This window comes from Stenotrophomonas sp. YJH_SMC_81 (assembly GCF_059370875.1).
Genome location: NZ_JCAFUB010000005.1, coordinates 285,232 through 341,268, shown reverse-complemented (window position 1 = coordinate 341,268; position 56,037 = coordinate 285,232). Strand labels below are relative to the sequence as shown.

The window sequence follows — 56,037 nt, the reverse complement described above, 5'->3', positions numbered from 1 at the left end:
CACCGGTATCGCCCTTGCGCACACGGGCGACAGTGAAGTCGCGGCCGTTCCAGCCGGCGAACTGGTAGCCATCGGCGATCAGCCGGTCGAGGATCTGCGGCAGTGCCTTCACTGCACGATCGTGGATATCGTGGAACAGGATGATGCCGCGCTGTTCCTTGTTCACCTGGTCCAGCACGCGCTGCACGATCGACTCTGGCACCGGGTCGGCCCAGTCCATCGAGTCGATGTTCCACATGATCGACTTCAGCCCGGCCTCGTTGAGCAGCTGCAGGCCTTCGGCATTGCGCGCACCATACGGGAAGCGGAACAGCGGCGCGCGCTTGCTGTCGACATCCTTCAGCAGCGTGTCGGTGTCCAGCACCTGCTGGCGCAGGGCGTCGCCGGTGGTGCGCGACAGCTGGGCGTGGGTCAGGCTGTGGTTGCCCACCGCATAGCCTTCTTCCATCAGGTTGCGGCTGATCTTCGCCATCGGGCCGAGGCTGACCTTGCCATCGGCCTCGACCTTGCCGAGGTTGCGGCCCACCTCGAAGAACACGCCCGGCAGGTCGTAGCGCTTGAGGATGGCCACCACTTCATCGGTGTAGGCCTTGTGCGGGCCATCGTCGAAGGTCAGCACCACCGTCTTGGCCGGCAGGTCGCGGCCGAAGATCTCACGGTCGCTGTCCTTCATCGACATCGGATACGGCTCGATCACCCCGTAGTCGCGCAGGATCGCTTCACGGCTGTAGTCCTTGTGCAGGTGGGCGATGTAGTCGTCCCACTTCTCGCGCTTCAGTTCGATGGCGCGAGTGCGCTCGAAGCGGCTGAAGATGCGGGTCAGTTCCTGGTTGTAGTTGCGCTCGATCTCATCGAGCGCTTCCAGATCCTCACCGATGCGCTGGTGCAGCTTCACCGCCGGCAGCGAGGAATCGGTGCCGACCCGCTCATGCAGGTCACGCAGCACTTCACGGAAGGCCAGGCGATCGGCGTCGAACAGTTCGGGCGCAGACTCGATGTAGTCCAGCACCGTGCCGAGGGTGGCAAAGCGCTGCGGGCTGGAATCGCGCAGCAGGGTGTCGAACTGCGCGGCGATGGTCGTGCGCTGTTCCAGGCCATCATGGAACAGCTGCTGGCCCACACGCGTGGAGGTGCCGCGGTCGGCGGTCGACTGCTGCTCCTCGTCGGCCAGCAGCACGATGATCCGGCGGTAGCCATCGAGTTGCTTCTGCAGCGCGGCCAGCAACGGCGCGGCGGCCGGATCGGCAGCGGCGGCGGCCTGCGCGCTGGGCTGGGTGACCGTGCTCGCCGGCACCTTCGCGTCCTTGTCGCCACAGCCCGCTACGGCCAGGGTCAACAGCAGCGAGGGCAGGAACAGGCGGAACGACGACGCACGCATGGCGGACTCGAAGATGGGAGGAACGGTATGCAGGCGATTCTAACGCCGCATGCGAAAAGCCCGCCTTGCGGCGGGCTTCTGCTGGGGTCGGCCGGCCAGTGGCCGGCTCTGCCGATTACTTCTTCTTGACCGGGGCCGGAGCGGTGGTGGCCGGGACCGGCTCGCCGCCATGGCGCTTGGTCATCCACCACTGCTGCAGCAGGCCCAGGCCGCCGTTGACCACCCAGTACAGGACCAGGCCGGACGGCATGAAGGCCATCATGACGCCGAACACCAGCGGCATGAACTGCATCATCTTCTGCTGCATCGGGTCCATGCCCGGTGCCGGGGTCAGCTTCTGGGTGAACCACATCACCGCCACGTTGATCACCGGCAGGATGAAGTACGGGTCGCGTGCAGTGAGGTCCTGGATCCAGCCGAACCAGGGCGCCTGGCGCAGTTCGACCGATTCCACCAGCACCCAGTACAGAGCGAAGAAGATCGGCATCTGGATGAGGATCGGCAGGCAGCCGCCCATCGGATTGATCTTTTCCTTCTTGTACAGCTCCATCATCGCGGTCTGGAACTTCTGGCGGTCATCGCCATAGCGTTCCTTCAGCTGCGCGATGCGCGGCTGGAAGCGACGCATCTTGGCACCGCTCTTGTACTGGGTCGCCGACAGCGGGTACAGCACCAGCTTCAGCAGCACCACCAGGCCGACGATCGCCCAGCCCCAGTTGCCGACCAGCTTGTGCACCTGGTTCAGCACCCAGAACAGGCCCTGGCCGATCACCGCCATCATCGAGAAGCGGCTGTAGTCGACCACGCGGTCCAGGCCCGGCACGTCTTCCTTGGCAATCAGGTTGACCAGCTTCGGGCCGACCCACAGGCGGGCTTCGGTGCTGGTGGACTGGCCCGGGGCCACGGTGAAGGCCGGGCCACGCGCTTCGATCAGGTCACGACCGGCCACCTGCGACAGTACGTAGTGTGCGGTCTGGTCCTTCTGCGGGATCCAGGCGGTGAAGAAGTGGTGCTGCAGCATCGCCAGCCAGCCGCCGGTGATGTTCTGGTTGAGCGTGCCGTCTTCCAGGTAGTCCTTGAACGCACGACGCTGGTACTTCTTGTCGTTGTCGTACCAGGTGGCACCGTTGAAGCTGAAGGAGTCCGGGTTGGTCATGCTCCGCGACAGGATGGTCGGGGTGCGGTCCAGGGTGCGGTAGACGTAGCCGTTCCACGGCGCGGCGCCGGCATTGCTGACTTCGTCCTTGAAGCGCACGGCATACTCGTTGCGCGAGACGGTCAGGGTGCGCTTGATGGTCACGCCGTTGTCGGCGGTCCACACGAACGGGATCTGCAGCTCGTTCTGGCCCTTGGCCAGCACGAAGTCCTTGGTGTCACCGACCAGCTTGAAGCCGTCGGCGCCGGGAACCGGGGTGTTCTTGTCTTCGCTGGCCCAGCCACTGATCGCGCTGTACGGATGCGCGGGGTCTTCGGTCAGCAGGCGAACCGGCGGGCTGCCTTCGTCCTTGGTCTGCGGGAACTGCAGCAGCTCGGCGTCGAGCACGCGGCCACCATCAAGCACCAGGCGCAGCACGTCGGTGGTGACGGTCACGCGCTGGCTGGCCGGGGTGGCACTGGCCTGCGCCTGCACAGCGGCCTGGCCCGGGGCGCCCGGGACCTGTGCACTGGGAATGCTGCCCGAGGCAGCGCCCGGAACACTCTGTGCGGCAGCCGGGGCCGACGTGGTCGTCGGTGGCGGGGTCGGAGCAGCCTTTTCACGGCTCCACTCCATCCACAGCAGCACGGCCACCATCAGCCAGGCAAAAATGAGGAATACGCGGGTCTGGTTCATCAGCGGACAGGCTCGGCGGGGCCGGGACGCGATGCCGGCTCGGTCAAAGAAGGAGTTGCGATGCCATCAGGCGGCGGCATTGTGCCGTCCACGCCCGGCGCGGGCAATGCACGCAGGCGACGCAGCAGGCGCAGGAAGGCCTGGCGGATCTCGTCGTTGCTGGCGGAACGCGCAGCACTACGGGCCACGACGACGAAGTCGCCTGGCTGGATATCGGTACGTGTCTGACGCAGGATGTCGCGCAGGACGCGCTTGATCCGGTTACGCCCAACGGCGTTCGGATCGACCTTGCGGGAAACCGCCAGACCCAGCCTGGCCGGCCGGTCAGCCGGCAGCCAGTGCAGGGTCATCAGCGGATCGGACACACGGCGGGCGCCGTTGAAGACCGTTGAGTATTCGGCACGCGTGCGAACCCGCGCAGAGCGAGGGAATCGCTTGCGCGGGTCTGCAGTATTCACTGTCGAAGGGATTGCGTCTGCCGCAGGGTGCGGCATGGCAATCAGGCGCTCAGGACTTTGCGGCCCTTGGCGCGGCGACGCGACAGGATCTTGCGGCCGTCAGCGGTCTTCATACGGGCACGGAAGCCGTGGTCGCGCTTACGCTTGAGGTTGCTGGGCTGGTAGGTGCGCTTCGTGGCCATTGGGGGCCTCTCGTATGAATGGGACGGAAAGAACCGGAAATTCTAGAGAGGTCTCCCCCCTCACGTCAACCCCTGAGGACTACGCGAATTCACCGGGCTGTGCAATAGCTGTGGATGTTTTTGTGAATAAGTAGGGGACAAGCATTCCGAAGGCGGGCGCTCGGTGGTAGTCTGAGCCATCCATTTCCCCCCTTTCCGGCCTGTGTTTGGGCGCCTTGTCGCGTCCATGCCCCGGCCACCGGACGATTATTGCTGATGGATGCCTGGTCCCGTAGTCTCGAGCGCCTCGAAGCGGAGTTCCCGCCGGAAGACGTTCATACCTGGTTGAAGCCGCTGCAGGCCGATCTGCGCGTGGACAGCCTGGTGCTGTATGCACCGAATGCCTTCATCGTCGACCAGGTCCGCGAGCTGTACCTGGCCCGGATCCGCGAACTGCTGGCTCACTTCGCCGGTTTCAGCGACGTTTTTCTTGAAATCGGCTCGCGCCCGCGCCCCGTGGAGGCGCAGAACGCGCCGGTTTCCACGTCGTCGGCGCCTGTGTCCAGCGAACCGCAGGTGCCGTTTGCCGGCAATCTGGACAATCACTACACCTTCGCCAACTTCGTCGAAGGGCGCAGCAACCAGCTGGGCCTGGCCGCTGCCTTCCAGGCAGCGCAGAAGCCGGGCGACCGGGCCCACAACCCGCTGCTGCTGTATGGAGGCACCGGCCTGGGCAAGACCCACCTGATGTTCGCCGCCGGCAACGCGATGCGCCAGGCCAATCCAGGCGCGAAGGTGCTGTACCTGCGTTCGGAACAGTTCTTCAGCGCCATGATCCGGGCCCTGCAGGAAAAGACCATGGATCAGTTCAAGCGCCAGTTCCAGCAGGTGGACGCGCTGTTGATCGATGACATCCAGTTCTTCGCCGGCAAGGACCGCACGCAGGAAGAGTTCTTCCACACCTTCAACGCGTTGTTCGATGGCAAGCAGCAGATCATCCTGACCTGTGACCGCTATCCGCGCGAGGTCGAAGGCCTGGAAGCGCGCCTGAAGTCGCGGCTTGCCTGGGGCCTGTCGGTCGCGATCGAACCGCCGGACTTCGAGACCCGCGCCGCGATCGTGCTGGCCAAGGCGCGCGAACGCGGTGCCGAGATTCCCGATGATGTTGCGTTCCTGATCGCCAAGAAGATGCGCTCCAACGTGCGCGACCTCGAGGGCGCGCTCAATACCCTGACCGCCCGCGCCAACTTCACCGGCCGCGCGATCACCACCGAATTCGCCCAGGAAACCCTGCGCGACCTGCTGCGCGCCCAGCAACAGGCGATCAGCATTCCCAACATCCAGAAAACCGTTGCCGACTACTACGGCCTGCAGATCAAGGATCTGCTGTCGAAGCGTCGGACCCGCTCGCTCGCTCGCCCCCGTCAGGTCGCCATGGCCCTGACCAAGGAACTGACCGAGCACAGCCTGCCCGAGATCGGCGACGCCTTTGCCGGTCGCGATCACACCACGGTGCTGCATGCCTGCCGCCAGATCCGGACCCTGATGGAAACCGACGGCAAGCTCCGCGAAGACTGGGACAAGCTGATCCGGAAGCTGAGCGAATGATGCACGGATGCCGATGAGGCGTCATCGCACAAAACGGTGCAGAATCCGGTAGCAAGCGCGGGACACGTTGTGGATAAAAATGGCGTCTGAAATCCCGTCGAATTTATCCACAGCTTTCCCCACCCCTTGGGGGTCGGTAATACAGAGGGTTTCGATGTCTGAAACTCCTTAATTTACAAAGACTTAGCATTGTTTTCCAGCGATTCTGTCTCTACCAGCACCACCAAGCTTTTGATTTATTCCACATTTTTTAAAGCATAGGGGCACGGAACCACATGCGTTTCACACTGCAGCGCGAAGCCTTTCTCAAGCCGTTGGCACAGGTCGTCAACGTGGTCGAACGCCGCCAGACCCTTCCGGTTCTGGCCAATTTCCTGGTCCAGGTGCAGAACGGCCAGCTGTCGCTGACCGGTACCGACCTGGAAGTGGAGATGGTGTCGCGGATCGCGGTTGAAGATGCCCAGGACGGTGAAACCACCATTCCCGCCCGCAAGCTGTTCGAGATCATCCGCGCCCTGCCCGATGGCAGCCGGATCACCGTCTCGCAGACCGGAGACAAGATCACCGTGCAGGCCGGTCGTAGCCGCTTCACCTTGGCAACCCTGCCCTCCAATGACTTCCCGTCGGTTGACGAAGTGGAAGCCACTGAGCGAGTGGCCATCGGCGAAGCGACCCTGAAGGAGCTCATCGAGCGCACCGCGTTCGCGATGGCGCAGCAGGACGTGCGCTATTACCTCAATGGCCTGCTGTTCGATCTGCGCGGTGACGCCCTGCGTACCGTTGCCACCGACGGCCACCGCCTGGCGCTGTGTGAAACCGACCTGGCCAAGCCTAGCGGTTCCAAGCGCCAGATCATCGTGCCGCGCAAGGGCGTGACCGAGCTGCAGCGCCTGCTGGAAAGCGGTGATCGCGAGATCGAGCTGGAAGTCGGCCGCAGCCACGTCCGCGTCAAGCGCGACGATGTCACCTTCACCTCCAAGCTGATCGACGGCCGCTTCCCGGATTACGAAGCGGTGATTCCGATCGGTGCCGACCGTGAAGTGAAGGTTGATCGTGAAGCGCTGCGCGCCTCGCTGCAGCGCGCTGCGATCCTGTCCAACGAGAAGTACCGCGGCATCCGCGTGGAAGTGTCGCCGGGCAACCTGAAGATCAGCGCGCACAACCCGGAGCAGGAGGAAGCCCAGGAAGAGATCGAAGCCGATACCACGGTCAGCGATCTCGCCATCGGCTTCAACGTGAACTACCTGCTGGATGCCCTCTCCGCCCTGCGGGATGAGGAAGTCATCATCCAGCTGCGCGACTCCAACTCCTCGGCGCTGGTGCGTGAGTCCAGCAGCGAGAAGTCGCGCCACGTGGTCATGCCGTTGCGTCTCTGACATCAGCCCGGTTCCACGTGGAACATAACGACGCCCGGGAAGCTCCCGGGCGTTTTTTTTTGCACGTTCCACGTGGATCATCGGGCCGACCCTTTCCAGCGTGTATTTCGGACGGAACGCATCTTCCTTGATGGACCCGGTTGCGTGCGCTTTGCTTCCCAGGCCCAACTACCGACGGGACGTTGAGTCGATGCCAGGGACTGCTTCCGAATCAAGTTTGATCGGGGCCGGTACCTGGAGTCTCAACGCAGTTGCTATGGGCCTGGCCTGGTCGGATGCCGAAGCGCATCCACGCTGCGGCGACAGTGCTCGCTGTTTCTGAAATCCTCTCTGTCCACAGGACTCATTCGGGGCAGATCGAGCCAAGCCTAGCTTCTAAATCTGGGTATAAATCTAAAGCATGGTGGTGATGGTAGAGCCAGATTTCGTGGAGAAATGTGTTATCTACATGATTTGAAAGGAATTTATGCGGGTGAAACCCCCTGTATAGAGGCGCCTCAGGCTGGGGGGGAACCTGTGGATAGTTTCCAGACCCAAGCAAAAGGGCTTTTTTATCCACAGATTGCCCATACCTTGTGTATAAGTCATACCGACCCGCTGTGGACAGCGTGAAACGAATGGGCCGGATTCTTTGAAATCTGTGGAACCTCCCAGGGCATCGGATCTCAGATTTGGAGGAATCCGGGCCCCCGCCCGCTCACCCGGCCGTGCAAGCGCTCATCAAACACCTGCGGCAGTGGTCCTGAAATCGTTGAAATCTGGCGGGCCACGCCCCGCAACCCTGTGCAGAATTGAAGGAATTTCAGCTGCGTCCGGAGCTGGAAACGGGCATGCCGGTGAACCGGCGCCACGTGGAACCCGCGATCAGTTGGTGCGCGGGAGCTTCTGCTCCGCGTCGATGCGGGTGCAGCACGTCCGGCTTGACCGATGCAGTAAGCTGATGGATTCCCTGTCCCTCTACCGCCTCGAGCGGATGGTCGTTCGCGCCCCATGCTTATCCGCCGCCTCGCCTTGCACCAACTGCGTCGCTTCAGTGCGGTGGATCTCTTGCCCCAGCCGGGGCTGAACCTGCTCACTGGCGACAACGGTGCCGGCAAGACCAGCGTGCTGGAGGCCCTGCATCTGATGGCCTATGGCCGCAGCTTCCGCGGCCGGGTCCGCGATGGGCTGGTACGCCAGGGCCAGGAGGCGCTGGAGATCTTCGTGGAATGGGACGAGCAGCGTGCCGACCACGCGCCGCATCGCCGAAAGGCCGGCCTGCGCCACAGTGGCCAGGACTGGAAGGGACGATTGGACGGTGAAGACGTGGCTCAGCTCGGCAACCTCTGCGCAGCGCTGGCGGTGGTGACGTTCGAGCCCGGCAGCCATGCGCTGGTCAGCGGCGGTGGCGAGCCCCGCCGTCGCTTCCTGGATTGGGGCTTGTTCCACGTGGAACCTGATTTCCTGTCCTTGTGGCGCCGCTATTCAAGGGCGCTGAAGCAGCGCAACGCCCTGCTCAAGCAGGGCGGCCCGTCGCGGATGCTGGACACCTGGGATCACGAGTTGGCTGAGGCCGGAGAGCCCCTTACCAGCCGGCGTCAGCACTACCTTGAGCGGCTGCAGCAGCGTGCCGTGGCGCTCGCGGCCAGTTTGGCACCGCAACTCGGTATCCAGGCACTGCAACTCAGTCCGGGCTGGCGTCGGCATGAGCTTCCCCTGGCAGATGCTCTGCTTCTGGCCCGGGATCGTGACCGCCAGGCCGGCTACACCTCGGTTGGGCCGCACCGGGCGGACTGGAGCGTGGATTTCCACAGCATTCCTGGTCGCGATGCACTGTCACGCGGTCAGGCCAAGCTCACCGCATTGGCGTGCCTGATGGCGCAGGCTGAGGACTATGCAGAACAGCGCGGCGAATGGCCGGTGATCGCACTGGACGATCTGGCCTCCGAACTGGATCGTACCCACCAGGCGCGGGTATTGGAGCGTCTGCTCACCGGCCCGGCGCAGATCTTCGTCACCGCTACTGAACCTCCGGCGGCCCTGCAGGGCCTGACCCAGATCGCCCGGTTCCACGTGGAACATGCACAGATCGTGGCTGTGCCATAGTGGGCACATCAGGGCCACTCGACCCCGGCTGGTATAATTCGGGTTGGAATCCTTTCATTCTCGGCACATCGCCCCAAGCGGTGTCCGACCTGCGGAGCCTACGGCAAGCGCAATGAGCGACGAACAGAACACCCCGGCAAACAACGGCAATTACGACGCCAACAGCATTACCGCCCTGGAAGGCCTGGAGGCTGTCCGCAAGCGACCCGGCATGTACATCGGTGACGTGCATGACGGCACCGGTCTGCACCACATGGTGTTCGAGGTTGTCGACAACTCGATCGACGAAGCGCTGGCCGGCCACGCCGACCATGTCGCGGTGACGATCCACGCTGACGGCTCGGTCTCGGTGTCCGATAACGGTCGCGGCATCCCCACCGGCAAGCACGAGCAGATGAGCGCCAAGCTCGGTCGCGAGGTCTCCGCCGCCGAAGTGGTGATGACCGTCCTGCACGCAGGCGGCAAGTTCGACGACAACAGCTACAAGGTTTCCGGCGGCCTGCACGGCGTCGGCGTCAGCGTGGTCAACGCGCTGTCGCAGAAGCTGCTGGTGGACGTGTTCCAGAACGGCTCCCACTACCAGCAGGAATTCAGCAACGGCGCAGCCGTGACCCCGCTCGCCAAGCTGGAAGCCACCACCAAGCGCGGCACCACCGTGCGCTTCTGGCCGTCCACCGTCGCCTTCCACGACAACGTGGAATTCCACTACGACATCCTGGCCCGCCGTCTGCGCGAGTTGTCGTTCCTGAACTCCGGCGTCAAGATCGTCCTTGCCGACGAGCGCGGCGACGGCCGTCGCGATGACTTCCACTACGAAGGCGGCATCCGCAGCTTCGTGGAGCATCTGGCCCAGCTGAAGACCCCGCTGCACCCGAATGTCATCTCCGTCACCGGCGAGCACAACGGCATCGTCGTGGAGGTGGCGCTGCAGTGGACCGACTCCTACCAGGAGACGATGTACTGCTTCACCAACAACATCCCGCAGAAGGACGGCGGTACTCACCTCGCCGGTTTCCGCGGTGCGTTGACCCGCGTGCTCAACAACTACATCGAGCAGAACGGCATCGCCAAGCAGGCCAAGATCAACCTGACCGGCGACGACATGCGCGAAGGCATGATCGCGGTGCTGTCGGTGAAGGTGCCGGACCCGAGCTTCTCCAGCCAGACCAAGGAGAAGCTGGTCAGCTCCGACGTGCGTCCGGCGGTGGAAAACGCCTTCGGTGCGCGCCTGGAAGAGTTCCTGCAGGAAAACCCGAACGAAGCCAAGGCGATCGCCGGCAAGATCGTCGATGCCGCGCGTGCGCGTGAAGCTGCGCGCAAGGCCCGCGACCTGACCCGCCGCAAGGGCGCGCTGGACATCGCCGGCCTGCCGGGCAAGCTGGCCGACTGCCAGGAAAAGGACCCGGCGCTGTCCGAACTGTTCATCGTCGAGGGTGACTCGGCAGGTGGCTCGGCCAAGCAGGGCCGCAACCGCAAGAACCAGGCGGTGCTGCCGCTGCGCGGCAAGATTCTCAACGTGGAACGCGCGCGCTTCGACCGCATGCTGTCCTCCGACCAGGTCGGTACGCTGATCACCGCACTGGGTACCGGCATCGGCCGCGACGAGTACAACCCGGACAAGCTGCGTTACCACAAGATCATCATCATGACCGACGCCGACGTCGACGGCGCCCACATCCGCACCCTGCTGCTGACGTTCTTCTACCGTCAGATGCCGGAGCTGATCGAGCGCGGTTACGTCTACATCGGCCTGCCGCCGCTGTACAAGATCAAGCAGGGCAAGCAGGAGCTGTACCTGAAGGATGACCCGGCGCTGGACAGCTACCTGGCCAGCAGCGCAGTGGAAAACGCTTCACTGGTGCCGGCCACCGGCGAGCCCGGCATCGAAGGCCTGGCGCTGGAGAAGCTGCTGCTGGCCTACGCCGCCGCGCTCGATTCCATCGAACGCAACGCGCACCGTTATGACCGCAACCTGCTTGAAGCGCTGGTTGATTTCGTGCCGATGGACATGGACAGCCTGCGCAATGCGGGCGAAGGCGAAGGCCTGGATGCGCTGGCCAAGCGCCTCAACCAGGGCAGCCTGGGCAGCCCGCGTTTCAGCCTGGAACTGCAGGAGGCCAACGACGAGCGCCCGGCCGCCGTGCTGGTGACCCGTCGCCACATGGGTGAGGAGCACATCCAGGTGCTGCCGATGTCGGCGTTCGAGAGTGGCGAACTGCGTGCGATCCACCAGGCCTCCAAGCTGCTGCACGGCCTGGTGCGCGAAGGTGCAACGATTTCCCGCGGCGCCAAGTCGATCGAAGTCGACAGCTTCGCGAAGGCGCAGAACTGGCTGCTCGAGGAGGCCAAGCGCGGCCGCCAGATCCAGCGATTCAAGGGTCTGGGTGAAATGAATCCGGAGCAGTTGTGGGATACCACGGTGAACCCGGAGACCCGTCGCCTGCTGCAGGTGCGCATCGAGGATGCGGTCGCTGCCGACCAGATCTTCAGCACCCTGATGGGCGATGTCGTCGAGCCGCGTCGCGACTTCATCGAAGACAATGCGCTGAAGGTCGCCAACCTGGATATCTGACACAATCGGGACCTGGCCGGTGCGCGGGGAGCTGCACCGGCCTTCGTCCCTTGAACACAGGTACCTGATGTCCGCATCCACCCCGGTCTCCGCCGCCCCGCCCCCGGTTCCGCCGGTGTCTGCCCCACCGCGCGCCGTGGCACCGTTGGCAGGCTTCTTCATCGACCTGGGCATCGCCGCCGTTACCCTGGTCGGCCTGAGCATGGTCACCGGCCTGTTCTGGGGCTTCTACCGTGCAATCGTGGTCAGCCGCGCCAACGCCGAGGCCAATGGCGGCGGACTGACACCTGACGCCGTCGGCGCGGCAGTGGGCCAGCCCGGTGCCCTGGCGCAGATCCTGATGGCCCTGATCGCCACCGGTGGCGCCGCGCTGCTGCTGTACTTCTGGCGACGCCCGGCAAACGCCGGCGAACGCATGGCGTCGCGACAGGCGTTGCTGCGGCCGTCCACCTGGGGCTGGACCCTGCTGGTGGCCACGCTGATCGTGCTCGGCAGCAACGGCATCGCCTTCCTTTCCAAGCAGTTCGGCATCGAGCCGGTGCCCACCAACGTGGAACTGATGCAGAGCGCAATCGCTCGCTTCCCGCTGTTCCTGGTGCTGTTTGCGGTCGTCCTCGCCCCCGCCTACGAAGAGCTGCTGTTCCGCCGCGTCCTGTTCGGGCGCCTGTGGCTGGCCGGCCGCCCCTGGCTGGGCCTGATCCTCAGCAGCCTGGCGTTCGCCCTGGTCCATGAAGTGCCCGGTGTCAGCAAGAACTCGCTGCTGGGCATGGCGCAGCTGTGGCTGGTGTACGGTGGCATGGGCGCCGCCTTCTGCTGGCTGTACCGCCGCACCGGCACCCTGTGGGCGGCGATTGCCGCGCATGCGCTGAACAACGCGGTCGCGCTCGCCGCAATGGTGTTCCTGGGGTCAACGTAACGCCGTGCCCGCTTGACGAAAGATTAAGCAGGTACGCTACACACTGCGCACATGAACACGGGGGCGGACCCATGAAACAACTGCTGCTGGCTCTAGTCATCACCACCGTGGTCAGTGCCTGTGCGACCACCACCTCGCCAACCGGACGACGGCAGATGGTGGGCGGCGTGTCGCAGGCACAGCTTGACCAGCTCGGTGCGCAGGCGTTTGCCGAGACCAAGCAGAAAGAGAAGATCAGCACCGATGGCCGCCAGAACGGCTACGTGCAGTGCGTGGTCAATGCGCTGGTCGCACAGCTGCCGCCTCAGTACCGTGGCGTACGGTGGGAGACTGCCGTATTCGTCGACAAGGAACCCAACGCCTTTGCCCTGCCCGGCGGCAAAGTGGGCGTGAACACCGGCATCTTCACCGTTGCCAGGAATCAGGACCAGTTGGCTGCCGTGATCGGTCATGAGATCGGCCACGTGATCGCGCGTCACCACGAGGAACGCATTACCCGGCAGATGGGCGCGCAGACCGGCCTGGCCGTGCTGGGCGCGCTGGCCGGTGCCGCCTATGGCGATGGTGCCGCCAGTACGGTCAACCAGTTGGGCGGCATGGGCGCGCAGGCGGCCTTCCTGTTGCCCGGCTCGCGGACCCAGGAAAGCGAGGCGGATGTGATCGGCCAGCGACTGATGGCCCAAGCCGGTTTCAACCCGGCCCAGGCGGTGGATCTGTGGCAGAACATGATGGCCGCCAGCGGCGGTCGAAGCCCGCAATGGCTGTCCACCCACCCCGATCCGGCCAACCGGATCCAGGAGCTGCGACGTGACGCACCGGGCCTGGCGCCGGTCTATCAGCAGGCGCAGGCGGCCGGGCTGCGGCCAAAGTGCGGATGAGTGCGCAGTTCTATGCTGTATTGCAGCACATAAAACGATTTCTCACGCCATCTGTTTCTGATACGTTTGGCGGCTCAGATTTTTCTGACAGTCCGACTTTGCCGCTATCCGGCGGTTCGATCGAGGTGAACGATGATTTTCCGTAACCACAAAGCTGTGCTTTCCGTCCTCGTCGCGACCGCCCTGACCGGCGCCGTGGTCACCGATGCCTTCGCGCAGTCCTCGCGTTCCTCCGACCGTGGCAGCCGCGGCGGCAGCAGCAAGCAGGCCAAGGCCGAACCGCTGTACCCGAATGCGACCCGCCAGGAGCCGACCGTCAAGGCCTCGGCCAAGATGGGCAGCAAGCTGCAGAAAATGATCGACAGCTACAACAAGGAAAAGTTCCCGGAGACGCGCACGCAGGCTGACGCGATCCTGGCTGACAGCGCCTCCAACGAGTACGACAAGTCGCTGGCCGCGCAGCTGGCCTCGCAGGCCGCCTACCAGACCGACGATACCCCGGCCGCCATCGCCTACCTGAAGCAGGTCATCCAGTTCAACGGCCTGGACAACAACGGCCACTTCCAGTCGATGCTGATGCTGGGCCAGCTGCAGCTGCAGGAAGACCAGACTGCCGAAGGCCTGGCCACCCTGGACAAGTACTTCGCCGAGAGCAAGTCGACCAAGCCGGAAGAGCTGATTGCCAAGGGCCAGGCGCTGTACCAGCTGGAGCGCTACCAGGAAGCGATCCCGGTGCTGAAGCAGGCCATCGCGGGCGCTGCCGAGCCGAAGGACAACTGGAACCAGCTGCTGATGGCGGCCCTTTCCGAAGCCGGCCAGACCGGTGAGGCCGTGCAGGCCGCAGAAGCGCTGGCGGCCAAGAACCCGTCGGACAAGAAGGCCCAGCTGAATCTGGCCAACATGTACATGCAGGCTGACCAGATGCCGAAGGCCGCCGCGGTGATGGACAAGCTGCGCAGCAGCGGCCAGCTCACCGAAGAGCGCGAGTACAAGCAGCTGTACTCGATCTATGCCAACACCGAGAACAAGGAAAAGGACGTCATCGCGGTCATCAACGAAGGGTTGCAGAAGGGCATCCTGAAGCCGGATTACCAGGTCTACCTGGCGCTGGCCCAGTCCTACTACTACTCCGACCAGGTGCCGCAGGCGATCGATGCGTGGCAGAAGGCCGCCCCGCTCTCCAAGGACGGTGAGACCTACCTGAACCTGGCACGCGTCCTGCATGCCGAAGGTCGCGTCCCCGAGGCCAAGCAGGCCGCCCAGCAGGCGCTGGCGAAGGGCGTGAAGAACCAGGCTGATGCCAAAAAAATCATCAACCTGAAGTAAGTAGGAATAACGCCTGAATGCCTGCTCAGTTGATGCGCAGGCGCTCAGGATTGGTATAAGCTTGGAGGTTCCTGCGGTGTCATGCACCGCTGATCAGGGATCCCGCCCCCGGGATTCCGGCCCCACTATTGAGCTCTTGGCGCATGACGGAACAACTAGTCGTTCACCGGTACGAACAACCCGATGACAAGGGGCTGAGCTGGCCTCGCATCGTCGGCATCGCGTTTGTAATTGCCCTGCATCTGGCCGCCTTCATGATGCTCCTGATTCCCGCCGTGGCTCCCAAGGCCGTCGCGGAGAAGGAGCGCAACGTCATGGTGACCATCGTCGACGCGCCGCCGCCGCCCCCACCGCCGCCGCCGCCGCCGCCGCCGCAGGATACTCCGCCACCGCCGGTGAAGAATCTGTCGCCGCCGAAGCCGTCGCCCGTACCGCCGCCGCCGCAGGCGCCGGTTGTCGACGTGCCGGAGCCGCGTCCGAACGATATCGTCACCCCGCCGTCGCCTCCGGCGCCGCCGGCACCGCCGACCTCGATCGAGGCCAGCGTGGACATCTCGTCGAAGGCCATGAATCCGCCGCGCTACCCGCCGGCAGCCTTCCGCGCAGGTATCCAGGGCGAAGTGATCCTGATCATTGATGTCGATGCCAGCGGCAACGTCACCAATGTCACGGTGGAAAAGTCCAGCCGTAACCGCGACCTGGACCGTGCTGCGATGGAAGCGGCTCGCAAGTGGCGCTTCAACGCCGCTGAAGCAGGCGGTAAGAAGACGGCAGGTCGCGTTCGCGTCCCGGTCAACTTTGCGCTGAACTGATGCGCCCGGGTGGTCGCCTGGCCACCCCCGCTCCCGGTTCGATTGTTTAGCTTAGCTACACCCTTTATCACCACACACAACAAAGGTAAGCGTCATGCTGCAGGAAATTTTCATCGCCGCTGCTGCCGGGGGCAATCCGTCCAACGCCCTGTCGCAGATGGGCTTCGAGCACCTGATCCACGAAATGACCACCAAGCCGGGTGATTTCGCGGTTTCCTGGGTCGTGCTGCTGACCCTGATCGCCATGTCGGCCATGTCCTGGTACTGGACCGTCATCAACATCTTCCGTGCCACCCGCCTGAAGAGCGCCGCTGATCGCGTCGTCAGCCTGTTCTGGGACACCCCGAACGCGCAGGACGCCATCCGTGCGATGGAAGAGCAGCCGGCTTCGGAGCCGTTCTCGAAGATCGCCCTGGACGCTGCCCAGGCAGCTGCCCACCACCAGCGCGCTGAAGGCGGTGCTACCGGCGGCGTCGGTGAGAACCTGAGCCGTTCGGAGTTCGTCGACCGCGCTCTGCGTCAGGCCGTCACCCGCGAAAGCAACAAGCTGCAGTCGGGCATGACCCTGCTGGCCACCGTCGGCGCGACCGCTCCGTTCGTCGGTCTGCTGGGTACCGTGTGGGGCATCTACGGCGCGCTGATCAAGATCGGTGCCACCGGCTCCGCTTCGATCGACGCCGTTGCCGGCCCGGTGGGTGAAGCGCTGATCATGACCGCGATCGGTCTGTTCGTCGCAATCCCGGCCGTGTTCGCCTTCAACTTCTTCAGCAAGATCAACAGCGCGACCATCAGCAAGTTCGATACCTTCGCGCACGACCTGCACGACTTCTTCGCCACCGGTTCGCGCGTCCGCTAATTGCGGCGCGCGTCACCCAGCGACGAAGTAAGTAGTCACCAAGATCTAGACGGAGCCCGTTATGGCTTTCAGTAGTGGTAACAGCGGCGGCCCCATGGCCGACATCAACGTTACGCCCCTCGTGGACGTGATGCTGGTGCTGCTGATCATCTTCATCATCACGGCGCCCCTGATGTCCCACAAGGTCAAGGTGGATCTGCCGGAAGCCAACCTGATCCAGAAGCCGGAAGATGCTGAAAAGCGTCCCAACCCGATCACGCTGGCAGTCAAGGAAGACGGCTCGATCTACTGGAACGACGAAGAAATCAACAAGCAGACTCTCGAGTCCCGCTTGGCGACCGCCGCACAGCAGACCCCGCAGCCGCCGCTGAACCTGCGTGGTGACCGCACCACCAAGATGCGCGTCATCAACGACCTGACCAAGGTCGCGCAGGAACAGGGCATGCTGGACGTCGGCTTCGTTGCGACCAAAGAAAAGGGGCAATAAGCCATGGCATTCAGTAGTGGTGGTGGCAAGGGCCCCATGGCAGACATCAACGTCACGCCCCTCGTGGACGTGATGCTGGTTCTGCTGATCATCTTCATCGTGACCGCGCCGATCATGACGTACCCGATCGCCGTGGACCTGCCGCAGCGCGTGCTCAACCCACCGCCGCAGCTGGTCGAACCGCCGCCGCCGATCGAACTGAAGATCGACGCCAGCAACCAGGTCTCGTGGAACAACAGCCCGATCAATACCAGCGAGCTGCAGCAGCGGATGGAGCAGGAGGTCCAGCGTGACCCGACCAACCAGCCGGAACTGCGCATCGACGCCAGCCCGGATTCCGAGTACGACGTGATGGCCAAGGTTCTGGCCGCCGCGAAGAACGCTCAGATGAAGAAGATCGGTTTTGTGCAGCAGTAAACGCGACACCGCAACACAACAGTCATGACGCGACTGCAGACGCCCCTGGAGACAGGGGCGTTTTTTTTTGTTTGTGGGATGCAGTCGGGGTCAGATCCCTTTTTGGCAGGAAAAGGGATCTGACCCCATCAGGGAGCACGCGCCCGCTATGATCGGCGCATGCTTGCCCTCTTCGATTCCCTGCGCCATTGGCTCGACGGTATCGCCCACCTCGGCACGATCATGGCGGTGGCTTACCTGCTGTACCTGTTCGCGCTGGCGGGCTGGATCATGCTGCAGAAGCGCGAGCCGGTGGCCACGCTGAGCTGGATCCTTTCGTTGGCACTGCTCCCCTATCTCGGGCTCTTCATCTACTACCTGCTGGGCCCGCAGAAGGTGAAGCGGCAACGGCTGCGTCGTGGCCGTGCACGCTCGGGCATGGAGCACTACAGCGATGTCTGCCCGCCTGATTCGGACTGCACCGAACTGGCCAAGGTGGCCCAGGCCACGACCGGACTGGCCCCAAGCAGTGCCACCGAAGTGACCTGGCTGGTGGACGGTGCGGCGACCTACGCGGCCTTGCTGGAGGCCGTTGCACAGGCGCACGATCACATCCATCTGGAGTACTACATCTTCAATCCGGATCACGCAGGCACCGCCCTGCGCGATGCCCTGGTCGAGCGCGCACGTGCCGGTGTGCAGGTGCGCCTGCTGCTGGATGCGGTGGGCTCCTCCGCCCTGCCCCGCCGTTTCCTGCAGCCCCTGCTCGAGGCTGGCGGTGAAGCGATCTGGTTCCACCCACGGCAGCTGCTGAAACCGTTCAAGCGCCCGTGGCTGAACCTGCGCACGCACCGCAAGCTGGTGATTGTCGATGGCCGCCTGGCCTTCACTGGCGGCATCAACATCACCGACGAGGAAGACGAAAGCCGCAGGCCCGACGCCTATCGCGACCTGCACATGCGCATCCGCGGTCATGTGGTGCGCAGTCTGCAGCTGGTGTTCGCCGAGGACTGGCTCTACGCCAGTGGCCAGGAACCCTCGCGGATGGATATCGCCCGCTTGTGGCCGGCCGATATGCCGCTGCGCGGGGATGGCGCGATCAACGCGCAGGTACTGGTCTCCGGCCCGGATTCGGGCTGGGAGACGATCCACCGGCTGCACGTCGCCGCCATCCAGGAAGCGCACGAGCGGGTGTGGCTGGTGACGCCCTATTTCGTGCCGGGTGAAGCGGCGCGGATGGCGCTGACTTCGGCCGCGCTGGGCGGCCTGGACGTGCGCCTGCTGGTACCGAAAATGAGCGATTCGTGGTTCGTCACCCAGGCCGCGCGCTCGTACTTCGACGAGCTGTTGCATGCCGGCGTGAAGATCTACGAGTACGGCCCGCGCATGCTGCACACCAAGGCGTTCATCGCCGACGACGACGTCTGCATTGTCGGCAGTGCCAACTTCGACCACCGCAGCTTCCGCCTGAACTTCGAGCTGTCGATGATGATCAGCGACCGGGACCGCGTGGCAGCCCTGGCCGAGCTGCTGCAGGGTGAATTCGATCGCGCCACGCGGGTGCATGACCAGGCCGGGCGCTCGCTGTGGCTGCACCGCCTGCCCGAGGCCTTCGCCCGGCTGGCCTCGCCGCTGCTCTGACGCAGCGCTACACTGCGGCGATCATCCGGGGAGCCCGACTATGTACTGGTTGTACCTGCTGCTGGCGCTGGGCTGCTTTGCCTTCGCGCTGAAGACCCCAAGCGCAGGGTTGATGACCCTGTGCCTGCTGGCTGCGCTCGCCTTCCTGCTGGCCTGGGTACGCGGTCGTTACGTGGCCCGTTTCGGCGACCTGCAGCGCGACCCGGCCACCCTGATCGATGCCGAGGAACTGCGCCGCCTGCGCGAGCAGGCCCAGGCGCGCCGCAACGATGACGCCAACGACAACGATCCGTCCCCTCTTTCCAAGTAGTTCCGTTCCATGACCCAGCTCAGCGTCAACGTCAACAAGATCGCCGTCCTGCGCAATTCGCGCGGCGGTGCCGAACCGGACGTGGTGCGCGCCGCCCAGGCCTGCCTGGATGCCGGCGCGCATGGCATCACCGTGCATCCGCGGCCGGACCGCCGCCACATCACCGCCGAGGACGTGCTGGCCCTGTCCACGTTGACCCGCGCGCGTGGCGTGGAATTCAACATCGAGGGCAATCCATTTGCGCCGCCGCGCGAGGGGTACCCGGGGCTGCTGCCGCTGTGCGAACAGACCCGTCCGGCGCAGGCCACCCTGGTGCCCGACGGCGATGGCCAGATCACCTCCGACCACGGTTTCGACTTCGAACGCGACGCCGAGCGCTTGCGCCCGTTGATTGCGGAACTGAAGGCGATGGGCTGCCGGGTCAGCCTGTTCGTTGATGCGGGCAACCCGTTGCTGGAGCAGGCCGCCGAGGTCGGTGCCGACCGCATCGAGCTGTACACCGGCCCCTACGCAGAGGCGCATGCGGCGGGCGACGCTGCGGCAATGCTCGAACTGTTCGCCACTGCGGCGCGGCGGGCGCATGCAGTGGGGCTGGGAGTGAATGCCGGCCATGACCTGTCACAGGACAACCTCCGCGACTTCCTGGCCCAGGTGCCGGACGTGCTGGAGGTGTCGATCGGCCACGCGCTGATCGGCGAGGCACTGTATGACGGGCTGGATGCCACCGTGCGCGGGTACTTGGCGCTGCTTTGATGCATTGCAGCCGAGCGTAGGCTCGGCTCTACAAGGATCCGTATCCACTGTATCCACTGTAGAGCCGAACCCACGCTCGGCTCAGACTTGCCCTGAACCCTTCAGACAGCCGTCGCAGCCATTGAGACGGCGGCGACGTACCCTGCCGCAATGGGTATTGCGATCAAGGGCCGAGGTTCCACGTCCCACCTTGCTGGGCGCTTCGAAAGCACCGTCAGCGAGGCGGTGGACGACGGCTGGGCGGTCGATGAGAGCGAGGAGTTCCTCGCGCCGCGCCTGCGCACCGAGGTGCGCGCCGAGACCGCGCGCAGCATCATCACCCGCAACACTTCGCCAGACGTCGGCTTCAGCCAGTCGGTGAATCCGTATCGCGGTTGTGAGCATGGGTGTTCCTACTGCTTCGCGCGCCCTTCCCATGCCTATCTGAACCTGTCGCCTGGCCTGGACTTCGAGACCAAGCTGTTCGCCAAGACCAATGCGCCTCATCTGCTGCGCAAGGAACTGTCGAAACCCGGTTACGTGCCGCAGCCGATCGCGCTGGGCATCAACACCGATGCGTATCAGCCGATCGAGCGCAAGTTCAAGCTGACCCGCCAGCTGATCGAAGTGATGCTGGAAACCAGGCATCCTTTCTCGCTGATCACCAAGAACGCACTGGTCGAGCGCGACATCGATCTGCTCGCGCCGCTGGCGGCGGAGAACCTGGTCAGTGTGCATTTCTCGGTGACCTCGCTGGACCCGCATCTTTCCGCGAAGCTGGAACCGCGCGCATCAGCACCCCATGCACGGTTGCGCGCGATGAAGCGCCTGCATGACGCGGGTATCCCGGTGGGAGTCATGCTGGCGCCGGTGATTCCGTGGATCAACGACAGCGAACTTGAAGCGGTGCTGGAGGCTGCGCACGATGCCGGCGCCAGTACCGCAGGCTACGTGCTGCTGCGCCTGCCGCTGGAAGTGGCGCCACTGTTCCGCGACTGGCTCGATACCCATCATCCCGATCGCGCCGCGCACGTGATGAGTACCATCCAGCAGCTGCGTGGTGGCAAGGACTACGACAGCCAGTTCGGCACCCGCATGCGCGGCCAGGGTGTGTATGCCGATCTGCTGAACAACCGCTTCAAGCTGGCGCGCAAGCGGTTGGGATTCAATGCGCAGAACAGCCATTGGCCGAAGCTGGATTGCAGCCGGTTCCAGAAGCCGCTGCCGCCGAAGAAGGATTCGCCGCAGGGGTCGTTGTTCTGAGGCCATCAATCGAGCATGGTTCGACTCTACATCAAGGCCGACGAGCAGCTCGGGATCACCCGCCAAACAACTTCTGCGCACTCTGGAACAGGATCCAGCTGGTGGCGATGAACTTGTCGCCACCCTGTGGCCGATTGCCGCGATGGGTGTGGGTGAACGCCGTCGGCGCAATCAGCAGGCTACCGGTGCGCGGCGCGATCTTCCGCCCCTGGAACAGGAACTCGGTTTCGCCTTCGTCGAAGTCGTCATTGAGGTACAGCGTCCACAGCACGTGCCGGTGCAGGGTCTCGGCCTGCGCATCCTTCGGGTACAGCTCGCAGTGCCAGTACGGGTAGCCACCCTCGCCTGCGGCATACCACTGCAGGTTGATCGCGCCCGGACGCAGGCAGGTGCGGGCCAGGTCGGCCAGCTGCTGTTGCGGCATGTCGGGGAAGTCCTCGGCAGACAGGCGTCGCGGTTGGCCATTGCTGTCCTGGATCTGCAACATCAGCGGGGCAATCAACGCCTGTGGATAACGGCGTAGATAAGTCAGCAGGCCGTTGAACACCGCAATCTGCAGCTGCTGATCAACATCCTGCCAGCCGTCCAGGCCACTGATGCGCAGATCCTTGCTGTGCTTGAGTTCCGGGAACACGCCACTGCCCACCGCACCGGGCAGCAGGCCACGCGTGGCACGCATGCGCTCGACGATGCCCGCGCAGACCTCACTGGGGACGGCGTTGTGGATGATCTCGATGAAATCGACCGGGCCCTGCTCGTGCATGCGTGCATTCCTTTGGCGGCAACGGCTTGATGGTGCCGTTTGCCGCCCGCGGTGTCACCCTGCGGTCATGTCATCGAACTGCCATGACCGCCGTCAGGCGTTGAGCCGTCAGCCCTTCGCTTCGTCGTGCGCGTGGTGGTAACGCACCGCTTCGGCCACTTCCTCGCGCGAACCCAGGAACACCGGCACGCGCTGGTGCAGCTGGTCAGGCTGGATGTCGAGGATGCGCTCGCGGCCGGTCCAGGCGGCGCCGCCGGCCTGTTCGACCAGCAGGCCCATCGGGTTGGCTTCGTACATCAGGCGCAGCTTGCCGGCCTTGGACGGATCCTTCTTGTCCCACGGGTAGATGAAGATGCCGCCGCGGGTCAGGATGCGATGCACGTCGGCCACCATGCTGGCGATCCAGCGCATGTTGAAGTTCTTGCCGCGCGCGCCTTCCTTGCCGGCCAGCAGATCACTGACGTAGGCCTGCATCGGCGCTTCCCAGTGACGCTGGTTGGACATGTTGATGGCGAATTCCTGGGTGGCCGCCGGAATCTGCATGTTCTCCGTGGTCAGCACGAACTCGCCCTTCTCGCGGTCCAGAGTGAAGGCGTGCGTGCCGTGGCCGACGGTCAGCACCAGCTGGGTGCTGGGCCCGTAGATGCAGTAGCCAGCGGCGATCTGCTTGCTGCCCGGCTGCAGGAAGGCGTCATCGCCCGGCAGCTCGACGTTGGTCGGGCAGCGCAGCACCGAGAAGATGGTGCCGACGGAGACGTTGACGTCGATGTTGGAGCTGCCATCGAGGGGGTCGAACAGCAGCAGGAAATCACCGCGCGGATAGATGTCCGGCACCGGCTGGCTGTGGTCCATTTCCTCCGAGGCGCAGGCGGCAAGGTGGCCACCCCAGGCATTGGCTTCGAGCAGGATCTCGTTGCTGATGACGTCCAGCTTCTTCTGCGCTTCGCCCTGCACGTTGCCGGTGCCGGCGTCGCCGAGCACGCCACCGAGGGCGCCCTTGCTGACGGCGATGGAGATGCTGGTGCAGGCGCGGGCGACGACCGCGATCAGCTGGCGCAGGTCGGCGTTGATGCGGCCGGCGTGCTGTTCCTGGATCAGGAAGCGGGTCAATGAAGTACGGGACATGGGCGGGCAGGTCTCGGCAGCGGGAAAACGCCTATTGTCGCCCGTCTGGCGGGGGCGTGCGTGAGCGCGGGAAGGCGTAATCGTTTCCAGATGCGTTGTGCTCGTGGCGCCTTCCTTCATGGAGGCACAGGGCGAGGTACACCGTGGCCAGGACACGCCGTAAACCCATCCATGGGGGCTCGGTCGGCGCATCCATGCGCCTCACGGTCCTGGCCACGGTGTACCTCGCCCTGCGCTTCAGGGTTCGCCGCGAGCGCGGAGGGTGTGGCAAAGGCAGAGGCAAAGCAGAAGCAAAAACAAAGGCGCCTTTCGGCGCCTTTGTTGTCAAACCACTGCAGCCTTGTTTCAGCCCTTGGCGACGGTGGCCACGGCCTTGGCGACGTATTCCAGGTTGTTCTGGTTCAGCGCGGCCACGCAGATGCGGCCGGTGCCGACGGCGTAGATGCCGAACTCGTCGCGCAGGCGTTCGACCTGCTCACGGCTCAGGCCCGAGTAGGAGAACATGCCGGCCTGTTCGTTGATGAAGCCGAACTGCGGCGCACCGGCAGCGGCCAGCTTTTCGACCAGGCCCTGGCGCAGGGCGTGGATGCGCTCGCGCATCTCGGTCAGCTCCTGCTCCCACATCGCGCGCAGTTCCGGATTGGTCAGCACGCCGGCCACCAGCGCAGCACCGTGGGTGGACGGGCTGGAGTAGATGGTGCGGATCACGCGCTTGACCTGCGACTGCACGGCCTTGGCGTCAGCAGCGGTCGGCGCCACCATCGACAACGCACCCACGCGCTCGCCATACAGCGAGAACGACTTGGAGTACGAGTTGGCGACGATGAAGCTGTCGATGCCGGCTTCGGCGATGATGCGCACGGCGGCGCCATCCTGCTCGATGCCCTTGTCGAAGCCCTGGTAGGCCATGTCGATGAAGGGGAACAGCTGCTTGTCCTTCAGCAGCTGCGCGACCTGCTTCCACTGGCTGACCGTGAGGTCGGCACCGGTGGGGTTGTGGCAGCAGGCGTGCAGCAGCACTACGGTGCCGGCTTCCAGCTTGCCGAGGTCGGCCAGCATGCCGTTGAAGTCGACGCCATGGCTGGCCGGGTCGAAATAGGTGTAATCCAGCACCTCGAAACCGGCCGCGCTGAATACCGCACGGTGGTTCTCCCAGCTCGGGTTGCTCAGCGCCACGGTGGCGTGCGGCAGCAGCTTCTTCAGCACGTCGGCGCCGACGCGCAGCGCACCGCTGCCACCGACGGTCTGTGCGGTGGTGACGCGGCCGGCGGCCAGCAGCGGCGAGTCCTTGCCGAATACCAGCTCTCGCGTGGCCTGCGTGTATGCCGGCAGGCCATCGATCGGCAGGTAGCCGCGCGGTTTGGCGTCAGCGGCAAGCTGATGCTCGATCTGCTTGACGGCGCGCAGCAGCGGGATGCGGCCGCTCTCGTCGTAGTAGATGCCCACACCCAGGTTGACCTTGGTCGGGCGGCTGTCGGCGTTGTACGCCTCGGTCAGGCCCAGGATCGGGTCGCCTGGGACCAGTTCCACGTTTGCAAAGAAGGACACGGCGGTACTCGTTCGGTAGACGGAAAGGGGGAGGAAGTGCGCTACGCGGTCTGCGGCCTTGCAGCCGGAAACAGCCCATCGTAACAAAGCCTGCCGGGGCTGGCCGCCGCCATCGTCATGCGTGGCCCCGTACCATGGCGTGCGTTGCCGCCTGATCCATCAACCTGAATCATGAATCCCGCCGCACGTCGCCATTGCCTGCCGTTGTCCATCCTGCTGCTGTCGCCCTGGGCGGCCGTGGCCGGGCCCGCGCCGACCGCCCTGCCCAGCGTGCAGGTGCAGGCCGCACGCGTGCCCGGCATCGACCCGTTCGCGCTGCCGGCCAGCCAGGACACGGTCTGGATCGACGCCGCGCGTCCCGGCGCCGGCGCACAGCTGTCCGAGGCGTTGGCCGGGGTCCCGGGCCTGGTCGCCCGTGATCGCCAGAACTTCGCGCAGGACACCCAGCTGTCGATCCGTGGTTTTGGTGCGCGCTCGACCTTCGGTGTGCGTGGGGTGCGGGTGTTGATCGACGGGGTGCCGGCGACCATGCCCGACGGACAGGGCCAGCTGTCGCATGCCAGCCTGCTCGGTGCCGAACGGATCGACGTGCTGCGCGGGCCGTTCTCGGCGCTGTACGGCAATTCCTCCGGCGGCGTGCTGCAGGTCTGGAGCGCACAGGGCCAGGCCGGCGACCCGTGGCGGTTGCGCGTGAACGCGGGTGCCGACAACACGCTCAGCGTCGGCGCGCAACTGAAGGGTGCCGGCCGTGTTCTGGATTACAACATCGCCGCCAATCACTTCCGCACTGAGGGCTGGCGCGACCACAGCCGTGCCCGCCGCGAATCGCTCGCTGCGCGTATCGGTGGCGATCTCGGCGGGGGGCGGCTGGAGCTGCTGCTCAATGCCTTCGATGCCCCCGATGCGCAGGACCCGCTGGGCCTGAGCCGTACCCAGGTGGCGGCCGATCCGCGCCAGGCCACCGCCGTGGCGCACCAGTACAACACCCGCAAATCGGTGCGCCAGCAGCAGGCCGGCCTGCGCTGGACCCGTGAAACCGGGGCGCAGCGTTGGCAGCTGATGGGCTATGCCGGCCAGCGCGCGGTACGCCAGTACCTGCCGATCCCGCCGGCAGCTCAGACCAACAGCCCGTTGCATGCCGGCGGGGTGATCGACCTGGAGGGCGGCTATGGCGGGCTGGACGCGCGCTGGGGCTGGCGCGGCGACCTCGCCGGCCGACCGCTGGATCTGGTGGCCGGGCTCAGCGCCGACCGCCAGCGCCAGCATCGCACCGGCTACGAGAACTTCATCGGCAGCGCTCTCGGCGTGCGTGGGCGGCTGCGCAGAGACCAGATCGACACCGTGCAGAACGTCGATCAGTTCGCCCAGGCGTGGTGGCAGTGGAGTCCACGCTGGTCACTGCTGGCTGGCGTGCGTCACAGCGCCGTGCGCTTCGAATCCGACGATCGCTACATCACCGTCCGCAACCCGGACGACAGCGGCCACCGCCGCTACCAGGCCACCACGCCGGTGGCCGGAATCAGCTTCGAGGCCAGCCCGCAGTGGCGACTGCACGCGGCGGTGGGCCGTGGCTTCGAGACGCCCACCTTCAACGAGCTGGGGTATCGCGCCGACGGGCAGGCGGGACTGGCGCTGGATCTGGCGGCGGCGCGCAGCCGCAGCCTGGAGGTGGGCAGCAAATGGCATGCACAGGACGGAACCCAGCTCGATATCAGCCTGTTCCGCGCAGATACCGACGATGAGTTGGCAGTTGCCAGCAACATCGGCGGACGCAGCACCTATCGCAACATCGGCCGCACCCGCCGCCAGGGCGTGGAACTGCGCTACCGGCAGCCGTTGGCAGAACAGTTGGAACTGCAGGTGGCCTGGACCTGGCTGCAGGCGCAGGTGCGTGCGCCGTACCTGACCTCGAACACCTGGGTTTCCGCCGGCAGCCGCCTGCCCGGGGTACCGCGCCAGCAGGCGCTTGCCCGGCTGCAGTGGACCCCGGCCGACTGGCAGTGGGCGCTGGAGGCCGCCGCCAGCACCGATACCCTGGTCAACGACGTGGCCACGGAGCGGGCGCCGGGCTACGCGTTGCTGAACCTGGAGGCCGGTCGTTTCTGGACACTGCCAGGTGGCGAGCTGCGCGCCTTCGCCCGGCTGGAGAACGTGCTGGACCAGGCCTACATCGGCTCGGTGATCGTCAACGACGGCAACGGGCGCTTCTACGAACCGGGACCGGGACGGCGAGCCAACGTCGGCCTGCAATGGTCGTGGCGCTGAAAGGGGTAGTGCCGGCCGCTGGCCGGCATCGCGCCGTGCACGACGTCAGGAGGTTGCCGGCCAGCGGCCGGCACTACCCGTAAATCGGGGGCCCTGGCCGGCATCGCGCCGCGCAGGGCGTCAGGGGGTTGCCGGCCAGGGGCCGGCACTACCCGTCAGTCGGGCGCCTTGGCTGGTACGAACGGCGAGGTCGGGTCGCTGGCCGGGAAGGTCTCCTCCAGCGCCTCGTCCTGGTTGTCGCTGGCGCGCTGCTTGCGTTCGCGACGCTTGAGCGGGCTTTCCTGGCCGCCGCGATGGCGGTCGCCGCCATCCTTGCGGTCCTGGGCGGCCTGTTCAGCCTCGTGCTTCACCGGCAGATGGTCGCCACCGTGCTCGGCGTCGTAGAAAGGTGCGCCGGTGCCGCGGTAGTCGGCATTGTCGGCATCGCGCTTGCCGCGCTGTTCACCGGGAATGGGCGGGTGGTTTTCCCGCAACGGGTCTCGGGAATTCTCTCGGCTCATGGTCTGGCTACCTGCGCTCGGGGCTCCCACTACACCGCGCCACAGGTAAAGCCGCCGCGAACCCGGCGTCATGAACATCTCGCTCACCCCCCGGTAACGGCACCGCGCGTATTCCTGCCCACCCGCCCCCGCTGCAGGAGCCGGTCATGCCCCGTCTTGAACGACCCGCACCGTCCGTGTTCAACGCCCTGCTCGATCCGCTCGGCCAGCGCACCGCACAACGCCGCACGCGCCGCCATGAAGATCCGCAGGCGGTGGCGCAGGACTACCTGCAGTACATGCTCAGCGACTACGAAGAGCGTCGCGGGCAGAACCACCGCAACTGGCGCGATCTATGCCCGGTCTATGCCTTCGCATTGACCACCCACGCTGCGGACTGGCCGCGCGGTGACGCCGCGGATACCTGTGAGGAACTGGCCGAACACTGGGAACAGATGCGCGGGCAGTCGCGGTTGAGCTGGTCGCAGGCACGGCCGGTGGTGGAAGACGCCTGGCGCGCGCTGGATCATATTCCTGCGGTGGCGGTGAGGCCGTTGCTGCAGTAGTGCTGGCCGCTGGCCGGCAACCTCAGGAAACTTCAGGCCGCGAGCTCTGCCGGCCCGCAGCCGGCACTGCCGTTCTCCGTAGAACCCACGTGCACGGTATCGACACGGGTGGTTTACACCGCCCATCCGAAGCTGGATGCCCTGCCCCGCCAAAGGTACGCCCATGGCCCGCCCGATCTGGACCGGCACGCTGTCGTTTGGCCTGCTCAACGTGCCGGTGTCGCTGATGTCAGGCGAACGCAAGGTCGATCTGCAGTTCCGCATGCTCGACTCCCGCGACCGCAAGCCGATCCGCTTCGAGCGGGTCAACGCCGATACCGGCGAGGAAGTGCCATGGAAGGACATCGTCAAAGCCTATGAGTACGACAAGGGCAGCTATGTCGTGCTGGAGGAAGGCGATATCCGGTCTGCGGCACCGGAAAGCCACGAAGCGGTGGAGGTGGAATCGTTCGTGGATGCCGCGCAGATCGACCCGCGCTACTACGAGAAACCCTACCTGCTGGTGCCCGGCAAGAAGGCCGAAAAGGGCTACGTACTGCTGCGCGAGACATTGCGCAGTACCGGCAAGGTGGGCATCGCCCGGGTGGTGGTGCGTACCCGCGAATACCTGTGCGCGGTGATGCCGCATGCGGACGCGCTGGTGCTGATGATCCTGCGCTATCCGCAGGAACTGGTGGATCCCGAAGATTACAAACTGCCCACCGGAAAGCTCGCCGATTACCGCATCAGCAGCAGGGAAACGGCGATGGCCGAGCAGTTGATCGAGTCGATGTCCGGTGATTGGGATCCGTCGCAGTACCACGACGAATTCCGCGAGCGCCTGCAGCAGGTGCTGAACAAGCGTATCAAGTCCAAGGGCGGTACCACACGGGTGGAGGATGAACCTGCACCGCGTGAGGACGCCAGCACCAACGTGGTCGATTTCATGGCACTGCTGCAGAAGAGCCTGGATGCGAACAAGCGGACGCCGGCAAAGAAGGCCGCGGCGCGCAAGGCAGCCGCAAAGCCGACGGTAAAGAAAGCCGCAAAGAAGACAACGAAGAAGGCTGCAAAGAAGTCCGCACCCCGGCGCAAGGCAGGCTGAGCCATGTCGCTGCACCAGTACCGGCGCAAGCGCCGGCTCGGCGGTGGCGCCGGGCAGACACCGGAACCTGACGACACGCCCGCACACGGCAACCCGAAGCGGCGGCCGATCTTTGTCATACAGCTGCACCATGCCACTTCGCGGCACTATGACTTCCGCCTTGAGATGGACGGTGTGCTGAAAAGCTGGGCGGTGCCGAAGGGTCCTTCGCTTCGCGTTGGTGACAAGCGGCTGGCCGTGGAAGTGGAAGACCATCCGCTGTCCTACGCCGGCTTCGAAGGAGATATTCCCGAAGGCCACTATGGCGCTGGCCACGTCGAGGTCTTCGATCACGGCACATGGGCCTGCGAAGGCGATCCACTGCAGGCACTGGCAGCGGGAAAGATCGACTTCGTGCTGCATGGGCAACGCCTGGCCGGCGGCTGGAAGCTGGTGCGCACAGCGATGAAGGGACGCCAGGTGCAGTGGCTGTTGATCAAACGCGACGACGAGGAAGCGCGCGATGCCGAAGCAGATGATCTGCTCCAATCCCCCATGCCGAAACGCACATCCGCAGTGAGCAAGCGCACGGTGGGCAAGTCAACGCGCGCCGCACCGGCTGCACGATCGGCGACCCGCAAGGCCGATGCGCGTTGGCATGCGCGAGCGCTGAACCTGGATGGCGCGCGTGACACGCCCTACCCGCGCGCCTTCAAGCCACAGTTGACCGATCATCGCGACAATGCACCGGACGGCGAGCGCTGGTTGCATGAGATCAAGTGGGATGGCTATCGCCTGCTGGCCGATCTGCACGAAGGCAAGGTGACGCTGCGCTCCCGCAACGGCCTGGATTGGACCGGTGATTTCCCCGAGGTGGTACAGGCCGTGCAGGCACTGCCGGTGCGGGATGCGCGCCTGGACGGCGAGCTGGTGGTGCTGGACAAGCAGGGGCGCAGCGACTTCGCCGCGCTGCAGCGCGTGATCGACGGGAGTTCGAAGCAACCGTTGCGCTACATCGTGTTCGATCTGCCGGGTGTGGCCGGCGTGGACATCAGTCGTTCACCGCTGCTGGAGCGCAAGGCGCTGCTGAAGGATCTCATCGGACCCACGCCCGGAACCCTGGCCTTCAGCGAGCACGTGATCGACCATGGCCCGCAGGTATTCGATGCCAGCGGGAAGGCGGGATTCGAAGGCATCGTCAGCAAGCAGGTGGATGCGCTCTACGTGAACACCCGTGCACGCAGCTGGGTGAAGGTGAAGCATGAAGACACCGACGAGTTCGCGATTGTCGGCTACACGGCACCGAAGGGCTCCCGGGTAGGGTTCGGCTCGCTGCTTCTCGCCACGCCGGACAACGGCGGATTGCGCTATGTGGGGCGGGTCGGCACCGGCTTCGACGACGAGAGCTTGCGCGCGCTGCACAAGGCGCTGCAGCCGTTGGCGGTGAAGACGCCTGTGCTGCAGCTGCCGGCGCATGTGCCGTTCCGCGCCGCCAGCGTTCGCTGGGTGAAGCCGGTGACGGTGGCGGAAGTGGCCTTCCGTGGCTGGGGCAAGGAAGGCCTGCTGCGCCAGGCCAGTTTCAAGCGGCTGCGCATCGACAAGCAGAAGGAGGACCTGGGAGTGGCCATATCGAGTGCTGAAGCCGGGGGCGAGGTCCAGATAACCCATCCGGAGCGGGTGGTGTTCCCAAGGCAGAAGCTCAGCAAGGGCGACGTGGCGGACTACTACCAGCGCATGGCGCGCTGGATTCTGCCCGAAATTGCCGGGCGGCCCTTGTCACTGCTGCGCTGCCCGGATGGCGTGGGCAAGGACTGCTTCTTCCAGAAGCACCATGGCCCCGGCCTGGGGGATGCCGTGCACGCGGTGCCCCTGCAGCAGAAGAGCGGCCGCGAGGACTACGTCTACATCGACGATGTGCGGGGCCTGCTGCAACTGGTGCAGATGAACACACTGGAGCTGCATCCGTGGGGCGCGACCGTGGCCGATCCCGAGCACCCGGATCGCCTGGTGTTCGATCTCGATCCCGGTGAAGGGGTGGGCTGGGCGGAGGTGAAAGCCGCTGCGCGTGATGTCCGTGACCACCTGCAGGAAGTCGGCCTGAAGAGTTTCGTGCGGCTGTCCGGTGGCAAGGGCGTGCATGTGGTGGTGCCGCTGCGGCCCAAGGCCGACTGGGAACAGGCCAAGGCGTTCTGTGAGGCGTTCGCCCGGGCGATGGCGCAACGGGCGCCCGACCGCTACGTGGCCACAATGAGCAAGGCCAAGCGTGGTGGCGTCATTTTCATCGACTGGCTGCGCAATACGCGGGGTGCCACCAGTGTGTGCTCGTGGTCGTTGCGTGCGCGCGATTCCGCCGGTGTGGCAGTACCGCTGCGCTGGGATGAACTGGCTCGTATCAGTGCCGCCGACGCATTTTCGATGGGCAAGGCGCTGGCGCGCGCGAAGCGCCTGAAGGCGGACCCTTGGCACGGCATCGCGCGGCTGAAGCAGACGTTGCCGCGCATGGACCTGTAGAGCCGAGCCTATGCTCGGCTGCCTGTGCCGATGTGCATGAAAGCCGAGCACGGGCTCGGCTCTACAGGGGCGGCATCACCTTGGATCGCGCGAGGGACGACGGCCGAACCACCAGCCGGCCAGCAGTTGCAACGGCAGTGACGCCAGCAGTGAAATGACGAACCAGAACGGGAAATCCGCACCCGCCGTCCACATGGCGTAGCCACAGCCCAGCGCGACCAGCGACCAGATCGAGAAGCCGTGCGATCGCGGCCAGCAGGGCGCGTAATAGGTGGCAAAGGAAACCCCGGCGATGCCACCGAGCACGCTGAAGGTGAGATCCCAGCCCAGCTGCACGCTGTTGTTGTCCGGCGACAGGCCCAGCAACGGTGGCAGCCAGCTGGCGACGCTGCTGACCAGCGCAAGCGACAGCACGCCGCCGATCAGGGCGACGATGGACAGGAACAGGGTCTTGAGCAGGGCGGGCATGCGCGCATTGTACGGCGGCCACAGAGTGCCCGCGTTGCCGGCCAGCGGCCGGCACTACCGATGAATCGGCATGGCCGCCGCGTCCGTGGGAGAGGGGGACGGAGCGACGGCGGCCATGCACAGGCGGTCAGGCAGCGAAGTCGAGCACCACGCGGCCTTCGATGGTGCCCGCATGCATGCGCGCGAACACGTCGTTGATGTTTTCCAGGCGGTCGGTGCTGACCGTGGCCGCGACCTTGCCGTCGGCGGCGAACTGCAGCGATTCCTGCAGGTCCAGGCGGGTACCGACGATCGAGCCGCGCACGGTGATGCCGTTGAGCACCATGCCGAAGATGTCCAGCGGGAAGTTGCCGGGCGGCAGGCCATTGAGCGAGACAGTGCCGCCACGGCGCACCATGCCCAGCGCCTGCTCGAACGCCTTCGGCGATACCGCGGTGACCAGTGCACCGTGGGCGCCGCCGATTTCCTTCCTGAGGAACGCGGCCGGGTCGGTGGTGCGCGCGTTGACGGTGACCTGCGCGCCCAGCTGGCGGGCCAGTGCCAGCTTGGTGTCGTCCACGTCCACCGCGGCCACGTTCAGGCCCATCGCGCGGGCGTACTGCACGGCCATGTGGCCCAGGCCACCGATGCCGGAAATCGCCACCCAGTCACCGGGCTTGGTGTCGGTGACCTTCAGTCCCTTGTAGACGGTCACGCCGGCGCACAGCACTGGCGCGATCTCGACGAAGCCCACGTCCTTCGGAAGCAGGCCGACATAGTTGGCATCGGCCAGTGCGTACTCGGCGAAGCCGCCGTTGACCGAGTAGCCGGTGTTGCGCTGCGTCTCGCACAGCGTTTCCCAGCCACCCAGGCAGTGTTCGCAATGACCACACGCCGAGTACAACCAGGGGATGCCGACCCTGTCGCCTTCCTTGACGTGCCCTACCCCGCCTCCCACGGCCACGACGTGCCCCACGCCCTCGTGGCCGGGGATGAACGGCGGGTTCGGTTTCACCGGCCAGTCGCCCTCGGCGGCGTGCAGGTCGGTGTGGCAGACGCCACAAGCCTCGATCTTGACCAGTACCTCGCCCGCCCCCGGGCGCGGTACCGAGACTTCCTCGATCACCAGTGGCTTGCCGAACTCACGCACGACAGCGGCCTTCATGGTGGAATTCATGTTCGGATCTCCGTAGTGCGCTTGCCCACAGAATGACGCCGGCGCGAGACCGGCGCTTTGATCACGATCAAACCTTTGAAGATCCGCGAAGCAGGTTCAGCTGGCCAGCACCGAGGCCTCGCGGGCCAGGCGCTCGATGGCGTCCCAGTCGCGGGTCTGCAGCAGCGCCGGGGTGGTCAGCCACGAACCGCCCACGCACAGCACGTTGGGCAGGTGCAGGAACTGCGGCGCGGTCTGCGCGCTGATACCGCCGGTCGGGCAGAAGCGCACATCGGCGAACGGGCCGTGCCAGGCGGCCAGCAGCGCGGCGCCGCCGGCCTGCACGGCCGGGAAGAACTTGAAGGTGTCCGCGCCGTGCTCCAGGCCCTGGATCAGGTCCGAAGCGGTGGCAGCACCGGGCAGGTACGGCAGGTCGGCATCACGCGCGGCCGCATACAGTGCCGGCGTGGCACCGGGGGAAACGGCAAAACGCGCACCGGCCTGCTTCGCCGCCTGCATCTGCGCGGCGTTGAGTACGGTGCCGGCACCGATCACCGCGTCCGGCACGGCCTCGACCATGGCCTTGATCGCATCCAGCGCCTGCGGCGTGCGCAGGGTCACCTCGATCACCGGCAGCCCGCCACGGAACAGCGCCTGGGCCACTTCGACCGCTTCATTCACATCTTCGGGGGTGTACACCGGGATCACCGGTGCCAGCTTCAACAGCGCGCGCAGGCGCGGATCAGCGCTGGACATCGTCTTGCTCCTTGCCCGCCAGGGCATCGCGGATGCTGCCGGTGCCGGCAGCGCAGCGGCGCATGATGCCATGCGGACCGCGACGGTGCCCTGCTCCGCACCGCGCCGGATTCAGGCCGGGTCGGCCTGCAGCGCCTGGATGCGGCGCTGGTACCAGTCGCCACCGAGCGGATCGAACACCGCCGAGCGCTCCATCTGCGCCTCGTACACGTGTACCGAGATCGCCAGTGCCTCATCGCTGGCATTGCGCAGGGTGTGGTACTCATGCGGGGGGATCAGGCTGCCGGCACTGCCGCAGCCCCCGCGCAGCGCGGCGTGGCGGCGGAAGCGCCAGCGCTCGCCGGCGCACTCCAGCAGCTCATAGCGGGTGATCTCCAGCTCGCCCAACCACACGCCCTCCACACACCACATGGCATCGTGGTCGTGCAGCGGCGTGCCCTGCCCTGGGCCCCAGCTCATGGCAATCACGCTGTAGCCGTGTTCGCGGCTGTGGTACAGCGGACGTCGCGCGTAATGATCGCTGACCGGCCGATGCACGCATTCGGGCAACTCGATGCGGCTGTCGGTTATGGCTTCCTGCAGCGCCAGCTGCAGGTCGGTCGTGATGCGCTCGGGATCACCGGAGCTCATCGCCGCGTCGACTGCGGCGATCAACCGGTCGCGGCCGCGGAATGGCGGAAACGGAGAAGTCTGCAGGTCCATGCCTCGAATGTAGCGGAGCATGGTTAAGGGAATGTTGGCGTTCGCGCGCGGCGCGTCCACATTCAAGGTGAATACGCGCGGAAGAACGATTCAGATGCAGACGCAGTAGAGCGATCACAATGGAACCTTGCGCAGCAGAACCTGTCGAACACGACACGATTCAGATCCGCTGCGACATTCCGCAACTTCGCGCCCGACGGGCGCAAGGCTAGAATTCTCCGACTTACCTGGTTCTATACATGTCAGTGCGAACTATTAGCGATGCCGCGGTGCCGGCATCGAAGGGCAAGGCTGCCACGATCAACGACATCGCACGACTGTCGGGAGTTTCCAAGAAAACGGTTTCAAGAATCATCAACAACTCGCCGCTGGTGCGCAAGGACACCCGCGACAAGGTCGAGGCGTTGATGCGCGAGGTCGGTTACGTGCCCGATCCTCTCGCGCGCGGGCTGGCATTCCGCCGCTCCTTCCTGATCGGCCTGGTGTATGACGACCCGGGTGCCCAATGCATTGTCGACCTGCAGCACGGCGCGCTGGACGCGCTGCGCGGCACTGGCTATGAGCTGGTGGTGCACCCCTGCGACAGCCAGGATCCGGAATGCCCGCAGGGCGTGCGCCGTTTCGTGCAGCAGCAGAAGCTGCACGGCGTGATCCTGGGGCCGCGTGCGTCCGAATCGGCTGCGCTGGCGCAGATGCTCGATGACATCGACTGTCGCTACGTGCGCATCAACGCGCATGCCTCGGAGGATGAGAACCATGCCGTGGTCACCCATGACCGCGATGGTGCTGCCGCTGCGGCGGGCTACCTGCTTTCGCTTGGCCACCGCGACATTGCGGTGATCGCCGGACCGGGTGACCGGCGTGCCGCGCGCGAACGGACGCATGGTTTCCTTGATCGGCTGGCGCAGGTCGGCCTGACCCTGCCCGGCGAGCGCGTGCTGGAAGCGGGCGACACCTTCGAGTCCGGCGTGCATGCCGCCGAACGGCTGCTGATGGGCGAGCAACGCCCCAGTGCGATTTTCGCCGGCAACGACGAAATCGCCGCAGGCGTGTACCAGGTGGCATTGCGTGCAGGCATCGCGGTGCCGCAGCAGTTGTCGATCGTCAGCTACGACGACAGCCCGTTGGCATCGCGGCTGTGGCCGCCGCTGACGTCGGTGCGGCGCCACGTTTCCGACATCGGCCGCACCGCCGCCGCCATGCTGGTCCAGGCCGACGTGCCCGACGCACCGACCGCGGCCAGCGTGCATCCGCAGTTGATGGTGCGCGGTTCCTGCCGGGCCGTGGATGGCTGAGTGTCCTGCCCTCGCCTGCGCCGCTGCAGTGGCGCAGGCAGGCAACAACGAAAGCGGCGCACCCAGGTGCGCCGTTTTCAGTGCAAAGCCGTGCGCGTTGTGTGCTTACACGTCGCCGCCGTCGGCCCAGCCTTCGCCGGTGCCCTTCTGGAACACGCGGTCGTCGCCCTGCACTTCACCGGCCGGCAGATGCGCCTGGTTGGCCAGTGCCGCGTAGATCGGGGTGAAGTCCGGCGAGGTCGCCTGCATGAGCTGTTCGAAGCTGTCGATGACGAAGTAGGTCTTCTGGAAGGTGTCGATGCGGTACTTCGTGCGCATGATCCGCTGCAGGTCGAAGCCGATGCGGTTGGGCGCGGCCGATTCCAGCGAGTACAGCGACTCGCCCTTCGACGACACAATGCCGGCACCGTAGATGCGCAGGCCCTCGGGCGTGTCGATCAGGCCGAACTCCACGGTGTACCAGTACAGGCGGGTCAGGTTCTGCAGCGCATCCGGACCGATCGCATGCGCTTTGACGCCGCCGCGGCCGTACGCCTCCATGTAGTCGGCGAACACCGGGTTCATCAGCAGCGGCACGTGGCCGAACAGATCGTGGAACAGGTCCGGTTCGGCGATGTAGTCGATCTGGTCCGGGCGGCGGATCCACCAGGTCACCGGAAAACGGCGGTTGGCCAGATGGTCGAAGAAATCCAGTTCCGGCAACAGGCCTTCAACCCCGACCAGGGTCCAGCCGGTGGCCGCGCCGAGCACTTCGTTGAGTTGGTCGAAGCGCGGAATCATGTGTGCGCTCATGCCCATTTCGTCCTGCGCATCCAGGAACTCCTGGCAGGCACGGCCGACCAGCAGCTCGCGCTGGCGCTGGTACAGCGTGCTCCAGGTTGCGTGGTCGTCGGCGCTGTAGGTGTCCCATGGCTGCTCGACGAGCGCGGTGGTATACACCGGCACGTAGCCCTTGTCGGTCTGCTGGTGTTCGACGCGGCGGGGCTGGGCGAGGTCCATGCGGCACTCCTGGATGGGATACCCACGATGCTAGGGCAGGGGACGCGCAACAGGGTTGCAAAAGTTGCGCCGATTGGCCTTGTTGGCGCAATATCCTTGCGTACTCACCATGTTGCGGGGCAACAATGGCCGGAGAAGTCCAGTTCGATCGCACGGATATACGCCTGCTGGCCGAAATCCAGCGGGATGGGCGCGCCACCAACGCCGAACTGGCGGCGCGGGTGAATCTCTCGCCTTCGGCCTGCCTGCGGCGGTTGCAGCGGCTGGAAAGCGAGGGCGTAATCGTCGGCTATGGCGCGCGGCTGGAGCCACGGCAGCTGCGGCTGGGCCTGCAGGCCTTCGTGCGCGTGCAGCTGGAAAAGCACGACCAGGCCGCCATCGGCCACTTCGTGGACAGCGTGCAGGCGTGGGACGAGGTGGTGGCCTGCCACGCGCTGACCGGCGACATGGACTACCTGCTGCACGTGTACGTGCGCGACCTGGAGCACTTCTCGCGCTTCCTGCTGGACCGGCTGCTCAATGCCGGTGGCGTGGCCGATGCCAATTCCAGCTTCGTGCTGCGCACGGTGAAGGGCTTCCAGGCGTTGCCGCTGTCGCAGCTGGAGTCCTGAGCGACCACCGGGCGGGCCCGGTGGCCTGGCTTCAATGGATCAGCACTTGTCCTTGCGGCCCATCAGCTTGCCCAGGCGCGAGGCTTCCTCGCACTTCGGCGCGGCCACCGGTGCCGGTGCGGCTGCTGCGGCGCGCGCGCGCTGCAGCTGCTGGATCTTCGCGCGGATCTGCGGCATCGCTGCCATCGCGGCCTTTTCGCCTTCCAGGATCGCGGTGCCACGCTGGCTGAAATCGGCGGCACCGATGTCCAGCACCTTCGGGCGGATGACGATGTCGGCGCGCGCCAGTTCCTGCTCGCCCAGGCGCTGGCCCATGATCGAGATGGACTGGTTGACGATGCCCAGCATGTCGGTCGGCGCCTTGCCGCTGGCCTTGCTGGAGATGTCGACGGCGATCACGAAGTCGGCGCCGAGCTGGCGGGCAGCGTCCACCGGTACCGGGCTGACCACGCCACCGTCGATGTAGCTGCGGCCGCCGATCTTCACCGGCTCGAACACACCGGGAATGCTGCTCGACGCGCGCACGGCCTGGCCGACATTGCCGCGCACGAAGATTGCGCGCTCGCCGGTTTCCAGCTGGGTGGCGACGGCGGCGAACGGCTTTTTCAGGCGCTCGGCAGGACGGTTGGCAACCTGTTCGTTGACGTAGTCCTGCAGCTTCTGGCCCTGCACCAGGCCACCGGAGAACAGGCGAACGTCGCGGATGCTGGCTTCATCAAGCGCCACGGCCCTGCTCTGCATCTGGAAGGCATCCATGCCGCTGGCATACAGGGCGCCGACCACGCTGCCGGCGCTGGTGCCGGCGACCACGGCCGGCTCGAAGCCGTTGGCCTCCAGCATCTTGATCACGCCGATATGGGCAAAGCCTTTGGCCGCGCCGCCGCCCAGGGCGATGCCGATCTTCACCGGCTTGGCCTGTGGGACCACGGTCGGCGCCGGCGGCGGCGTGGGGCGGACCGGGTCGCCACCGCAGCCGGCCAGCAGGCCGATCAGGGCGACAGACAGCAGCATGCGGGGGCGGAACAGGCTCATCGGCAGTGCGCGCACGGCGCCGGATTCAGGAAAGGGCGCCAGCATACCGAAGCTGCGGCGGGGCGGGCAGGGTGGGAAATATCGCCCATTCATAAAGGTAGTGCCGGCCGCTGGCCGGCAACCATAGGGAAACTGGCAACGGTCCATGGGGCTGCCGGCCAGCGGCCGGCACGACCGGAGGCGGTCAGAAGCGGTTATCGCCATCCAGCATCCGGCCCAGGCCGCCCAGCACCGAGCCTTCGCCGCGGTTCTGGCCGCCGCCCTGCGGTGCGGCCATCCACATGCGGCCGGCCAGGCGTGAGAACGGCAGCGACTGCAGCCAGACCTTGCCGGGGCCGGTCAACGTGGCCAGGAACACCCCTTCGCCGCCGAACAGCATGCTCTTGATGCCGGCCACCCGACGCACGTCCATGTCCACCGTCGGGTGGTAGGCCACCACGCAGCCGGTATCCACGTCCAGGCGCTCGCCGGCGGCCAGCTCGCGCTCCACCACGCAGCCGCCAGCGTGGATGAACACCCAGCCGTCGCCCTCCAGTTTCTGCATGATGAAACCCTCGCCCCCGAACAGGCCGGTCATGATCTTGCGCTGGAACTGCACGCCGATCTGCACGCCGCGTGCACCGGCCAGGAAACTGTCCTTCTGGCAGATCAGGCGGCCGCCGTGCTGGTCCAGTTTCATCGCCAGCACCGTGCCGGGGTAGGGCGCAGCGAAGGCGACCTTGCCCTTGCCATGGCCGCTCTGGGTGTAGACGGTGGCGAACAGGCTTTCGCCGGTCAGTACGCGCTTGCCGGCAGCCATCACCTTGCCCATGAAGCCGCCGCCCTGGTCGCCATTGGCGGCGCCGAACACGGTATCCATCTGCACCGTGGCGTCCTTGAACATCAACGCGCCGGCCTCGGCAATGGCGCTCTCACCGGGATCAAGCTCGATTTCCACGAACTGCATCTCATGGCCGACGATGCGGAATTCGATGTCGTCGGCGCGGCCGCTGGCGGTGGCGGGGACCGGGGGTGGGGTGTGGGGCATGCCCGGGGCTGCGGATTGCAGTTCGGGCACTTCGGCAATCGAGGTCCATCCGCTCATGCCCTGGCACCAGGCCAGCGCGCGCGGGTTGGCCTGCGCGTAGCGGCGCGCGGCCGGGTCATCGAGCGGTCCGATTCGGTCGGCCTGGGCCGAGGCATGGAAGTACCACTGGGTCATTGCGGCGGCTCCGCGGCGCTGGAAAACCCCGAGTCTAGCGAGCGCCCCGGGGGGCATGGCGACGGGGCCATGAACGGCCGGCATTTGCGGGGCAGGTGCTGTATTGCAACAATTATCTGGTAGCGCCGTTTTACCACCCCTCCAAACACAGCCTACCGCCATGTCCCCGACCCGCACTTCCCGTGGCCGCCTTCCGGTCGCGCGCCCTCTCGTTGCCGCTCTTTCCGCCCTGCTGCCGTTGGTAGCAGCCGCCCAGGAAACCCCTGCCGCCAAGGATCCGGTTGCCCTCGACACCCTGCAGGTCACCGCGCAGCGCCGTGTCGAGAACGCCAAGGACGTACCGGTTGCAGTCAGCGCGATCCAGGGCGAGAAGCTGGATGTGCTCGGTTCGGCCGGCGATGACATCCGTTTCCTGGCCGCACGCGTGCCCAGCCTCAACATCGAGTCGTCCTACGGCCGTGCCTTCCCGCGCTTCTACATCCGCGGCCTGGGCAACACCGATTTCGATCTCAATGCCTCGCAGCCGGTGTCGCTGGTATACGACGACGTCGTGCAGGAAAGCCCGCTGCTGAAGGGCTTCCCGCTGTTCGACCTGGCCAACGTGGAAGTGCTGCGTGGCCCGCAGGGCACCCTGTTCGGCCGCAACACGCCGGCCGGCGTGGTCAAGTTCGACTCGGCGCGCCCGTCGCAGGATGCCGATGGCTACCTTCGCGTCGGCTATGGCAGCTACAACAGCTGGAACGTGCAGGGCGCCTACGGCGGCCCGCTGACTGACCGCTGGTCGGCACGCGTCTCGGCGATCTACCAGCGCCGCGACGACTGGGTCGACAACACCCGTGTCGGCGCGCCCAACAGCGGCTTCGAAGGCTACGACGAAGCGGCCGGCCGCGTGCAGTTCCTGTACGAAGGCGATGACTTCGAAGCGCTGTTCAACCTGCACAAGCGCAAGCTCAACGGCACCGCCCGCCTGTTCCGCGCCAACATCATCCAGAAGGGTGGCAATTCGCTGGTCGAGAACTTCGACCGCGACAAGGTGGCCAACGACGGCGTCAACTTCTCCGACCTGGAGACCTGGGGGGGCAGCGCGCGCCTGCAGTGGAACCTCGGCTCGGTGACCCTGCACTCGATCACCGGCTACGAGACCGCCGAATCGCTCAACCGCGGTGACATCGACGGTGGCTACGGTGCGGCCTTCCTCGGTGCCGGCAACTACGGCCCGGGCCTGATTCCGTTCTCCTCGGAGTCGGCTGATGGCCTGCCGCATCACCGCCAGTGGACGCAGGAATTCCGCGTCGAGTCCAACGAGTGGGGCCGCTTCGACTGGCAGGCCGGCGTCTTCTACTTCGATGAAGACGTGACCATCAACAACTTCAACTACGACTCGCTGGCCCCGGGCAATCCGCAGACCGGCCACGTGGTGCAGAACCAGCGCAACAAGGCCTGGGCGGTGTTCGCCTCGGGTGACTTCGATGTCACCGACCGCTTCAAGCTGCGTGCCGGCGTGCGCTACACCCAGGACAAGAAGGACTTCAGCGCCAGCGTGCTGCAGGCGGTTCCGTTCGGCACCCCGGTCAGTGGCCCGTACCTGGCCAACACCGACGTCAACGACGTCAGCTGGGACCTGAGCGGCGTCTACAAGCTGACCGACGACATCAACGCCTACGCCCGCGTGGCCAAGGGCTTCCGCGCGCCGTCGATCCAGGGCCGCCTGGCCTTTGCGCCGGGTCTGTCGCAGGCCGATTCGGAGAAGGTCATCTCGTACGAGGCCGGCGTCAAGGCCGATCTGTTCGAGCGCCGCGCGCGCCTGGGCCTGAGCGTGTTCCGCTACGACGTCGATGGCCAGCAGCTGATCGCCGTGGGCGGTGCCAACAACACCGCCACCCTGCTCAACGCCGACAAGACCATCGGTCAGGGCGTCGAGCTGGACCTGGAGGCCTACCTGGCCGACAACGTCCTGCTGACCTTTGGCAGCAGCTACAACGACACCGAGATCAAGGACAAGAACCTGGCGGTGGCGATCTGTGGCGGCGGCTGCACCATCACCGACCCGACCACGGTGATCAACGGCCAGACCTACGCGCTGGTGAACGGCAACCCGCTGCCGCAGGCGCCGAAGTGGATCCACAACGCGACCCTGCGCGTGGGCTTCCCGCTCAGCGATGGCAGCGAGCTGTACGCCTACACCGACTGGGCCTACCGCAGTGCGGTGAACTTCTTCATCTACGAGTCGCCGGAATTCCGCGGCCGTAGTTCGCTGGAAGGCGGCCTGCGCCTGGGCTACAACTGGGGTTATGGCCAGTACGACGTGGCGGTGTTCGGCCGCAACCTGACCAACCAGACCCGCGTGGTCGGTGCGATCGACTTCAACAACCTGACCGGCTTCCTCAACGAGCCGCGCACCTGGGGCGTGGAGTTCACCGCGAAGTTCTGATGCGGTGGCTGCGGTAGTGCAATGAAGAAGGGCCGGCGCAATGCCGGCCCTTCTGTTTCCTGCTTTCTGTAGGGTCGAGCCATGCTCGACTGCCATGAGCCGAGCATGGCTCGGCTCTACAGAGGCATGGCTTACAGCGCGCTCTGCGGGCGCACCTTCAGCACCGCATTCTCGGTGGCGCAGTCGCGGCTGGAGTGCCGACCGGCCTTCCGCGCCGCCTCGATCTCCTTGCGTGCGGCCAGCAGGTCCTTGTTGAACGCCGCGTTGTCGTGCAGGCGGGCCACGGCGGCGGCGCCCATGAAGCGGCCTTCGAGGATGTCGCTCTGCCAGTGCACGTTGCACACCAGGCGGCTCTCGCCGTAGTTGCGGCCGCGGGCCTGGATGGCATCGGCGCGGTCCGGCGCGATCTCCGACAGGATCAGTGCCCAGGCCCAGCCGATTGAGGTGTGGCCTGATGGATAGGAACCATTCTTGCGCAGGCCATCCTCGTCCTTCGGCGAGCAGGTCGGCTCACCGTTGACCATGAACGGGCGCGGGCGCTGGTAGTGGTTCTTGGCCGCCTTGGTGGCGGCGCTGGCGTCGATCCGGCTGCGCTCCAGCAGTCGATACAGCGCCGGAGTCTTCACCGCATCGACGTCGATGTCGGCGGCGCAGGAGAAGTGGTTTGCACCCTCGGGGAAGCCGAGTTCCGCATCGACGCCGGCCTGGGCGAAGCGCGGGCTGCCTCGCAGCGCGCGGGCTTCACGGCTGACCTGTTCGTCCAGGGCGAGGGCGGCCGAACCGGCCACCGGCGGTGCCGGCACCAGATCGAGGCTGGCCGGAACAGCGCTCTTGTCCAGATAGCCCACGGCCTTGGTGGTGATGTTGGCTTCGACGGCGGTCGGCTTGGTGGCCGTGGCAGCACAGCCGGCCAGGGCCACGGCAACGGCGAGGCCGAGCAGCGGGCGGGCAGGGTGGGAAATCATCGACATGGACGGGCTCCGGAGGAAAAACATCGCGTCATGATCGCAGCCCGTGCGCGGCACCGCAGTGGCCATCGGTCATACGGCCAGACCCGGCATGGTCATCACAGGAGATGAAGAACGTCATCGAAGGGTGCCAGTCTGCTGAATCCGGGCGCAGCGCACGGACTTTCACGCGGCCGCACCGTGAGCATCGGCACATCGGCAGGCACCAGGGGCCGTCCAGTTCCAGCCGGGTCGGGGGGATCCGAAGACAGAGGGAGAGAAGCGATGCGCAGCACCGCAACAGGAAGTACCGTCCTGGCCCTGCTTCTGGGGCTGGCAGCAGCACCGACGCAGGCCGCCGACGTGGTCGGCGTGGCCTTCGTGCATGGCACCGGCGCGCAGACCAATGCCACCCAGGACTACTGGCAGCCGGCGATCATCGACACCGTGCGCCAGGGCCTGCCGAACAGCAGCAACTATGTGGTCATCAACTGTGACTTCACCCAGTACATGTGGAAACCGGAGGCCGCCGGCTGCCTGGCCAACCAGCTGACCGGCTTTATCGACAGCCGTGGCATCACCCAGCTGGTGGTGATCACCCATTCCAACGGCGGCAACGTGATGCGCTGGATCCTGTCCAACCCGACCTACGACAGCCGCTATCCGAAGATCATCCGCACGGTGCGCAAGGTCACCGCACTGGCGCCGTCCTCGGCGGGCACGCCGCTGGCCGATGCGGTGCTCAACGGCAATACCTTCGAAACGTCACTGGGCTGGCTGCTGGGCTACAAGAACGACGCGGTACGCCAGCAGCAGGTGGCCAGCATGGCCACCTACAACGCGCAGAACCTGTACGGCACGGCCGGTCGCCCGGCGCTGCCCAAGCCGTTCCGCGCGGTGGTCGGCAGTGACGTGGAATCGGCGGTGTGGGACAGCAACAGCTACTGCGGTGGCTATGCCGCCAACGTTGGCCTGGAATTCACCCAGAACTGGTTGTCGTCCTGCTCCGATGGCTTTCTGGAGTGCAGCAGCCAGAAGGCGGCCGGCACCACCTGGTTCACCGACAAAGCGCGCACCCAGGGCGCAGAACCGCTCAGCCACAACCAGAGCCGGCGCGAGTGCTTCGGCCTCGGCACCCTGCTGCGCAACGACCTGACCCAGTGAGAGAGATAACCATGACGACCCATTCCACCCTGCTGGCCAGTGCGGTGCTGGCAGTACTGTCCCTTTCCGCCGCGCAGGCCGCGCAGCCTCTGCAGGCGGCCCGCGCGGGCGATCAGGTGCCTGCCGCATTGGTGGCCGCGCCGCTGCCTGCCGATGAAAGCGAACACGCGCCGTTGTCGTTTGCCTGGGCGCTGGACCCGGCACAGCCGCTGCAGGCGGCCACGCCATATGCCTCGGTCAGCCGCAGTTACTGGCAGCAGGTCGATGGCACGCAGCTGCAGCGCGGCCTGGACCTGCCGCTGACGGCGCCGGATGCGGTGATCCAGCTGAGTCCGGCCGCAGGAGCCCGCGCGCTGCCGGCCAACACCCTGCAGGTGCGCGACCCGGCTGGCCGCAGCAGCGTGGCCCGCAGTGTCGATGCGCGCGCGCTGCAGGATGCCGGCATGCCGGTGAGTGATGGCAGCAGCATGCTGCGCACCGGCGCGACCAGTGCCGCCGGTGCGTACACCCTGCAGAGCACGCAGGCGCAGGGCCGCTATGTGGTGCAGGTGCTGGAGCCGAACAGCCCGTTGCGGTTGGAAGTGCAGGCCAAGCAGGCGCAGGTGCTGGCCGGTGGCAACGTGCAGCTGCAGGCACGCCTGCTGGAAGACGGCGCCACCACCGCGCAGCTGGCATCGCGTCGTGGCGGCCTGGGTGGTGAAGCCCTGCTGGTCGCACCGGATGGCCGCAGTTGGCCGCAGCGTCTGCTGCGCACCACCGATGGCAGCCTGCGCGCGCAGGTGCGGATCCCGACCGACGTCGGCACCGTGCAGGGGCTGTGGGAGCTGCAGGTGTTCGCCCAGGCCGATGGCGTGCTGCGCGATGGCAAGGTGGCCTTCGCGGTGGCACGGCCGACCGCGCGTTTCAGTGGCCATGCAGCACCGGACCCGTCCAGCCGCCAGGTGGCGCTGCCGCTGCAGGTGGCTGCGGCAGGCCGCTACGAGGCACGCGGCACGCTGTATGCCACGGCCCGCGATGGCCGGATGAAGCCGGTCGCGCAGGCACATGCAGCCGGGTGGTTCGATGGCCCAGGCGCCGGCCAGCTGGTGCTGCCGTTCGGCGAGGCCGCGTTGCCGGCCGGTTTTGGCGCACCGTACGAGCTGCGCGACCTGCAGCTGCAGGACCAGAGCCGGATGGCACCGATCGAGTCGCGCGCGCTGGCGTTGCGGTTCTGAGGTTGCGTGCAGCGGGCCGGGGTCCGGCCCGCTGCTCCTGTGTAGAGGCGAGCCCATGCTCGGCGGCCGTTTGCCGTGATCAGGAGCAGCCGAGCGTGGGCTCGGCTCTACAACGGCATGCCGATCACCCCGCGTATGCGGTCAGCCGGCCTTCCTGCTCGCAGACGGTGATCGCGCCGCCGAACACCGCCGACAGCGGTTCGTTGCGCAGCAGCTCGGCGCGGGTGCCGTCGGCCAGCACGCGGCCATCGCGCAGCAGTACCACGCGCTCGATCTCGGGAATGATCTCTTCGATGTGGTGGGTCACCAGCACCAGGGTGATGCCCTGCTGCGCCAGCACCCGCATGGTCGCCACCAGCTGCTCGCGGGCGACCAGGTCCAGCCCGGTGGAGGGTTCGTCCAGCAGCAGTGCCTGCGGCCGGTTGACCAGCGCGCGGGCGATCAGCACGCGGCGGGTCTCGCCAGCGGACAACTCGGCGTAGGCGCGGTCGCGCAGGGACAGGGCGCCGGTCATCGCCAGTGTCTCGCCCACGCGTGCGCGCATATCGGCGGTCACTTCGCGGAAGGCCGGCACCACGTAGCTGGCGAAGAAGCCGGACAGCACTGCCTGTTCCACGGTCAGGCCCGGCATGTCGGCCAGATTGCTGCTGAGATCGCCGGTGACGATGCCGAGCTGCGATCGCAGCCGGTCCACCTGCCAGCGGTTCTGCCCCAGCACCCTTACCGCCACGGAACCGTCGACCTGCGCCAGCGGGTACAGCTCGCGGGTGATCAGCTTGATGAAGGTCGACTTGCCGCAGCCGTTGGGGCCGAGCAGGGCGGTGTGCTGGCCCTGTGCGATGCGCAGGCTGAGCCCGTGCAGCACCTTCACCTGGCCGCGCACCACGGTGGCGCGGTCCAGTTCGATCAAGGGGGGCAGCTCCGCAACGGGCGGGGCGGCAGTCATGGTGCTGGCGCGTGGATCAAGGCTCGACAACTCAGGTCCCCAACTGTGAACGGTGCCACGAATGGCGATGCGATACATCGCCGCAGGGATGCAGTTTGCAACGCAAGCGCCCATCATGTCTGCCATCCCCGCGTCGATCCGGAGAGCTGCCATGTCTGATGCCCTGATGTCCCTGTTGACCGGTGGTGTGCTCGGCTTGGGAGGGTGGGCCATGCTGGCGGTGTTGCTGGTCTTCACCCAGATCACCATCTTCTCGGTAACCCTGTACCTGCACCGCAGCCAGGCCCATCGCGGGGTCGATTTCCATCCGGCGCTGGCGCACGTGTTCCGCTTCTGGCTGTGGCTGACCACGTCGATGATCACCCGCGAGTGGGTGGCCATCCATCGCAAGCACCACGCCAAGGTGGAGACCGAGGACGACCCGCACAGCCCGGTCACCCGCGGCATCGGCAAGGTGTTCTGGCATGGCGTGGAGCTGTACCGCGAAGCGCGCGGCATGCGCGCGGACATCGAGCAGTACGGGCGCGGCACGCCGGACGACGCGATCGAGCGCCACCTGTATACCCCGCACGCCACGCTGGGGCCGGTAGTGCTGCTGGCGATCAACAGTGTGCTGTTCGGCCTGCCCGGCGTGGCGCTGTGGGCGATCCAGATGGCGTGGATCCCGTTCTGGGCGGCGGGCGTAGTCAATGGCCTGGGCCACTGGTGGGGGTACCGCAACTACGAGTCGGCCGATACCTCCACCAATCTCACGCCGTGGGGGTTCTGGATCGGTGGCGAGGAGCTGCACAACAACCACCATGCCTTCCCCAGTTCGGCGCGCTTCGCGATGCGGCGCTGGGAGTTCGATATCGGCTGGAGTGCGATCCGCCTGCTGCAGGCGCTGCGCCTGGCCAGGGTGCTGCGGGTGGCGCCGGCCATGGACGTGCGCCCGAACATCGCCGTGCCCGATGCCGAAACGCTGAAGGCGCTGCTGTCGCACCGCTTCCAGGCGATGACCGATTACCAGCGCAACGTGTTCATGCCGGCCCTGCGCGAGGAGGCCGCGCAGGCCGGGGCCAAGCTGCGCCGCCTGCTGCCACGCCGGTTGCGCCGTGGCCTGGTCAACGATGGCCGCTGGCTGAAGCCGGACAGCCGCGCCCAGCTCAGCGCATGGGTGGCGCAGCGGCCGCGCATCCGCACCCTGGTCGAGTACCGCGGGCGATTGGCTGCGCTGCTGGAAGCCCGTGGCCACGACGCCGCCGAGCGCCTGCATCAGCTGCAGGCGTGGTGCCGCGAGGCCGAGGAAAGCGGTATCGCGGCGTTGCAGGCCTACGCCGCACGCTTGAAGGGCTACAGTCTGGTGGGCGCGTGAGGGCAGGGTACGGGCTTCTGCTGGCGGCGCTGCTGCCGGGTGCGGCGCTGGCCCAGGTCACCGACACCGCCAGCTATCTGCAGCGGATGGACAGCGATGGCGACGGCAGGGTCAGCGAGGCCGAGTACGTGCAGTGGATGCTGTATGCCTTCGATCGCATGGACCGCAACGGTGATGGCGTACTGAGCGCCGACGAGCTGCCCGGCGGCAAGGGCAGGGCAATCCGCCGCGAGCAGCAGCGGCAGGTGATCGTGCAGCGCTTCCACAAGCAGGATGCCAACGGTGATGGCTTCCTGGATGCCCGCGAGCTGTCCGCGCCGCCGCGTTGAGCGGGCGTAGAATCGCACCATGCCTGAACTGCCCGAAGTCGAAACCACCCGCCGCGGCCTGGCGCCGCACCTGCAGGGCCGGCGCGTGCATGGCGTGATCCTGCGCCGCGCCGACCTGCGCTGGCCGATTCCACCGGAAGTGGCCGAGCTGCTGCCGGGGCAGCGCATCGAGGACATCCGCCGGCGCGCCAAGTACCTCCTGCTGGATACCGCCATCGGCAGCGCCGTGCTGCACCTGGGCATGTCCGGCAGCCTGCGCGTGCTGCCCGGTGATACCCCGCTGCGGGCGCATGACCACGTCGACATCAGCCTGGACAACGGCCGCCTGCTGCGCTTCAACGACCCGCGCCGCTTCGGCAGCCTGCTCTGGCAGCCGGCTGGGGAGATCCACCCGCTGCTGCAGGGGCTGGGCCCGGAGCCACTGGACGACGCGTTCGACGGCGACTACCTGTTCGACCGCAGCCGGGGCCGCAGCGCGCCGGTGAAGACCTTCCTGATGGACCAGGCGGTGGTGGTGGGCGTGGGCAACATCTACGCCGCCGAGAGCCTGTTCAAGGCCGGCATCAGCCCGTTGCGCGAGGCAGGAAAGATCTCGCGAGAACGCTACCAGCGGCTGGCCGACGCGGTAAAGGAGATCCTGGGCTACGCCATCACCCGCGGCGGCACCACCCTGCGCGATTTCATCAGCCCCGATGGTGCGCCGGGCTACTTCGAGCAGGAGCTGCTGGTGTACGGCCGCGACGGGCTGCCGTGCCCGAACTGCGGGCGCGCGCTGAAGCACGCCACCATCGGCCAGCGCGCCAGCGTCTGGTGCAGCCACTGCCAGCGCTGAGCCGGCGACCAGCGGCAGCTGAACGGGCAGGGCGCGTCTCCGCTGCCCGTTAACGTTTGTCTGCCTATCATGGCCGACCTTCCCTCTGTGCCTGACGCGCCTGCATGCAACGACGCGACTTCATCCGCAATGCCTCCCTCGCCCTGGCTGCATTCGGCCTGCCGTCCCTGCCCGCGTGCGCGGCCAGCAGGAGCGGCCAGATGGGCCTGCGCCGCCTCGGCCAACCGCAGCCGTTCGACTTCGCCACCCTGAAGGGCCAGGCGCGCGCGCTGGCACAGGCACCCTACAAGAGCCACAAGCGGGTGTTGCCGGGCCGCCTGGAAGGCCTCGACTGGGACCAGTACCAGTCGATTGGCTACCGCCAGGACCATGCGCTGTGGGCCGACCAGCCCGGCAAGTTCCAGGCCAAGTTCTTCCACCTGGGCCTGTACTTCCATTCGCCGGTGCGCATGTTCGACGTGGTCGACGGCAAGGCGCAGGAACTGGCGTATGACGGCGCGGCGTTCAACTACGGCAAGAGCGGCATCAAGGATGGCGAGCTGCCGGCCGATCTGGGCTTCGCCGGGTTCCGCCTGAACACCCGCAAGGACACCGACCGCGACTTCGCCGCCTTCCTTGGCGCCAGCTACTTCCGCGCGGTCGGCAAGGAGGGCCAGTACGGGCAGTCCGCGCGTGGCCTGGCGATCGACACCGGCATGGGCAAGCCGGAGGAATTCCCGGATTTCATCGCCTACTACCTGGAACAGCCGTCGGCTGATTCGGACACGATCGTGGTCTACGGCCTGCTGGATTCGCCCAGCGTGGCCGGAGCCTATCGCTTCGCGATCACCAACGGTGACGTGCTGCTGATGGACATCGACAGCGCGCTGTACCCGCGCAAGACGATCGAGCGGTTGGGCATCGCCCCGTGCACCAGCATGTACCAGGTGGGCGAGAACGACCGCCGGATGGGCTGGGACTGGCGCCCGGAGATCCACGATACCGATGGCCTGTCGCTGTGGACCGGTGCCGGCGAGTGGATCTGGCGGCCGCTGCTGAACCCGCGCAACCTGCGTTTCAACATGTTCGTGGACCGCAACCCGCGCGGCTTCGGCCTGCTGCAGCGCGACCGCAATTTCGACCATTACCAGGACGACGGCGTGTTCTACGAGAAGCGCCCGTGCCTGTGGGTGGAGCCGAAGGGCGAATGGGGCGAAGGCTCGGTGCAGCTGGTGGAGATTCCCACCGTGGACGAGACCTTCGACAACATCGTGGCGTTCTGGAACCCGAAGGAAAAGCCACAGCCGGGCCAGGAGCTGCTGGTCGGTTACCGCTTGTACTGGGGCGCCGAACCGCCGGCGCGCCCGCCGCTGGCGCACTGCGTGGCCAGCCGCACCGGCCTGGGCGGTGTGGTCGGCAAGAAGCGCGAGTACTTCAGCTGGCGCTTCGCGGTGGACTTCGAAGGTGGCGAACTGGCCAGGCTGATCGACAAGGCCGAGGTCGAAGCGGTGGTGGAAGCCAGCCGTGGCCGGGTCGAGATCGTTTCGGCGCGCCCGCTGCGCGAGATCAACGGCTATCGCGCGATGTTCGACCTGGTGCCGCCGGAAGGCAGTACCGAGCAGATCGACATCCGCCTGTTCCTGCGCAGTGGTGGCAAGACCCTCACCGAGACCTGGCTGTACCAGTACACCCCGCCGCCGGTGGGTGCGCCGGAGCGGACGCTGTACTGAGTGGTTTGGGATTGCAGGGCTTGCAGCCCTGCACCCGCTTCAAGCCAAGGCAACGTCAAATGCGTGCATTCCGTGGGATGGCGGGGTGGGTCCGGTTGCGGGGGACGCTGCAAGTACGTCCCTGTAAGCTTGGTCGCCGCATCCATGCGGCTCACGCCCCCGCAACCGGACCCACCCCGCCTTCGACAGACCTCCGCGATCTGTCGGAACAGCTCATGGGGTCAGATCCGTTTTCCGAAGGAAAACGGATCTGACCCCGGAATTTCATTCGATATCTGACAGATTTCATCCACTCATGGCGTGGATCTACTGGCCGCCGGCCAATTGTCGAAGGCGGGGCACTGTGGGTTTGCGGGGTGTGAGCCGCATGGATGCGGCGACCAAGGCTACATGGAGGTACTTGCGCCGTCCCCGCACACCCACAGTGCCCCGCCATCCCACGGAATGCCAGCTTTCGCTGTTGACGTTGCTGTTGCCTCTGCAGGTGCAGGGCGCAGCCCTGCCGAACACCCTTTACAACGGCAGCGGGGCCTGCGCCGGGTCGATCCGCCCTTCGCCGCGGGTGATCTTCTTGAACTCCGCGCGGCTGACCGATACGTAGCGGTCGTTGCCACCGATCTCCACCTGCGGGCCGTCCTGCACGGCGTGGCCATGCTCGTCCACGCGCACGGTCATCGTCGCCTTCTTGCCGCTGTGGCAGATGGTCTTGATTTCCTGCATCTCGTCGGCCCAGGCCAGCAGGTACTGGCTGCCTTCGAACAGCTCGCCGCGGAAGTCGGTACGCAGGCCGTAGCACAGCACCGGAATGCGCAGCTGGTCGACGACCTCGCTGAGCTGCCAGACCTGGGCGCGGGTCAGGAACTGCGCCTCGTCCACCAGCACGCAGCCCATCGGGCCGTTGGCTGCCAGATCCTGCTCCACCCAGCGCTGCAGGTCGGTATCGCGGTCGAAGGCCATGCCGTCAGCGCGCAGGCCGATCCGCGAGGCGACCACGCCGGCGCCGGCACGGTCGTCCAGGCGTGGAGTCAGGATCGCCACCCGCATGCCGCGCTCGCGGTAGTTGTGCGCGCTCTGCAGCAGGGTGGTGGTCTTGCCGGCGTTCATCGCCGAGTAGTAGAAGTAGAGCTTGGCCATCGGCCAATTCTAGTCGCCACCCGGCCCGCCGTCGCGGATCGGCCGTGGCCGGGCGATCACGTGCCGGCTGTCGCGTACCCCGGTGCCGGCAGCGCCGAGGCAACGATGGCCTGGCCGGCGTGGCTCATCGCCCCGATCTGGCCAGCTCCTCGTCCTGCCATTGCCGGTAGGCCACCGGGTCCCAGTAGCGCGCCAACTGGTGCTTTTCCGGTTGCAGCACACGGGCCCCCGCATCGCCACGGCCCTGGCTGCGCATGGCGCCGTTCCAGCCGGCGCGGCTGCCGGTCTGCCGCATGCTGCCGGCCCGCAGTTCACGTTCCAGCCGCGGCGTCGCGGCCGGATCGCCGAACTCGGCATACAGCGCGCGGCCCTCGCGCACCGCGCGCTCGCGCTCGTCGGCGGACAGCGCCTCCCAGAAGCGTTCGCGCTGTACCACCAGCCATTCGGTGCCGCGCTCGGCCGCCAGGTCCATCCATGCATAGCCCAGGGCGCGGTCGACCGGACCGCCCTGCCCGTTCCAGAGCATGTCGGCCAGCGCTGCCTGTGAGAGCTTGTCGCCGTAGCGCGCGGCATTGCGGAAGTCGTTGCGGGCCTCTTCGTGGCGGCCCCGCTCGCGGGCCTGCATGCCGAGCCCACGGAAGCGCAGGTCCGGATGGTAGACGAGGAACTCGTGCGACTGCAGCACGATGGTTTCATAGGCGTCGGCAGGCGGTGCCGGGCTGGACCCGGCCGCAGGCACGGCCAGCAGGCCCAGCAGGGTAGCCGCCAGCGGGCGGGCGATGATGTTCAACGACATGGACCACGCTCCTGTGTTCCGGAGTCGACTCAATACCTTAGGGCCAGGCGTCATGCAAGTCAGGTCGGCCCGCCGGCACCCCGCTACAATCCTGTCCCCATGCACGGTCTCAATCCCCCCCAAGCCGCCGCCGTCCTGCACATCGAAGGCCCCTTGCTGGTGCTCGCCGGCGCCGGCAGCGGCAAGACGCGGGTGATCGTGGAGAAGATCGCCCACCTGATCGGCAGTGGCCGCTATCCGGCGCGCCGCATCGCGGCGATCACCTTCACCAACAAATCGGCCAAGGAAATGCGCGAGCGCGTGGCCAAGCGCCTGCGCGAGCAGGACGCTGACGAGGTGACCATCTGCACCTTCCATGCGCTGGGCCTGAAGTTCCTGCAGATCGAACATGCCGCCGTGGGCCTGAAGCGCGGCTTCTCCATCTTCGATGCCGATGATGCCGCCGCGCAGATCAAGGACCTGATGCACGGCGCCAAGCCCGATGACATCGAGGACATGAAGAACCTGGTGTCGCGCGCGAAGAACGCCGGGCTGTCGCCCGAGCAGGCGATGGCCGCCGCACGCAGCAACCGCGAGAAGGAAGCGGCCAGCGTCTACGAGCGCTACCAGCTGCGGCTGACCGCGTTCAATGCAGTCGATTTCGATGACCTGATCCGCCTGCCGGTGCAGATCCTGGAAGAGAACCCCGAGATCGCCCTGGCCTGGCGCGAGCGCATCGGCTACCTGCTGGTGGACGAATGCCAGGACACCAACGACGCGCAATACCGCCTGCTCAAGCAGCTGGCTGGTGAGAAGGGCAATTTCACCTGCGTGGGTGACGATGACCAGTCGATCTACGCCTGGCGTGGCGCCAACCCGGAGAACCTGCAGCAGATGGGGCGTGACTACCCCACGCTGGAAATCATCAAGCTGGAGCAGAACTACCGCTGCTCCAACCGCGTGCTGCGCGCAGCCAATGCGCTGATCGCCAACAACCCGCACGAGCACCTGAAGAAGCTGTGGAGCGACCAGGCCGACGGTGAGCGCATCCGGGTGTGGGAATGCCGCAACAGCGAACACGAGGCGGAAAAGGTGGCCGCCGAAATCGCCTTCGTGGCGCAGTCGCGCAACGTGCCGTGGAGTGACTTCTGCATCCTGTTCCGCGGCAACTTCCAGTCGCGGCCGCTGGAAAAGGCGATGCAGCTGCTGCGCATCCCCTACCACCTGACCGGCGGCACGATGTTCCTGGAACGCCAGGAAGTGAAGGACACGCTGGCCTGGCTGCGGCTGCTGGTGAACCCGGACGATGACACCGCGTTCATGCGCGCGGTGCAGTCGCCCAAGCGCGACGTGGGTGCCGGTACGCTGGCCAGGCTGGCCGAGCTGGCGCAGGAAAAGGACATCCCGATGGCGCATGCCGCCGAGTCGATCGGTGCGCTGCAGCAGCTGCCACCGCGCGCGGCCAACAGCCTGGCGCGCTTCACCGACATCCTGCGCGACCTGCGCGCGCAGATGCGCCAGGTCAGCTCCGGCGACATGATCCGCAAGGTCGCCAAGGAATCGGGCCTGCTCAGCGAACTGCGCCAGCAGGCCAAGGAAGAGGCCAGTTACCAGCGCCGCGCCAACAACATCGAGGAACTGGCGCAGTGGTTCGAGGGCGGCCCGCGCGGCGCCACTGCGGCCGACCTGGCCGGACAGCTGGCGCTGCTGTCGCGCAGCGACAAGGACGAGGGCGGCAACCAGGTGCGCATGATGACCATGCACGCCTCCAAGGGCCTGGAATTCCCGTACGTGTTCATCGTTGGCTGCGAGGACGGCGTGTTGCCGCACCAGGTCAGCCTGGACGAGGGCAACCTGCAGGAAGAGCGGCGCCTGCTGTACGTGGGCATCACCCGCGCCAAGATCCAGCTGTGGATGAGTTACAGCAAGCTCACGCGCAAGTTCGGCGAGCATGTGCGGCTGAAGCCGAGCCGGTTCTTCGATGAGATCCCGGCCGAGGAGATCCAGCGCGACGGTGCTGACCCGGTGGCCGATGCGGCGCGCAAGAAGGAACGGGCGAGCGCGGGGTTGGCGGCGATCGAGGCGTTGTTCGACTAAGGCGCTCCAACGGCGCCGCCCCTCCGTGGTGGAGCACGCGTTGGTTCGGTGGCTGGCCGGTCGGGGTGGGTTCGCGGGGGACGCCGTGAACCCGTCCCTGAAGTGACCCCCGGGCGTGTCCTTCCACGGCAATGCAAAGAAAATAAAATTCAACAGCCGGGGGTTGAGGCAGAATCGGGGTTTCGGCTGGAGGTCTGCGCGTGCATCCGATTGAAAGTGAACGCCTGCGTCTGCGTGCGATCGAGCCCGACCGCGATGCGGTGCCGATGTTGGCACTGTTGAACGATCCGGGCTTCGTGCGCTTCATTGGTGACCGCAACGTACGCAGCGAGGAACAGGCGCGGGAGTACATCGCGCTGCGGGTGCTGCACAGCTATGCCTTGAACGGGTTCGGCATGTACGCCATCGAGCGGCTGTCCGATGGCGCGTGGCTGGGCAATGCCGGGCTGGTGCGGCGTGATGGCCTGCCGGGGCCGGACATCGGCTATGCGGTGCTCTCGGAATTTGCCGGGCAGGGCTATGCCGGCGAGGCGGCGCGTGCGGTGTTCGCGCATGCACGCGGAGCGCTGGGCCTGCAGGATCTGTATGGCATTACCGATCTGGACAACGTGGTGTCCGGGAAGATCCTGCTGGGCCTGGGCATGCAGGAGCGCGGAGTGATCCAGCTGCCGGGCGTGGACAGCCCGAGCCGGCTGTATGCCACGCCGGGAGCGGCGGAGGTCTGATCCCTGATGTTGGTAGGTGCCGACCGTTGGTCGGCACGATTCAGATGCAGTGCCGACCAACGGTCGGCACCCACCCCCTCAACCGCGCAGTTCTGCCAGCTGCGCCTGCAGCTCGGCCACGGCCGTTTCCAGCTGGGCCACGCGCTCGGCCAGGCCCGGATCGGCCGCATCGCTGCTGCCACCGCCACTGCTGGCGTACTTGGCCGCCAGCGCGGCACCATCCACTTCACCGCACAGCAGGTGCATGTAGCGGTCTTCGCGCTGGCCGCTGGCGCGCGGCAGCACCACCAGCAGCGCGCGCTGCTGCAGGCGCTCGATGGCGTGGCGGGCTTCGTCGATATCCGCGAACCGGTACAGACGCTCGCTGCGCGACACCAGCTCGCCCAGGGTCTGTGGACCGCGCAGCAACAGCAGCGCCAGCAGCACGGTCTGCTGCCGGGTCAGGTCCAGCGCGGCCTGCAGGCGGTGCTCGTAGCGGTCGGCGCGCGAGGAGAAGTGCTGGCGAGCCAGGCCCAGTGCTTCCAGCTGGCGCAGCGCGTGCTGCACGCTGCCGGCGTCGACGTTCATCACCGGCTCGCGGGCTGTCTTCTGGTTGGCGGCCGACTGGGCCGCATTGACCGTCAGCGGGTAGGTGTCCGGTGTGGTTGCCTCCTTCTCCACCAGGCAGCCCAGCAGGCGGGCCTGCACGGCGTCGAGCAGGGGGACGTCGGGGGTCTGGACGGAATCGGTCATGGCGGCCTCCGGAAGGGCAACGGGTCAACCGCCAAGCATAGCC

The 56,037-nt window shown here is 66.2% G+C and carries 50 protein-coding genes (1 of these 50 only partly in view); 30 read left to right on the top strand and 20 right to left on the bottom strand.

The genetic code is table 11. The annotated features are described in order from the left end of the window. The 4 genes from AC5P8U_RS13345 to rpmH form a co-directional block, all read right to left on the bottom strand. A protein-coding gene (locus AC5P8U_RS13345) for a polysaccharide deacetylase family protein (RefSeq protein ID WP_088496507.1) crosses the window boundary here: on the bottom strand, positions 1-1,378 show its 5' portion. The gene continues 1,292 nt to the left of window position 1, outside the view; only the first 1,378 of its 2,670 coding nucleotides appear in the window; its start codon is at positions 1,376-1,378; the stop codon falls past the left edge of the window. Positions 1,379-1,493: 115 nt separating this feature from the next. Continuing rightward, positions 1,494-3,209 (bottom strand): membrane protein insertase YidC, encoded by a 1,716-nt coding sequence (yidC, locus tag AC5P8U_RS13340; protein WP_072168769.1) that lies wholly within the window; start codon positions 3,207-3,209, stop codon positions 1,494-1,496. Continuing rightward, positions 3,209-3,703 carry a ribonuclease P protein component gene (gene rnpA / locus AC5P8U_RS13335; protein WP_072168770.1) on the bottom strand — a complete coding sequence of 165 codons (495 nt, stop codon included), beginning with the start codon at positions 3,701-3,703 and terminating at the stop codon, positions 3,209-3,211. Before rnpA ends, yidC begins: the two co-directional genes overlap by 1 nt. Before the next feature lie 5 nt (positions 3,704-3,708). Further along, positions 3,709-3,849 (bottom strand): 50S ribosomal protein L34, encoded by a 141-nt coding sequence (gene rpmH, locus AC5P8U_RS13330; RefSeq protein WP_005411729.1) that lies wholly within the window; start codon positions 3,847-3,849, stop codon positions 3,709-3,711. A 255-nt stretch (positions 3,850-4,104) separates the two neighbouring features. Here rpmH and dnaA point away from each other — a divergent pair, with 255 nt between their 5' ends. The 15 genes from dnaA (at position 4,105) to AC5P8U_RS13255 (ending at position 21,086) form a co-directional block, all read left to right on the top strand. Beyond that, complete coding sequence (gene dnaA / locus AC5P8U_RS13325; protein WP_049417185.1) at positions 4,105-5,436, top strand: chromosomal replication initiator protein DnaA; 1,332 nt, start codon at positions 4,105-4,107, stop codon at positions 5,434-5,436. Positions 5,437-5,711: 275 nt separating this feature from the next. After that, positions 5,712-6,812, top strand: a complete 1,101-nt coding sequence (gene dnaN, locus AC5P8U_RS13320) for a DNA polymerase III subunit beta (protein WP_005411731.1) — start codon at positions 5,712-5,714, stop codon at positions 6,810-6,812. 990 nt (positions 6,813-7,802) lie between these two features. Next, on the top strand, positions 7,803-8,897 hold the full coding sequence (gene recF / locus AC5P8U_RS13315) for a DNA replication/repair protein RecF (RefSeq protein ID WP_069138188.1): 1,095 nt from the start codon (positions 7,803-7,805) through the stop codon (positions 8,895-8,897). A 112-nt stretch (positions 8,898-9,009) separates the two neighbouring features. Beyond that, complete coding sequence (gyrB, locus tag AC5P8U_RS13310; RefSeq protein ID WP_061480434.1) at positions 9,010-11,469, top strand: DNA topoisomerase (ATP-hydrolyzing) subunit B; 2,460 nt, start codon at positions 9,010-9,012, stop codon at positions 11,467-11,469. A 67-nt stretch (positions 11,470-11,536) separates the two neighbouring features. Continuing rightward, positions 11,537-12,385, top strand: a complete 849-nt coding sequence (locus AC5P8U_RS13305) for a CPBP family intramembrane glutamic endopeptidase (RefSeq protein ID WP_447897367.1) — start codon at positions 11,537-11,539, stop codon at positions 12,383-12,385. 71 nt (positions 12,386-12,456) lie between these two features. Next, positions 12,457-13,263: a M48 family metallopeptidase gene (locus AC5P8U_RS13300; protein WP_061480435.1), complete on the top strand. Its 807-nt coding sequence runs from the start codon at positions 12,457-12,459 to the stop codon at positions 13,261-13,263. Between the two features lie 132 nt (positions 13,264-13,395). Then, entirely contained in the window at positions 13,396-14,589 is a 1,194-nt protein-coding gene (locus tag AC5P8U_RS13295; RefSeq protein ID WP_061480436.1) for a tetratricopeptide repeat protein, read from the top strand. Positions 14,590-14,732: 143 nt separating this feature from the next. Next, a complete protein-coding gene (locus tag AC5P8U_RS13290; protein ID WP_005421199.1) occupies positions 14,733-15,401 on the top strand; it encodes an energy transducer TonB in 669 nt (222 codons plus the stop codon). A 94-nt stretch (positions 15,402-15,495) separates the two neighbouring features. Beyond that, positions 15,496-16,257 carry a TonB-system energizer ExbB gene (gene exbB / locus AC5P8U_RS13285; protein WP_005411738.1) on the top strand — a complete coding sequence of 254 codons (762 nt, stop codon included), beginning with the start codon at positions 15,496-15,498 and terminating at the stop codon, positions 16,255-16,257. 61 nt (positions 16,258-16,318) lie between these two features. Further along, entirely contained in the window at positions 16,319-16,744 is a 426-nt protein-coding gene (locus AC5P8U_RS13280; RefSeq protein ID WP_005421196.1) for an ExbD/TolR family protein, read from the top strand. Positions 16,745-16,747: 3 nt separating this feature from the next. Beyond that, positions 16,748-17,161 carry an ExbD/TolR family protein gene (locus AC5P8U_RS13275; RefSeq protein WP_005411740.1) on the top strand — a complete coding sequence of 138 codons (414 nt, stop codon included), beginning with the start codon at positions 16,748-16,750 and terminating at the stop codon, positions 17,159-17,161. Between the two features lie 159 nt (positions 17,162-17,320). Next, positions 17,321-18,781 carry a cardiolipin synthase gene (cls, locus tag AC5P8U_RS13270; RefSeq protein ID WP_072168774.1) on the top strand — a complete coding sequence of 487 codons (1,461 nt, stop codon included), beginning with the start codon at positions 17,321-17,323 and terminating at the stop codon, positions 18,779-18,781. Positions 18,782-18,821: 40 nt separating this feature from the next. Further along, positions 18,822-19,091: a hypothetical protein gene (locus tag AC5P8U_RS13265; RefSeq protein WP_049438866.1), complete on the top strand. Its 270-nt coding sequence runs from the start codon at positions 18,822-18,824 to the stop codon at positions 19,089-19,091. A gap of 9 nt (positions 19,092-19,100) precedes the next feature. Continuing rightward, positions 19,101-19,844, top strand: a complete 744-nt coding sequence (locus AC5P8U_RS13260) for a pyridoxine 5'-phosphate synthase (protein ID WP_072168775.1) — start codon at positions 19,101-19,103, stop codon at positions 19,842-19,844. A gap of 150 nt (positions 19,845-19,994) precedes the next feature. Continuing rightward, the gene (locus AC5P8U_RS13255; protein ID WP_447897366.1) at positions 19,995-21,086 is read left to right on the top strand and encodes a PA0069 family radical SAM protein; all 1,092 of its coding nucleotides are present in this window, start codon (positions 19,995-19,997) and stop codon (positions 21,084-21,086) included. A 55-nt stretch (positions 21,087-21,141) separates the two neighbouring features. Here AC5P8U_RS13255 and AC5P8U_RS13250 read toward each other — a convergent pair whose 3' ends face one another. The 3 genes from AC5P8U_RS13250 to AC5P8U_RS13240 form a co-directional block, all read right to left on the bottom strand. After that, positions 21,142-21,849 carry a 2OG-Fe(II) oxygenase gene (locus AC5P8U_RS13250; protein ID WP_447897365.1) on the bottom strand — a complete coding sequence of 236 codons (708 nt, stop codon included), beginning with the start codon at positions 21,847-21,849 and terminating at the stop codon, positions 21,142-21,144. Positions 21,850-21,957: 108 nt separating this feature from the next. Then, a complete protein-coding gene (locus AC5P8U_RS13245) occupies positions 21,958-22,974 on the bottom strand; it encodes a class 1 fructose-bisphosphatase (protein WP_061480468.1) in 1,017 nt (338 codons plus the stop codon). Positions 22,975-23,319: 345 nt separating this feature from the next. Next, complete coding sequence (locus AC5P8U_RS13240) at positions 23,320-24,522, bottom strand: amino acid aminotransferase (RefSeq protein ID WP_447897364.1); 1,203 nt, start codon at positions 24,520-24,522, stop codon at positions 23,320-23,322. 171 nt (positions 24,523-24,693) lie between these two features. Between AC5P8U_RS13240 and AC5P8U_RS13235 the strand changes: the two genes are divergently transcribed. Further along, positions 24,694-26,787, top strand: coding sequence for a TonB-dependent receptor family protein (locus AC5P8U_RS13235; protein WP_447897363.1), 2,094 nt, complete (start codon positions 24,694-24,696; stop codon positions 26,785-26,787). Between the two features lie 155 nt (positions 26,788-26,942). Here the strand turns inward: AC5P8U_RS13235 and AC5P8U_RS13230 are convergent, their stop codons facing one another. Further along, positions 26,943-27,287, bottom strand: a complete 345-nt coding sequence (locus tag AC5P8U_RS13230; protein WP_053496719.1) for a hypothetical protein — start codon at positions 27,285-27,287, stop codon at positions 26,943-26,945. Positions 27,288-27,433: 146 nt separating this feature from the next. Between AC5P8U_RS13230 and AC5P8U_RS13225 the strand changes: the two genes are divergently transcribed. The 3 genes from AC5P8U_RS13225 (at position 27,434) to ligD (ending at position 31,406) form a co-directional block, all read left to right on the top strand. After that, entirely contained in the window at positions 27,434-27,832 is a 399-nt protein-coding gene (locus AC5P8U_RS13225) for a hypothetical protein (protein ID WP_049413394.1), read from the top strand. A 163-nt stretch (positions 27,833-27,995) separates the two neighbouring features. Next, positions 27,996-28,916: a non-homologous end joining protein Ku gene (ku, locus tag AC5P8U_RS13220; RefSeq protein ID WP_072168779.1), complete on the top strand. Its 921-nt coding sequence runs from the start codon at positions 27,996-27,998 to the stop codon at positions 28,914-28,916. 3 nt (positions 28,917-28,919) lie between these two features. Continuing rightward, a complete protein-coding gene (ligD, locus tag AC5P8U_RS13215) occupies positions 28,920-31,406 on the top strand; it encodes a DNA ligase D (RefSeq protein WP_088497218.1) in 2,487 nt (828 codons plus the stop codon). 75 nt (positions 31,407-31,481) lie between these two features. On the opposite strand, the gene AC5P8U_RS13210 is transcribed toward ligD, so the two are convergent. The 4 genes from AC5P8U_RS13210 to AC5P8U_RS13195 all read right to left on the bottom strand — a co-directional run bounded on the left by AC5P8U_RS13210 (position 31,482) and on the right by AC5P8U_RS13195 (position 34,467). Further along, entirely contained in the window at positions 31,482-31,874 is a 393-nt protein-coding gene (locus AC5P8U_RS13210; RefSeq protein WP_072168781.1) for a hypothetical protein, read from the bottom strand. A 127-nt stretch (positions 31,875-32,001) separates the two neighbouring features. Continuing rightward, positions 32,002-33,030 (bottom strand): alcohol dehydrogenase AdhP, encoded by a 1,029-nt coding sequence (gene adhP / locus AC5P8U_RS13205; protein WP_072168782.1) that lies wholly within the window; start codon positions 33,028-33,030, stop codon positions 32,002-32,004. Between the two features lie 96 nt (positions 33,031-33,126). After that, entirely contained in the window at positions 33,127-33,765 is a 639-nt protein-coding gene (gene eda, locus AC5P8U_RS13200) for a bifunctional 4-hydroxy-2-oxoglutarate aldolase/2-dehydro-3-deoxy-phosphogluconate aldolase (protein WP_065186797.1), read from the bottom strand. A 111-nt stretch (positions 33,766-33,876) separates the two neighbouring features. Continuing rightward, entirely contained in the window at positions 33,877-34,467 is a 591-nt protein-coding gene (locus tag AC5P8U_RS13195) for a cysteine dioxygenase family protein (RefSeq protein WP_061480460.1), read from the bottom strand. 239 nt (positions 34,468-34,706) lie between these two features. Here AC5P8U_RS13195 and AC5P8U_RS13190 point away from each other — a divergent pair, with 239 nt between their 5' ends. After that, positions 34,707-35,762, top strand: a complete 1,056-nt coding sequence (locus AC5P8U_RS13190; RefSeq protein WP_072168783.1) for a LacI family DNA-binding transcriptional regulator — start codon at positions 34,707-34,709, stop codon at positions 35,760-35,762. 105 nt (positions 35,763-35,867) lie between these two features. On the opposite strand, the gene phhA is transcribed toward AC5P8U_RS13190, so the two are convergent. Beyond that, the gene (gene phhA / locus AC5P8U_RS13185) at positions 35,868-36,761 is read right to left on the bottom strand and encodes a phenylalanine 4-monooxygenase (RefSeq protein ID WP_053496712.1); all 894 of its coding nucleotides are present in this window, start codon (positions 36,759-36,761) and stop codon (positions 35,868-35,870) included. Between the two features lie 125 nt (positions 36,762-36,886). Between phhA and AC5P8U_RS13180 the strand changes: the two genes are divergently transcribed. Then, complete coding sequence (locus tag AC5P8U_RS13180) at positions 36,887-37,372, top strand: Lrp/AsnC family transcriptional regulator (RefSeq protein ID WP_005411782.1); 486 nt, start codon at positions 36,887-36,889, stop codon at positions 37,370-37,372. A gap of 39 nt (positions 37,373-37,411) precedes the next feature. On the opposite strand, the gene AC5P8U_RS13175 is transcribed toward AC5P8U_RS13180, so the two are convergent. Together AC5P8U_RS13175 and AC5P8U_RS13170 are read right to left on the bottom strand one after the other, a co-directional pair. Beyond that, on the bottom strand, positions 37,412-38,404 hold the full coding sequence (locus AC5P8U_RS13175) for a patatin-like phospholipase family protein (protein WP_088497219.1): 993 nt from the start codon (positions 38,402-38,404) through the stop codon (positions 37,412-37,414). A gap of 184 nt (positions 38,405-38,588) precedes the next feature. Beyond that, positions 38,589-39,605, bottom strand: a complete 1,017-nt coding sequence (locus AC5P8U_RS13170) for a TIGR00266 family protein (protein WP_072167426.1) — start codon at positions 39,603-39,605, stop codon at positions 38,589-38,591. A gap of 160 nt (positions 39,606-39,765) precedes the next feature. Between AC5P8U_RS13170 and AC5P8U_RS13165 the strand changes: the two genes are divergently transcribed. Beyond that, positions 39,766-42,036: a TonB-dependent receptor gene (locus tag AC5P8U_RS13165; RefSeq protein ID WP_072167425.1), complete on the top strand. Its 2,271-nt coding sequence runs from the start codon at positions 39,766-39,768 to the stop codon at positions 42,034-42,036. A 131-nt stretch (positions 42,037-42,167) separates the two neighbouring features. Here the strand turns inward: AC5P8U_RS13165 and AC5P8U_RS13160 are convergent, their stop codons facing one another. Further along, positions 42,168-43,007 carry an acid phosphatase gene (locus AC5P8U_RS13160; protein ID WP_072167424.1) on the bottom strand — a complete coding sequence of 280 codons (840 nt, stop codon included), beginning with the start codon at positions 43,005-43,007 and terminating at the stop codon, positions 42,168-42,170. A gap of 261 nt (positions 43,008-43,268) precedes the next feature. Here AC5P8U_RS13160 and AC5P8U_RS13155 point away from each other — a divergent pair, with 261 nt between their 5' ends. Together AC5P8U_RS13155 and AC5P8U_RS13150 are read left to right on the top strand one after the other, a co-directional pair. Further along, positions 43,269-44,147 (top strand): hypothetical protein, encoded by an 879-nt coding sequence (locus tag AC5P8U_RS13155; RefSeq protein WP_072167423.1) that lies wholly within the window; start codon positions 43,269-43,271, stop codon positions 44,145-44,147. A gap of 11 nt (positions 44,148-44,158) precedes the next feature. Next, positions 44,159-45,361, top strand: coding sequence for a DUF4785 domain-containing protein (locus AC5P8U_RS13150; RefSeq protein WP_072167422.1), 1,203 nt, complete (start codon positions 44,159-44,161; stop codon positions 45,359-45,361). 124 nt (positions 45,362-45,485) lie between these two features. Here the strand turns inward: AC5P8U_RS13150 and AC5P8U_RS13145 are convergent, their stop codons facing one another. Beyond that, positions 45,486-46,307, bottom strand: coding sequence for an ABC transporter ATP-binding protein (locus AC5P8U_RS13145; protein WP_053496707.1), 822 nt, complete (start codon positions 46,305-46,307; stop codon positions 45,486-45,488). A 151-nt stretch (positions 46,308-46,458) separates the two neighbouring features. On the opposite strand from AC5P8U_RS13145, the gene AC5P8U_RS13140 reads away from it, so the two are divergent. From AC5P8U_RS13140 to AC5P8U_RS13125, 4 genes are all read left to right on the top strand, one after another. Then, on the top strand, positions 46,459-47,661 hold the full coding sequence (locus AC5P8U_RS13140; RefSeq protein WP_072167421.1) for a DesA family fatty acid desaturase: 1,203 nt from the start codon (positions 46,459-46,461) through the stop codon (positions 47,659-47,661). Further along, complete coding sequence (locus tag AC5P8U_RS13135) at positions 47,658-47,990, top strand: EF-hand domain-containing protein (RefSeq protein ID WP_005421108.1); 333 nt, start codon at positions 47,658-47,660, stop codon at positions 47,988-47,990. Before AC5P8U_RS13140 ends, AC5P8U_RS13135 begins: the two co-directional genes overlap by 4 nt. Positions 47,991-48,009: 19 nt before the next feature. After that, the gene (mutM, locus tag AC5P8U_RS13130; protein WP_061480453.1) at positions 48,010-48,822 is read left to right on the top strand and encodes a bifunctional DNA-formamidopyrimidine glycosylase/DNA-(apurinic or apyrimidinic site) lyase; all 813 of its coding nucleotides are present in this window, start codon (positions 48,010-48,012) and stop codon (positions 48,820-48,822) included. 104 nt (positions 48,823-48,926) lie between these two features. Then, on the top strand, positions 48,927-50,531 hold the full coding sequence (locus AC5P8U_RS13125; RefSeq protein WP_180868592.1) for an OpgD/OpgG family glucan biosynthesis protein: 1,605 nt from the start codon (positions 48,927-48,929) through the stop codon (positions 50,529-50,531). A gap of 513 nt (positions 50,532-51,044) precedes the next feature. On the opposite strand, the gene AC5P8U_RS13120 is transcribed toward AC5P8U_RS13125, so the two are convergent. Beyond that, positions 51,045-51,665 (bottom strand): thymidine kinase, encoded by a 621-nt coding sequence (locus AC5P8U_RS13120; protein ID WP_008264720.1) that lies wholly within the window; start codon positions 51,663-51,665, stop codon positions 51,045-51,047. 124 nt (positions 51,666-51,789) lie between these two features. Beyond that, the gene (locus tag AC5P8U_RS13115; RefSeq protein ID WP_088496794.1) at positions 51,790-52,461 is read right to left on the bottom strand and encodes an SEL1-like repeat protein; all 672 of its coding nucleotides are present in this window, start codon (positions 52,459-52,461) and stop codon (positions 51,790-51,792) included. A gap of 99 nt (positions 52,462-52,560) precedes the next feature. Between AC5P8U_RS13115 and AC5P8U_RS13110 the strand changes: the two genes are divergently transcribed. Continuing rightward, positions 52,561-54,537 carry a UvrD-helicase domain-containing protein gene (locus AC5P8U_RS13110; RefSeq protein ID WP_072167416.1) on the top strand — a complete coding sequence of 659 codons (1,977 nt, stop codon included), beginning with the start codon at positions 52,561-52,563 and terminating at the stop codon, positions 54,535-54,537. 200 nt (positions 54,538-54,737) lie between these two features. Continuing rightward, positions 54,738-55,262 (top strand): GNAT family N-acetyltransferase, encoded by a 525-nt coding sequence (locus tag AC5P8U_RS13105; protein ID WP_151355281.1) that lies wholly within the window; start codon positions 54,738-54,740, stop codon positions 55,260-55,262. A 78-nt stretch (positions 55,263-55,340) separates the two neighbouring features. Here the strand turns inward: AC5P8U_RS13105 and AC5P8U_RS13100 are convergent, their stop codons facing one another. Further along, positions 55,341-55,994, bottom strand: a complete 654-nt coding sequence (locus AC5P8U_RS13100; RefSeq protein ID WP_072167414.1) for a YceH family protein — start codon at positions 55,992-55,994, stop codon at positions 55,341-55,343. Positions 55,995-56,037: the final 43 nt, after the last annotated feature.

What these genes read in the sequence shown, in the direction of transcription:
- AC5P8U_RS13150 (WP_072167422.1), top strand. Translation starts at nt 44,159, where the DNA reads ATGACGACCCATTCCACCCTGCTGGCCAGTGCGGTGCTGGCAGTACTG.
- AC5P8U_RS13170 (WP_072167426.1), bottom strand. Translation starts at nt 39,605, where the DNA reads ATGACCCAGTGGTACTTCCATGCCTCGGCCCAGGCCGACCGAATCGGA.
- AC5P8U_RS13265 (WP_049438866.1), top strand. Translation starts at nt 18,822, where the DNA reads ATGTACTGGTTGTACCTGCTGCTGGCGCTGGGCTGCTTTGCCTTCGCG.
- eda (WP_065186797.1), bottom strand. Translation starts at nt 33,765, where the DNA reads ATGTCCAGCGCTGATCCGCGCCTGCGCGCGCTGTTGAAGCTGGCACCG.
- AC5P8U_RS13225 (WP_049413394.1), top strand. Translation starts at nt 27,434, where the DNA reads ATGCCCCGTCTTGAACGACCCGCACCGTCCGTGTTCAACGCCCTGCTC.
- AC5P8U_RS13190 (WP_072168783.1), top strand. Translation starts at nt 34,707, where the DNA reads ATGTCAGTGCGAACTATTAGCGATGCCGCGGTGCCGGCATCGAAGGGC.
- AC5P8U_RS13165 (WP_072167425.1), top strand. Translation starts at nt 39,766, where the DNA reads ATGTCCCCGACCCGCACTTCCCGTGGCCGCCTTCCGGTCGCGCGCCCT.
- AC5P8U_RS13195 (WP_061480460.1), bottom strand. Translation starts at nt 34,467, where the DNA reads ATGGACCTGCAGACTTCTCCGTTTCCGCCATTCCGCGGCCGCGACCGG.
- adhP (WP_072168782.1), bottom strand. Translation starts at nt 33,030, where the DNA reads ATGAATTCCACCATGAAGGCCGCTGTCGTGCGTGAGTTCGGCAAGCCA.
- recF (WP_069138188.1), top strand. Translation starts at nt 7,803, where the DNA reads ATGCTTATCCGCCGCCTCGCCTTGCACCAACTGCGTCGCTTCAGTGCG.
- rpmH (WP_005411729.1), bottom strand. Translation starts at nt 3,849, where the DNA reads ATGGCCACGAAGCGCACCTACCAGCCCAGCAACCTCAAGCGTAAGCGC.
- dnaN (WP_005411731.1), top strand. Translation starts at nt 5,712, where the DNA reads ATGCGTTTCACACTGCAGCGCGAAGCCTTTCTCAAGCCGTTGGCACAG.
- AC5P8U_RS13120 (WP_008264720.1), bottom strand. Translation starts at nt 51,665, where the DNA reads ATGGCCAAGCTCTACTTCTACTACTCGGCGATGAACGCCGGCAAGACC.
- exbB (WP_005411738.1), top strand. Translation starts at nt 15,496, where the DNA reads ATGCTGCAGGAAATTTTCATCGCCGCTGCTGCCGGGGGCAATCCGTCC.
- rnpA (WP_072168770.1), bottom strand. Translation starts at nt 3,703, where the DNA reads ATGCCGCACCCTGCGGCAGACGCAATCCCTTCGACAGTGAATACTGCA.
- ligD (WP_088497218.1), top strand. Translation starts at nt 28,920, where the DNA reads ATGTCGCTGCACCAGTACCGGCGCAAGCGCCGGCTCGGCGGTGGCGCC.
- AC5P8U_RS13175 (WP_088497219.1), bottom strand. Translation starts at nt 38,404, where the DNA reads ATGAGCCTGTTCCGCCCCCGCATGCTGCTGTCTGTCGCCCTGATCGGC.
- AC5P8U_RS13145 (WP_053496707.1), bottom strand. Translation starts at nt 46,307, where the DNA reads ATGACTGCCGCCCCGCCCGTTGCGGAGCTGCCCCCCTTGATCGAACTG.
- AC5P8U_RS13180 (WP_005411782.1), top strand. Translation starts at nt 36,887, where the DNA reads ATGGCCGGAGAAGTCCAGTTCGATCGCACGGATATACGCCTGCTGGCC.
- AC5P8U_RS13305 (WP_447897367.1), top strand. Translation starts at nt 11,537, where the DNA reads ATGTCCGCATCCACCCCGGTCTCCGCCGCCCCGCCCCCGGTTCCGCCG.
- yidC (WP_072168769.1), bottom strand. Translation starts at nt 3,209, where the DNA reads ATGAACCAGACCCGCGTATTCCTCATTTTTGCCTGGCTGATGGTGGCC.
- AC5P8U_RS13300 (WP_061480435.1), top strand. Translation starts at nt 12,457, where the DNA reads ATGAAACAACTGCTGCTGGCTCTAGTCATCACCACCGTGGTCAGTGCC.
- AC5P8U_RS13210 (WP_072168781.1), bottom strand. Translation starts at nt 31,874, where the DNA reads ATGCCCGCCCTGCTCAAGACCCTGTTCCTGTCCATCGTCGCCCTGATC.
- AC5P8U_RS13155 (WP_072167423.1), top strand. Translation starts at nt 43,269, where the DNA reads ATGCGCAGCACCGCAACAGGAAGTACCGTCCTGGCCCTGCTTCTGGGG.
- phhA (WP_053496712.1), bottom strand. Translation starts at nt 36,761, where the DNA reads ATGGACCTCGCCCAGCCCCGCCGCGTCGAACACCAGCAGACCGACAAG.
- AC5P8U_RS13255 (WP_447897366.1), top strand. Translation starts at nt 19,995, where the DNA reads ATGGGTATTGCGATCAAGGGCCGAGGTTCCACGTCCCACCTTGCTGGG.
- cls (WP_072168774.1), top strand. Translation starts at nt 17,321, where the DNA reads ATGCTTGCCCTCTTCGATTCCCTGCGCCATTGGCTCGACGGTATCGCC.
- mutM (WP_061480453.1), top strand. Translation starts at nt 48,010, where the DNA reads ATGCCTGAACTGCCCGAAGTCGAAACCACCCGCCGCGGCCTGGCGCCG.
- AC5P8U_RS13125 (WP_180868592.1), top strand. Translation starts at nt 48,927, where the DNA reads ATGCAACGACGCGACTTCATCCGCAATGCCTCCCTCGCCCTGGCTGCA.
- AC5P8U_RS13280 (WP_005421196.1), top strand. Translation starts at nt 16,319, where the DNA reads ATGGCTTTCAGTAGTGGTAACAGCGGCGGCCCCATGGCCGACATCAAC.
- gyrB (WP_061480434.1), top strand. Translation starts at nt 9,010, where the DNA reads ATGAGCGACGAACAGAACACCCCGGCAAACAACGGCAATTACGACGCC.
- dnaA (WP_049417185.1), top strand. Translation starts at nt 4,105, where the DNA reads ATGGATGCCTGGTCCCGTAGTCTCGAGCGCCTCGAAGCGGAGTTCCCG.
- AC5P8U_RS13290 (WP_005421199.1), top strand. Translation starts at nt 14,733, where the DNA reads ATGACGGAACAACTAGTCGTTCACCGGTACGAACAACCCGATGACAAG.
- ku (WP_072168779.1), top strand. Translation starts at nt 27,996, where the DNA reads ATGGCCCGCCCGATCTGGACCGGCACGCTGTCGTTTGGCCTGCTCAAC.
- AC5P8U_RS13115 (WP_088496794.1), bottom strand. Translation starts at nt 52,461, where the DNA reads ATGTCGTTGAACATCATCGCCCGCCCGCTGGCGGCTACCCTGCTGGGC.
- AC5P8U_RS13245 (WP_061480468.1), bottom strand. Translation starts at nt 22,974, where the DNA reads ATGTCCCGTACTTCATTGACCCGCTTCCTGATCCAGGAACAGCACGCC.
- AC5P8U_RS13260 (WP_072168775.1), top strand. Translation starts at nt 19,101, where the DNA reads ATGACCCAGCTCAGCGTCAACGTCAACAAGATCGCCGTCCTGCGCAAT.
- AC5P8U_RS13235 (WP_447897363.1), top strand. Translation starts at nt 24,694, where the DNA reads ATGAATCCCGCCGCACGTCGCCATTGCCTGCCGTTGTCCATCCTGCTG.
- AC5P8U_RS13230 (WP_053496719.1), bottom strand. Translation starts at nt 27,287, where the DNA reads ATGAGCCGAGAGAATTCCCGAGACCCGTTGCGGGAAAACCACCCGCCC.
- AC5P8U_RS13295 (WP_061480436.1), top strand. Translation starts at nt 13,396, where the DNA reads ATGATTTTCCGTAACCACAAAGCTGTGCTTTCCGTCCTCGTCGCGACC.
- AC5P8U_RS13275 (WP_005411740.1), top strand. Translation starts at nt 16,748, where the DNA reads ATGGCATTCAGTAGTGGTGGTGGCAAGGGCCCCATGGCAGACATCAAC.
- AC5P8U_RS13250 (WP_447897365.1), bottom strand. Translation starts at nt 21,849, where the DNA reads ATGCACGAGCAGGGCCCGGTCGATTTCATCGAGATCATCCACAACGCC.
- AC5P8U_RS13110 (WP_072167416.1), top strand. Translation starts at nt 52,561, where the DNA reads ATGCACGGTCTCAATCCCCCCCAAGCCGCCGCCGTCCTGCACATCGAA.
- AC5P8U_RS13140 (WP_072167421.1), top strand. Translation starts at nt 46,459, where the DNA reads ATGTCTGATGCCCTGATGTCCCTGTTGACCGGTGGTGTGCTCGGCTTG.
- AC5P8U_RS13160 (WP_072167424.1), bottom strand. Translation starts at nt 43,007, where the DNA reads ATGTCGATGATTTCCCACCCTGCCCGCCCGCTGCTCGGCCTCGCCGTT.
- AC5P8U_RS13100 (WP_072167414.1), bottom strand. Translation starts at nt 55,994, where the DNA reads ATGACCGATTCCGTCCAGACCCCCGACGTCCCCCTGCTCGACGCCGTG.